This is a genomic window from Mesorhizobium sp. B2-4-19, assembly GCF_006441315.1.
In the GTDB taxonomy this organism is placed as follows: domain Bacteria; phylum Pseudomonadota; class Alphaproteobacteria; order Rhizobiales; family Rhizobiaceae; genus Mesorhizobium.
Window position 1 is genome coordinate 1 of record NZ_VFUV01000028.1, and the last position, 46,133, is coordinate 46,133.

53 protein-coding genes and 2 pseudogenes are annotated in these 46,133 nt (G+C 60.5%); 38 read left to right on the forward strand and 17 right to left on the reverse strand.

The features are described from left to right. On the reverse strand, positions 1-288 hold a 288-nt coding region (locus FJ546_RS29605; protein WP_140892721.1), incomplete at its 3' end, for a PTS sugar transporter subunit IIA. 1,369 nt (positions 289-1,657) lie between these two features. On the opposite strand from FJ546_RS29605, the gene FJ546_RS31965 reads away from it, so the two are divergent. Then, complete coding sequence (locus tag FJ546_RS31965; protein ID WP_281405667.1) at positions 1,658-1,780, forward strand: hypothetical protein; 123 nt, start codon at positions 1,658-1,660, stop codon at positions 1,778-1,780. Between the two features lie 359 nt (positions 1,781-2,139). After that, complete coding sequence (locus tag FJ546_RS29610; RefSeq protein WP_348642008.1) at positions 2,140-2,361, forward strand: XRE family transcriptional regulator; 222 nt, start codon at positions 2,140-2,142, stop codon at positions 2,359-2,361. Between the two features lie 549 nt (positions 2,362-2,910). Here the strand turns inward: FJ546_RS29610 and FJ546_RS31820 are convergent. The 6 genes from FJ546_RS31820 to FJ546_RS29635 form a co-directional block, all read right to left on the reverse strand. Next, positions 2,911-3,192, reverse strand: coding sequence for a hypothetical protein (locus FJ546_RS31820; protein ID WP_246687016.1), 282 nt, complete (start codon positions 3,190-3,192; stop codon positions 2,911-2,913). A 635-nt stretch (positions 3,193-3,827) separates the two neighbouring features. Beyond that, a complete protein-coding gene (locus FJ546_RS29620; protein WP_181168139.1) occupies positions 3,828-4,283 on the reverse strand; it encodes a hypothetical protein in 456 nt (151 codons plus the stop codon). Between the two features lie 27 nt (positions 4,284-4,310). Then, complete coding sequence (locus tag FJ546_RS29625; protein WP_140892723.1) at positions 4,311-4,844, reverse strand: nucleoside-diphosphate kinase; 534 nt, start codon at positions 4,842-4,844, stop codon at positions 4,311-4,313. Positions 4,845-4,989: 145 nt separating this feature from the next. Then, positions 4,990-5,433, reverse strand: coding sequence for a nucleoside diphosphate kinase regulator (rnk, locus tag FJ546_RS29630; protein ID WP_140892724.1), 444 nt, complete (start codon positions 5,431-5,433; stop codon positions 4,990-4,992). An 847-nt stretch (positions 5,434-6,280) separates the two neighbouring features. Continuing rightward, positions 6,281-6,424 (reverse strand): hypothetical protein, encoded by a 144-nt coding sequence (locus FJ546_RS31395; protein WP_181167499.1) that lies wholly within the window; start codon positions 6,422-6,424, stop codon positions 6,281-6,283. 174 nt (positions 6,425-6,598) lie between these two features. After that, a complete protein-coding gene (locus FJ546_RS29635) occupies positions 6,599-7,060 on the reverse strand; it encodes an Rrf2 family transcriptional regulator (protein ID WP_140892726.1) in 462 nt (153 codons plus the stop codon). A 139-nt stretch (positions 7,061-7,199) separates the two neighbouring features. Between FJ546_RS29635 and FJ546_RS31400 the strand changes: the two genes are divergently transcribed. Further along, the gene (locus FJ546_RS31400) at positions 7,200-7,820 is read left to right on the forward strand and encodes a hypothetical protein (RefSeq protein WP_181168140.1); all 621 of its coding nucleotides are present in this window, start codon (positions 7,200-7,202) and stop codon (positions 7,818-7,820) included. A 193-nt stretch (positions 7,821-8,013) separates the two neighbouring features. Here FJ546_RS31400 and FJ546_RS29645 read toward each other — a convergent pair whose 3' ends face one another. Beyond that, entirely contained in the window at positions 8,014-8,538 is a 525-nt protein-coding gene (locus tag FJ546_RS29645) for a PTS sugar transporter subunit IIA (protein ID WP_140892730.1), read from the reverse strand. 601 nt (positions 8,539-9,139) lie between these two features. Here FJ546_RS29645 and FJ546_RS29650 point away from each other — a divergent pair. The 3 genes from FJ546_RS29650 to FJ546_RS29660 all read left to right on the forward strand — a co-directional run bounded on the left by FJ546_RS29650 (position 9,140) and on the right by FJ546_RS29660 (position 11,007). After that, the gene (locus FJ546_RS29650) at positions 9,140-9,553 is read left to right on the forward strand and encodes a DUF5602 domain-containing protein (RefSeq protein WP_140883837.1); all 414 of its coding nucleotides are present in this window, start codon (positions 9,140-9,142) and stop codon (positions 9,551-9,553) included. After that, complete coding sequence (locus tag FJ546_RS29655; RefSeq protein ID WP_181168141.1) at positions 9,550-10,071, forward strand: plastocyanin/azurin family copper-binding protein; 522 nt, start codon at positions 9,550-9,552, stop codon at positions 10,069-10,071. Before FJ546_RS29650 ends, FJ546_RS29655 begins: the two co-directional genes overlap by 4 nt. A 114-nt stretch (positions 10,072-10,185) precedes the next feature. Further along, positions 10,186-11,007, forward strand: a complete 822-nt coding sequence (locus FJ546_RS29660) for an ATP-binding protein (protein WP_246687017.1) — start codon at positions 10,186-10,188, stop codon at positions 11,005-11,007. An 11-nt stretch (positions 11,008-11,018) separates the two neighbouring features. Here FJ546_RS29660 and FJ546_RS29665 read toward each other — a convergent pair whose 3' ends face one another. Further along, the gene (locus FJ546_RS29665) at positions 11,019-11,864 is read right to left on the reverse strand and encodes a LysR family transcriptional regulator (protein ID WP_140883771.1); all 846 of its coding nucleotides are present in this window, start codon (positions 11,862-11,864) and stop codon (positions 11,019-11,021) included. A gap of 104 nt (positions 11,865-11,968) precedes the next feature. Between FJ546_RS29665 and FJ546_RS29670 the strand changes: the two genes are divergently transcribed. The 10 genes from FJ546_RS29670 to FJ546_RS29710 all read left to right on the forward strand — a co-directional run bounded on the left by FJ546_RS29670 (position 11,969) and on the right by FJ546_RS29710 (position 19,641). After that, positions 11,969-12,814, forward strand: a complete 846-nt coding sequence (locus tag FJ546_RS29670; RefSeq protein WP_140892731.1) for a gluconate 2-dehydrogenase subunit 3 family protein — start codon at positions 11,969-11,971, stop codon at positions 12,812-12,814. Between the two features lie 26 nt (positions 12,815-12,840). Beyond that, positions 12,841-12,987, forward strand: a complete 147-nt coding sequence (locus tag FJ546_RS32030) for a hypothetical protein (protein WP_348642009.1) — start codon at positions 12,841-12,843, stop codon at positions 12,985-12,987. A gap of 57 nt (positions 12,988-13,044) precedes the next feature. Beyond that, on the forward strand, positions 13,045-14,556 hold the full coding sequence (locus FJ546_RS29675; RefSeq protein WP_348642010.1) for a GMC family oxidoreductase: 1,512 nt from the start codon (positions 13,045-13,047) through the stop codon (positions 14,554-14,556). 122 nt (positions 14,557-14,678) lie between these two features. Continuing rightward, a complete protein-coding gene (locus FJ546_RS29680) occupies positions 14,679-15,086 on the forward strand; it encodes a cytochrome c family protein (protein ID WP_140883766.1) in 408 nt (135 codons plus the stop codon). A gap of 36 nt (positions 15,087-15,122) precedes the next feature. Then, positions 15,123-15,332 carry a hypothetical protein gene (locus tag FJ546_RS29685; protein WP_140892733.1) on the forward strand — a complete coding sequence of 70 codons (210 nt, stop codon included), beginning with the start codon at positions 15,123-15,125 and terminating at the stop codon, positions 15,330-15,332. After that, entirely contained in the window at positions 15,329-15,700 is a 372-nt protein-coding gene (locus tag FJ546_RS29690; RefSeq protein WP_140883762.1) for a DUF488 family protein, read from the forward strand. Before FJ546_RS29685 ends, FJ546_RS29690 begins: the two co-directional genes overlap by 4 nt. A gap of 142 nt (positions 15,701-15,842) precedes the next feature. Then, positions 15,843-16,499, forward strand: a complete 657-nt coding sequence (fsa, locus tag FJ546_RS29695) for a fructose-6-phosphate aldolase (protein WP_140892735.1) — start codon at positions 15,843-15,845, stop codon at positions 16,497-16,499. A 223-nt stretch (positions 16,500-16,722) separates the two neighbouring features. Continuing rightward, a complete protein-coding gene (locus FJ546_RS29700; RefSeq protein WP_140883758.1) occupies positions 16,723-18,252 on the forward strand; it encodes an FAD-dependent oxidoreductase in 1,530 nt (509 codons plus the stop codon). Positions 18,253-18,331: 79 nt separating this feature from the next. Then, positions 18,332-18,628, forward strand: coding sequence for a hypothetical protein (locus tag FJ546_RS29705; RefSeq protein ID WP_140883757.1), 297 nt, complete (start codon positions 18,332-18,334; stop codon positions 18,626-18,628). Between the two features lie 191 nt (positions 18,629-18,819). Beyond that, complete coding sequence (locus FJ546_RS29710; protein ID WP_140892736.1) at positions 18,820-19,641, forward strand: universal stress protein; 822 nt, start codon at positions 18,820-18,822, stop codon at positions 19,639-19,641. Between the two features lie 134 nt (positions 19,642-19,775). Here FJ546_RS29710 and FJ546_RS29715 read toward each other — a convergent pair whose 3' ends face one another. The 3 genes from FJ546_RS29715 to FJ546_RS29725 all read right to left on the reverse strand — a co-directional run bounded on the left by FJ546_RS29715 (position 19,776) and on the right by FJ546_RS29725 (position 22,783). Beyond that, the gene (locus tag FJ546_RS29715; RefSeq protein ID WP_181168142.1) at positions 19,776-20,393 is read right to left on the reverse strand and encodes a Tim44/TimA family putative adaptor protein; all 618 of its coding nucleotides are present in this window, start codon (positions 20,391-20,393) and stop codon (positions 19,776-19,778) included. A 35-nt stretch (positions 20,394-20,428) separates the two neighbouring features. Next, a complete protein-coding gene (gene ctaD, locus FJ546_RS29720; protein WP_140892739.1) occupies positions 20,429-22,024 on the reverse strand; it encodes a cytochrome c oxidase subunit I in 1,596 nt (531 codons plus the stop codon). A gap of 96 nt (positions 22,025-22,120) precedes the next feature. Then, positions 22,121-22,783, reverse strand: a complete 663-nt coding sequence (locus tag FJ546_RS29725; protein WP_140883749.1) for a 5-formyltetrahydrofolate cyclo-ligase — start codon at positions 22,781-22,783, stop codon at positions 22,121-22,123. A 141-nt stretch (positions 22,784-22,924) separates the two neighbouring features. Between FJ546_RS29725 and FJ546_RS29730 the strand changes: the two genes are divergently transcribed. Continuing rightward, entirely contained in the window at positions 22,925-23,770 is an 846-nt protein-coding gene (locus FJ546_RS29730; RefSeq protein ID WP_140892741.1) for a LysR family transcriptional regulator, read from the forward strand. A gap of 68 nt (positions 23,771-23,838) precedes the next feature. Then, on the forward strand, positions 23,839-24,384 hold the full coding sequence (locus FJ546_RS29735; protein WP_140892743.1) for a DUF488 domain-containing protein: 546 nt from the start codon (positions 23,839-23,841) through the stop codon (positions 24,382-24,384). 8 nt (positions 24,385-24,392) lie between these two features. Here the strand turns inward: FJ546_RS29735 and FJ546_RS29740 are convergent, their stop codons facing one another. The 3 genes from FJ546_RS29740 to FJ546_RS29750 form a co-directional block, all read right to left on the reverse strand. Further along, on the reverse strand, positions 24,393-24,956 hold the full coding sequence (locus FJ546_RS29740; protein ID WP_140892744.1) for a nucleoside-diphosphate kinase: 564 nt from the start codon (positions 24,954-24,956) through the stop codon (positions 24,393-24,395). Between the two features lie 161 nt (positions 24,957-25,117). Next, entirely contained in the window at positions 25,118-25,582 is a 465-nt protein-coding gene (rnk, locus tag FJ546_RS29745) for a nucleoside diphosphate kinase regulator (protein ID WP_140892746.1), read from the reverse strand. A gap of 630 nt (positions 25,583-26,212) precedes the next feature. Further along, positions 26,213-26,512, reverse strand: a complete 300-nt coding sequence (locus tag FJ546_RS29750) for an XRE family transcriptional regulator (RefSeq protein ID WP_246687018.1) — start codon at positions 26,510-26,512, stop codon at positions 26,213-26,215. Between the two features lie 315 nt (positions 26,513-26,827). On the opposite strand from FJ546_RS29750, the gene FJ546_RS29755 reads away from it, so the two are divergent. The 12 genes and pseudogenes from FJ546_RS29755 (at position 26,828) to FJ546_RS29805 (ending at position 35,047) form a co-directional block, all read left to right on the forward strand. Then, positions 26,828-27,355 (forward strand): hypothetical protein, encoded by a 528-nt coding sequence (locus FJ546_RS29755; RefSeq protein ID WP_140892749.1) that lies wholly within the window; start codon positions 26,828-26,830, stop codon positions 27,353-27,355. 11 nt (positions 27,356-27,366) lie between these two features. Beyond that, positions 27,367-28,065 carry a CBS domain-containing protein gene (locus tag FJ546_RS29760; protein WP_140892751.1) on the forward strand — a complete coding sequence of 233 codons (699 nt, stop codon included), beginning with the start codon at positions 27,367-27,369 and terminating at the stop codon, positions 28,063-28,065. A 32-nt stretch (positions 28,066-28,097) separates the two neighbouring features. Continuing rightward, positions 28,098-28,496 (forward strand): group III truncated hemoglobin, encoded by a 399-nt coding sequence (locus FJ546_RS29765; RefSeq protein ID WP_140892753.1) that lies wholly within the window; start codon positions 28,098-28,100, stop codon positions 28,494-28,496. Beyond that, a complete protein-coding gene (fdxA, locus tag FJ546_RS29770) occupies positions 28,493-28,831 on the forward strand; it encodes a ferredoxin FdxA (protein WP_140892754.1) in 339 nt (112 codons plus the stop codon). Before FJ546_RS29765 ends, fdxA begins: the two co-directional genes overlap by 4 nt. Before the next feature lie 5 nt (positions 28,832-28,836). After that, entirely contained in the window at positions 28,837-30,855 is a 2,019-nt protein-coding gene (locus FJ546_RS29775) for a hydantoinase/oxoprolinase family protein (protein ID WP_140892756.1), read from the forward strand. Positions 30,856-31,400: 545 nt separating this feature from the next. Further along, complete coding sequence (gene folE / locus FJ546_RS29780; protein ID WP_140892774.1) at positions 31,401-31,988, forward strand: GTP cyclohydrolase I FolE; 588 nt, start codon at positions 31,401-31,403, stop codon at positions 31,986-31,988. 59 nt (positions 31,989-32,047) lie between these two features. Then, a complete protein-coding gene (locus FJ546_RS29785; RefSeq protein WP_140892757.1) occupies positions 32,048-32,728 on the forward strand; it encodes an RNA polymerase sigma factor in 681 nt (226 codons plus the stop codon). Between the two features lie 115 nt (positions 32,729-32,843). Next, positions 32,844-33,368, forward strand: a complete 525-nt coding sequence (locus tag FJ546_RS29790; protein ID WP_140892759.1) for a DUF4142 domain-containing protein — start codon at positions 32,844-32,846, stop codon at positions 33,366-33,368. Positions 33,369-33,379: 11 nt separating this feature from the next. After that, positions 33,380-33,691 (forward strand): cupredoxin family copper-binding protein, encoded by a 312-nt coding sequence (locus FJ546_RS29795; protein ID WP_140892761.1) that lies wholly within the window; start codon positions 33,380-33,382, stop codon positions 33,689-33,691. 177 nt (positions 33,692-33,868) lie between these two features. Next, positions 33,869-34,012: pseudogene (locus tag FJ546_RS31825) on the forward strand (homospermidine synthase); the annotation flags it as partial. 62 nt (positions 34,013-34,074) lie between these two features. Further along, on the forward strand, positions 34,075-34,383 hold the full coding sequence (locus tag FJ546_RS29800) for a hypothetical protein (RefSeq protein ID WP_140892762.1): 309 nt from the start codon (positions 34,075-34,077) through the stop codon (positions 34,381-34,383). 65 nt (positions 34,384-34,448) lie between these two features. Then, positions 34,449-35,047: pseudogene (locus tag FJ546_RS29805) on the forward strand (cation transporter). Between the two features lie 75 nt (positions 35,048-35,122). Here the strand turns inward: FJ546_RS29805 and FJ546_RS29810 are convergent. Next, the gene (locus FJ546_RS29810; protein WP_140883725.1) at positions 35,123-35,338 is read right to left on the reverse strand and encodes a hypothetical protein; all 216 of its coding nucleotides are present in this window, start codon (positions 35,336-35,338) and stop codon (positions 35,123-35,125) included. A gap of 414 nt (positions 35,339-35,752) precedes the next feature. Here FJ546_RS29810 and FJ546_RS29815 point away from each other — a divergent pair, with 414 nt between their 5' ends. From FJ546_RS29815 to FJ546_RS29845, 7 genes are all read left to right on the forward strand, one after another. Continuing rightward, entirely contained in the window at positions 35,753-37,600 is a 1,848-nt protein-coding gene (locus FJ546_RS29815; RefSeq protein ID WP_140892763.1) for an assimilatory sulfite reductase (NADPH) flavoprotein subunit, read from the forward strand. A gap of 9 nt (positions 37,601-37,609) precedes the next feature. Next, the gene (locus FJ546_RS29820) at positions 37,610-39,331 is read left to right on the forward strand and encodes an NADPH-dependent assimilatory sulfite reductase hemoprotein subunit (RefSeq protein ID WP_140892764.1); all 1,722 of its coding nucleotides are present in this window, start codon (positions 37,610-37,612) and stop codon (positions 39,329-39,331) included. A 31-nt stretch (positions 39,332-39,362) separates the two neighbouring features. Continuing rightward, the gene (locus tag FJ546_RS29825; protein ID WP_140892765.1) at positions 39,363-39,995 is read left to right on the forward strand and encodes a peroxiredoxin; all 633 of its coding nucleotides are present in this window, start codon (positions 39,363-39,365) and stop codon (positions 39,993-39,995) included. Positions 39,996-40,034: 39 nt separating this feature from the next. Next, entirely contained in the window at positions 40,035-41,195 is a 1,161-nt protein-coding gene (gene metB, locus FJ546_RS29830; RefSeq protein WP_140892766.1) for a cystathionine gamma-synthase, read from the forward strand. A 166-nt stretch (positions 41,196-41,361) separates the two neighbouring features. Next, positions 41,362-42,765, forward strand: coding sequence for a cytochrome ubiquinol oxidase subunit I (locus FJ546_RS29835; protein ID WP_140892767.1), 1,404 nt, complete (start codon positions 41,362-41,364; stop codon positions 42,763-42,765). Further along, positions 42,762-43,772, forward strand: coding sequence for a cytochrome d ubiquinol oxidase subunit II (gene cydB, locus FJ546_RS29840; protein WP_140892768.1), 1,011 nt, complete (start codon positions 42,762-42,764; stop codon positions 43,770-43,772). Before FJ546_RS29835 ends, cydB begins: the two co-directional genes overlap by 4 nt. Before the next feature lie 140 nt (positions 43,773-43,912). Then, positions 43,913-44,982 (forward strand): IS630 family transposase gene (locus tag FJ546_RS29845; RefSeq protein WP_140892769.1). Its coding sequence is split into 2 segments (ribosomal slippage): positions 43,913-44,399 and positions 44,399-44,982, totalling 1,071 coding nucleotides; the frame shifts between segments, so codons are not numbered across the junction. Positions 44,983-45,057: 75 nt separating this feature from the next. Here the strand turns inward: FJ546_RS29845 and FJ546_RS29850 are convergent. Further along, the gene (locus tag FJ546_RS29850; protein WP_246687019.1) at positions 45,058-45,486 is read right to left on the reverse strand and encodes a helix-turn-helix domain-containing protein; all 429 of its coding nucleotides are present in this window, start codon (positions 45,484-45,486) and stop codon (positions 45,058-45,060) included. A 150-nt stretch (positions 45,487-45,636) separates the two neighbouring features. Between FJ546_RS29850 and FJ546_RS29855 the strand changes: the two genes are divergently transcribed. Continuing rightward, positions 45,637-46,133: chloride channel protein (locus FJ546_RS29855; protein WP_140892771.1), on the forward strand; the 497-nt coding region annotated here is incomplete at its 3' end.

Sequence of the window (46,133 nt, forward strand, 5' to 3'; positions counted from 1 at the left end):
GACAGCCTGTTCATCGGGAGCCCGGAACCAGACCGGGCGGTCCATGACCGCCAGCGTCGCAGTAGGAGCCAGGAGCTGCTCCAGGAGCGCGTGGGGAACCGCGATGCCATGCCCGATACCCGTTGAGCCGAGGCTTTCACGGTTCAGAAGTGCCGCCAGTACGGTCTCCTCCGGCACGCCGGACCGGGCAGCCAGGCGGCCGGATACGAGCCGGAGCAGCGGGCGTTTTGCCTGTGCCTGCGCCCGAACGAGAATGTCCCGCGGATGCAGGAGATCGAGAATATCCATGATGGCCTCCTCGCTCTGGCCGGATTGCCGAGACGATCACGCCGAGACGATGGCGCGAAGGTGGATGTCGGTTGGTTGAAGCCTGGCGGACCCGGACGCTGAGCCAGGGGTCAGATCGCGTCCGGGTCAGAGTCCCGCTTTGAGCAGGCGCGCTCCATTGGGGAGAACGAAGGCAGGCAAGGTCAACATGCGCTTAACCTAGCCATTCCGGCTGGCGAGGCAACCCCCGACACGTGGCCGCCCCGGCCTGCATCGGGAATGCCGCTAAGAGGCGCTTCATCCGGTTGCGGGATCGTCGCGCCGGACATAACGGAAGCGAGCAATTCTGCAAGGCCGGGATCGGCTACCAAAGTCCGGGCCTCGTTCAGGGGCATCCACTGCCTCAAGACCTTCGTGTCGCGTGGCCAGCTGACCAGAGTGCCCCAGACGTGCAGTCCGAACACGGTCACGTCGCAGGACTCCTTGCGGCCGTCCGCCAAAACGCGGATCGTGCGGTAGCGGCCGACCGGTTCCGGCCCCGAGCCGTCCGGTGACGCCTGCATCTTGGAACGCCGCCCGTTCGGCCGACCGAAGCTCCGTTCTCGTCCCGGAACACGTGCCTCTGGGGACAGTCCATTGTCCGTCCTGCCGCGGGCAAAGCAGCAGGACTTCCATCGTCCCTTCGCCGCCCATGCGCCAGGGGAGCGCCGCGTACTCGGCCTTGAACGGGGCATCAGCGACAATCTGCCTCTCTCTGCCGCCTGTCATGGCCGCACCGCCTGGGCAGCCGTCGAACCTGAAGGCCGGACGAACGAATGGACCAGGTATTCTGAAGGCCCGACCATCGGCGACAGGCACCAGGGGCACCTGCTCGCTGACCTTGGAAGCGGGCGGTGGCAGGGAAGGCATATAAGCCGGACACGGGAGGTTCTCATCACAAGCTCCATCGATGCGGCGTGTTAAGCCGCAGGAGTAGACCGCAATGTTGTCGAGATTTCCCGGAACAGGCTTACGTGCGGAATTCAGGGTGAGATAACCTGCTCCGGGACAGGACGCGTCCGTTCCCGGCAAGTCTCGACACCTTGATGAAAGTCTCCATGCACATGACCTACACATAGTTATTTCCAGTCTGCTTTCCGACGCGACATTATGCCACCAGTGCGACGGTCGTTAAGAGGGTTTGACTTCCCGGCTCGCGTCGCCAGAATACGGGCGTGACCACGTTCCTTCACACCCGGCTTCCTTTTCGGAAGCGGCCGAAAAACGGCTGCTAGCCCTGGCTCGTCCAGCCTAGGCGCGACGGGCCAGGGATCCTTCCGCAGACTCTCTCTAACTGCGCCGCGGGCTGTTACGCAGCCGCGCGAAGCGCGCCGTCGGAAAGGAAGCCTTCATGGCGAAAAGGAAGGGCAACAAGGAAGCCCGCAAGCCCAAGCAGAACAAGGAGAAAAAGTCCGAGATCGGGTCGGTGTCGGAGCTGATGGCCAGGGTTTCGATGCCCGGAAAGCGGAGGTAAGGCAGGCAACGACGCCCGCAGCAGAAAACGTCGCGACGGAGATCGCGGAAAGCACGAAGGACAGGCCGTTCTTCAGGCGTGCAGCGCGAGACGGCGATCGTCGCTGGCTGCGTTATGACCGCCACGATCCGCTTCGGGGCCTTGCGATGGAACAGATCGCCACCACGTTACGCGCAGCCTTCCGACGACGTAATCGTCGTCGCCATCCGGCGTAGTACCGCTCTTGCAACCGGGCGGCGGCAGGAGAAGACTGGCGGCTACGAAAATCGAAGGAGGGCAGCATGATAACTGGTTCGCAATGCCGGGCGGCAAGAGCCCTCGTCGAGGTCACCCGCGGAAAGCTCAGCATCCGTTCCGGCGTGGACGAGACCGTCATCCATGACTTTGAACGCAAGCTCCAGAAGCCGCCCGAGGCCACGATTGGCGAGCTCGAGGTGGCGCTGGAATTGCTCGGCGCCGTCTTCATCGACGAGAACGGCGGTGGCATCGGAGTGCGGCTGAAGTTCACGGAATCGGAAGCGAAACGGATCGCACGCTTGGAGGGCGAAGGCGGGATCGTCGCGAACGACCGGGTGCCCTGATCCCTGCGGGCGCGAGACCCGTTTTCGTACGCGCTTCCAAAGACTCTGTCGCCTCAGTCTGCCGCGCTCTCAAGGCGATTTGCTGAGGCCCGGGTCGCGGCGGTTCAGCAGAGCCGCCGGAACAACGACGGAGTCGATGCACCACGGGCAACGGGATGCCGCTCGCGGCAACAAACGGCTGCAGGAAAGGCAAACGCGCCTCGACCGGAATATTCTCATGTCACGCTCCATCGGTGCGGCGCGTGGTGCCGCGGGAATGAACCGCATTATCCGAGGGGGTCCCGGAGCAGGCGTTACATGCGGGATACAGGGGGTGGAGTGCCTGCTCCGGGGAAGGACGCGACCTTTCCCGACAAGCCTCGAAATCCTGATGAACGTTTCAATGCATATTGTGGTGTCTACCTGGTCTAGCCGGCCTCTCGGAACGGCGTTCCGTCGCCGGAGGGCATTCCGCTCAGATCACCATGAATGCGATGATCATCATACTAAGAAGGCCGACGGCCACGATCGTTCTGGTCGCCATATCCATTTCTGTCTCCTTCACTGCGATCAGGTGGCCTTCAGGGGCCTGGCGGCGTGCGCCGAAATCCGGGCATCCTGCACTGATGTTTCGATGTTCGATGGAACGAGCCCTGCGACGACGCGGGGGATGTCGCTCCGCAAGATGCCGATGTCTTCCAACTGCCTGTCGTCGAGGCGATGAAGCACGACTGCAGCCTGGCCGCGATGCCAGCGCACCATGGCGCGGAAGACGAGGCCCGCGACTGTCGCGCGCAAACCAGGGCGTAGACCTGATGCAGGAAGGGTTCCTGATTGTTTGAATTCGGACATGATTGCCGCTCCATTCACAGCGTTGATCGAGCCGCCCGCGCGAGAAGCGCAGGGGGCGTGCATGGCATCTGGCGCGTTCCCGTGAGGAGCGCGCCTTCGCTATGTGCTTGACTGTCGTTTTGGGATCCCCGAGGCGGCGAACTTGTGCGTTCGAGCCGCTCGGGGCTATGAGCGGGTCAGGGACGGCGCTAGAAAAGCAAACCAGTTGTTCTCTTGAACGAAACTAAACATAATAGACATATAATAGTTTTAGATGGATTTTTCAATCTGTAAATCTTGAGTGCGGCCTTGCGTCGCCGTCGGAAGCTTTCTTATTACGTTGACTTTATTTTTATCTTCGCCACGATGCACGCCATGAATAGAACGCCATCGTACGGACTTTCCTTCCGGCGGCGGCCTACAGCAGGCCTCAAGCCCTTGATCGTGGATCCGGCCAGTCGTGCGAGGAGCCTCCAGACGAATGCCGCGCTCATCGCGACGCCGAGGGCGATGACTCCGCCCTGACCACCCATGCAGGAAGCGCCCAGCGACAGGGGCGCCGAGGTAGACGCCGATCATCGCGGCCGTCATCGTCACGACCGCCTGCGGCCAGGCCACCAGGCCGGCGATGAAGGATAGGCCGTTCTTTCGCCCGTTCATCTGGTTGAGGTGGCGCACTCCCATAGAGAAAACAGCGCAAGCAGCATGATCCCGAGACCGCCGTTGAAATAGCCTCCATGGGCTGCGTCGACGGTCGTCCCGACGGCACCCCCTCCGGCGGCATGCGTCTCCATCACGCACCTGAAATGATCGTTGAACGCGAAGACGGGAGTGGGCCAGTGCCCAGAGGAACGGAACCACGTCCGCGATTCCTCTTTAGATGAAACGGGAAGCAGCGGCGATCCGACAAGACCGCCTCCGGCAGTTGCTGCCGTGGCCTTCAATCGCCGGCCGCTGTCGAATGTCCTGATCTCCCCGCGAAAACCCGCCGCCACGCCGAGATACCCTGTGTAGACGAGGGCGGGAAGGTCAGGAACGTGCCGCCGCCCCGCCGCCGTGTTCAGCATTCCGGCGAAAAAGGCCGCCGCAGCGAGGATGAGACGGTCTGGCAATGCGGTTCTCCTGCGCGGCGGCAGCGCTCAGGCGGCCGATGGGCCGGGGTCGTCGAACCCGTGCGGAGCCACCGGGACGAGACGGGGCTGGTCGTAGAATGCCCCGCGTATCACCTTCAGCATCGGCTTGCGCTGCGTGGCTACCTGTCGCATCGCTTCCTCCTCCCGCCTTGCGGCCTCGGGCTGGTAGAGCACTTCGCGGAGCAGGATACGTTCTTCCTCACCGTCGACGTTGGTCGTGACGAATTCCTGGCCATCGGAAAGACCAAGCAGCGCCAGTCCGCGCGCGGTCGTGATAGGCAGGAACATCCCGATCGGCGAGGTCATCCGGTCGCTCGAGATCACGCGTGTGTCCGGATCGCGGCCGTTTACGCTGAAGATTACCCGGCTGCTGAGCGTGGCGACGTTCACGGGAATGTCGTCCCGGAACATGACCGTGGCTGACTCGATCTTCCTCTTGAGGATCGGGGCGAGCGGGTCGTCGCGGCCAAGGCAGCGGTCGCGCATGACTTCCAGGATGGTAAAGTCCTTCGTGGTGAGGATGCAGGTTTCTTTTGACATCGTAGTTCTCCATTGCTCCGTCTGGGAGCGCTAACTCGGGACGAGGTGAAGAACCCCTGGCCGCATGCGTGCGGCACAGGGGGCTACGATCCTGCGATGAGGCATCCTCCGCACAGCGAGAGGCGGCTCAGGGGCGTCGACACGGTCATGCCGTCCGTAGCTCGGGCTGCGGCCGTGCAGGCTGTGCGACATCAGTCTGTTCAACGCGCTCGACGGTCAGCCTGTGGATGCGGCCGTCGCGCGACGTCCAGTCAATCGACTGCGAGGCTGACAGGCCGATCAGTGCCGCGCCGATAGGCGTCAGGACAGAGACCTTGCCCATGGCAATGTCAGCCTCGCCGGGGAACACCAGCGTGACGGTCCGGTCCTCGCCCGCGTCGGTGGTGAACCGAAGCGTCGAGCCCACGCGGACGACGTCGGCCGCAATGCGCCTGTCCTCTACCACGCGGGCGCGGTCGAGTTCGGCGAGGAGCTGCTCGGACATGTCCGGATCCCTCGCAGCGCGGGATTCGGCAAGGCGCGATAGGCTCTGATGGTCGGAGCGGGTCATGGTGATGGCAGGCCTGCGCCTGCCCGTGGTGGTGGCCATTTTCAAAACTCTCTAAAATGTTCGAACCGCCGGTGCGGCAACGGCGCCAGCGGAAGATTGTCTGTGTGAATTTGTTTGTCGCCGTTCCTACAGCGCTGCGTATTGCAGCGTGAAGGCTTATGCCCCGCGGCCGGGGCGCGACGCGACCGAGCCGGGGGTTAGTGGCCCTCGATGGGGAACGCCCGTCCGAGCGGGAGGATGCAGCGATCGGTCAACATGCCGTAGAACGTGGGACACCCCAGACACAAAGTCAAGCTGGGTGCATTGCCTGCACCCGCATCCGACTGGCGGATGCTCGTCGCTGCCGCCACGGCTGCTTGACAAGCATGCCGATAACTCCCACCTCTTGGGGCATGACCAGCGTCTTCCCCCTCAACGGAATTCTCTACAGGGTGTGCCCCATCGCGGGCCACTAGCCCCCGGTCAGACGCATTGCGAACGGCTGCGGGGCACGGGTGTCGGGCGCGCAGCTGTGACCGTCCAATACCAGCTTCCTTTCGAGCGCAGTCGTGAACGCCGCATCGTCCCGTTCTTTCGCCGCCACCTCAGTCGAACAAGATCACCCATTGCCGCCCCCGCTGCGTCGGACACATTGCTCCAAGACCAAACCTTTCGCCATATGCGGTGGAAAATTCGGCCAACTGATCTGTGCCGAAGATCTGGCGCTGTCTATCGTCGTGGACGCCGAGTGCTCCGCGGGACGGAAATCTCCCATCATAGATGTTGGCATTCAGCTCAGACAGACGCTGTAGGAGTTTCTCTAGCCAAATCAGCCCAAGAAAACTGGTCCTTTCAACTTCCGAACATCGGGCTCCCGACATGCGGGGGCGACTATCTCATTTCGAAACTAGACGAACATCATGACGACGATCGCGCCGATGACGATCAGGACAAGGCCGCCGATCAGCATCGGCAACAGACTGTTGTCCGGGTCGATACCAGATTCAAACTGCTTTGTTATCGGCTTGTCGCTCTTCTTTCGTTCAGCCATGGCTCGTCTCCTTGCGAGAAAAAATCAGCATCCGTCCGGTAAGGGGCAATGCCTGCGCAGGTGACCGTGACGGCTGTCTGCTCCGTCCTCAAATTGATCCGGCGACGAGATGGCGCGGCTCTTGATCCTTCGCGGCAAGACATTTTGTCTCCGATTGTAAAGAGGCGTCGGCCTTTACCCACCATCTCGCGCCGGGCCGGAAGCTTGGGGTGGTGACGGCCTGCCGAGGAAATGTTGAGGCATCAGTGCGACGTCGGCCAACGTGTAACGATCGAGGATGCTCTGGAAGGAGGCTATCGCTTCGCCAAACATGCTTGAAAGCTTGCAGGAGCCGGTGAGCACACATTGGTTTCCGGAGGCAAAGCACTCCACAACCGCGAAATCCGGCTCGGTCAGCCGTATGACTTCGCCGATCCGGATCATCTCGGGCCGAAGTCCCAGAACAAGGCCGCCGGAACGGCCGCGGACCGCCTTCAGGTAGCCGCCGCGCGTCAGGGTATTGGCGACTTTGTTGAGGTGTGTCTTCGAAACCTTGAAGGTGCGGGCAGTCTCCTCGATCGTGATCAGGCGATCGCCAGCGGAGGCCGCGTACATCAGCATCCTCAAAGCATAGTCCGAGAAATTGGTCAGCCTCACCGGCGGTTCCTCTCTTGGATTGGCGGGCTGTTACGGGAATCACTCACAAACCAATTCGGCATCACAGGTCTTTCTCGGCAATCGGTTCGATGCCCATCGTAGGCTCTCCGCGACTGAAGGCGACCGCGAGGCGAAAGCTGTGAGCGATGCGCAGCGCGCGATCCATGAACAGCACCGCAACCCCGGGCGGACAGATGCGATGCACCGTGGCGCGAAACAACTTCAACCAACGCCGGAAATGCACCTCGCCGAGGCCGGCTATCGCGAGATGTGGTGGCAGGGGCCGCCCTTCATATCGGGCCGTTCGCAGCAGTGTCGCGGACCAGAAGTCGCACATCTTTGCCAAATGACGCGGCCATTCGTCGGGCTGTATCCTCTGGTGGAATATGGGGCCGAGAAGCTCATCGCGGCGAATTTCATCGTAAAAGCCGTGAACCACACCATGGATCATGGTCTCGTCAAGCACATCCGGCAACGGGACGCCGTCGACGATGATCGTTCTCTTGCTCCGACTATTCCCGCTCATAATGCGCGCTCCGATTTCCGCAAGGCCAAGGCGGCATTGGCATCGTCGCCAGGCACAATCCAACCTGCCGACGGTACGGGTTCCTTGAGAGTGCTGTCCGACTGTCGATGCGAATGGATTGCCTCATCCGCAGCACCGAAAGTGCGCATCCTTGCAGCCGCGTTCTGCGACGAGGATCGATGGCTTGCATTCTCATGGTGCCTTGGCATGGACTCGAACAAGCATCCCAACTAAAACATATATTGTCAATCTATGTTTTAGGAAAGACGGTCATGAAGTGAGTATACAATGGATTGGAGGGCGTTCTGCTGAACCGCAACCTGCCGAAGGCCGGGCTTATTCGGAGTGCCTCATAGCCGAAGCGTCGACAGGTTGGGCATTCCGCATGGCACAGATGCCAGCAGCGTACGTCCGCGACCAACGGGGTCTAGGCATTGCTCAACTGCCTAGGCATGACAATGCCAGGCTCGACCTGGCGAGTGTGCGAATTGGTAGAAATGGTCGGATACAGGTCAGCATCGAGTATCGCCATCACCTCACCGGCTGACTGTGCCTGTCGCAGTCCCTCTCGAATCTGAGGCCTCCCAAGCACCCGGCACACCTGTGAAAGAGCGGGAAGGAAAGCGGAAACGGCAGAGCGCGGCCAGAGCAACGTGTAAACGATATCGACCGGGTCGTCGTCTGGTCCGTCAAAATCGATAGGCGGAGCCAGTCGTGTGAAAGACACGCAAGGCGAAGAGATCATGTCGAGCAGAACGTGTGGGATCGCCACGCCGCGGCCGATACCCGTCGAGCCGAGGCCCTCGCGATACAAAAGACCACTGAGAACCACATGTTCGTCCAGCCCTGATCTCCGTGCAATCCTGACGGCGATCCTCGACAAGGCCGAATGCTTTCCCTTAGTCGCGAGGTCAAGCGAAATGTCTTCTTCTGAAAAGATGTGGGGGATCATCACAGTCGCCTCTAAGCCGATCCAAACGCGATTGCGAACGAGCGTTCGGCCACATTGCCTACGCAAGGCAATGTTCACTTTTGACTGAATAGGGATCCTGGCCGTCCCGGACGCAAAGCCAGGGTCTTTTCGCGTCCGGGCTAGAGGCCTGCTTTGAAGCGCCGTGGATATCGTCGGAGATTTTGCATGAAAATATGCATAACAACAAAAATGTAGTGAAGGTCTTTTTGGAATCAAGCGACGTCGATAGTGGCGGGTCGCTTCAGAGTTATCAGATGTTGCGGGTATAACTCCTTCGACCATTTGACACGTGCTGCCCCGGTTCGCGAGATATCGCGAATGATCCTCGGCCCTTGTCGATGCGCATTCTGCGATCTTCGCCGACGCGTGACTGAAGAGAATTCTTGGATGCGAACAAGGGGCACCAGACAAACGCAAAAATAATGCACTGAAACGCCATTTAATTTCGTTTGACGAAGATGGCCGTCTCCTCCTTGCTTGGGCGAGACCGAACGGGCCGTGTCAGCGCGATAGGATCGGATTTTAGGCCTTCCAGATTTCGGCTGTCGCACGGCTTCTACCCAAGCAAAGGAGTACCGTGATGAAAAAGCTTGCCCTCGCAGTTGCCGTGACAATGGCCTGTTCGTTTTGCGCCATGGCGGCTAGTGACGTCGCCAAATCGCCGCCGCCTGCTCCTTACGAACAGGTCAGCAAACTTGTGAAATTGCCCGACTTCCTCCCGGGCATGGGTCAACTCTTCGTCGATCCGGCGACGTTGCCGGCCGGTCCGTTCCTTGCCTATGACCACGACGGCAAGCTTGTCAGCAGCATCTACATGCTTCCGATCAAGGAACTCAATCCGGACAAGCGTTTTGACAACCTCGCGGCGCCGGGCGGCAACGTCGACCATGTCGACGTCTACTACAATGCCGGGCACCCTGGCGTTCCAGAACCGCACGTCCACGTGGTGCTGTGGCATGTCTCGGCCACCGACGAGGCGCGGGTCGCCAAATGACACTCACGCGCCGTGAGATACTTGGCGCGGGCGGCGGTTTCGCCGCCCTGGCGCTTTCGTCTTTAGCCGTGTGGGCCGGCGACATCGTCGACATCGCGATGAAGGGTCGCGACGATGGCTCGCACGTCTGGTTCGACCCTATCGGCGTTCTGATCAAGCCAGGTCAGACGGTCCGCTGGACAAACCTCAATCCTGGCAACTCGCACACGACCACGGCGTACAGCCCGAAGAATTTCGGGCGGCCGCTGCGCATGCCCAAGGCCGCAAGACCATGGGCCTCGGACTACCTCCTGCCTAACGAGACCTTTTCGGTGGCCTTCACCGAACAGGGTGTCTATGACTATTTCTGCATTCCGCACGAGCATGCCGGAATGGTCGGCCGCATCATCGTCGGCGAACCCGTGACAAACGGCTGGACCCAACTTGACGGAGCCAATGGCGACCTCCCGGAGGAGGCCCTCAAGGCGTTTCCGACAGTCGAGGAAATCATGGCGAAAGGGATCGTCCGGCCCGCTTAGGCTGTGCATGAGACACACGACCGCCAGCAACAAGGAGAATTGAATACGACGATGGGAACGGGAGCGCCAGATTCCTCGCCATCGTCAGCGTCGATCAATTTGGGGGCGATCGTTATGACAGCCAATATTTTCCCGGGCGAACCTCAATCACGGTCCCAGGCGACACGGGACGACAGCGCTCATGCGATGGACGTGCCCCCGACCGCAGCCCAACAGCGTGAGCGTGCGACGAACCGGCTTGCAGCTCTGGGCGAGATGACGGGCGGCATTGCCCATGACTTCAGAAACCTCCTAGCAGTCATCGAATCCGGCCTGCGGCTTGCCGAAAGGCGAGCCGACGAACCCGAAAGCGTGCGGGCCTACATCGCGGCGGCGCGGCAAGGAATCGATCGAGGGATCGAGCTAACGTCTCAACTGCTCGCCTTCGCAAAACATCAGGAACTCGATGCCCATGCGGGCGACCTGAACGAGTTCCTCAGGTCTTTCGAGCCCTTCCTCAGGTATGGCGCGGGACCAGATGTCAGGGTCAAGCTCGAACTCGGTTCCGATGTCCCGCTCTGCATGGTCGACCCCGCGTTCTTCGATGCAGCCGTGCTTAACCTCGTCATCAACGCGCGCGATGCCGTCTCAAATGACTCCGAAGTCCGGGTCACCACCGGACGACTGGTGCAGACGACCGCCTCACCTGATCCGCCCGGGCCGGGAAGCTACGCCTACGTTCGGGTCGAGGACCACGGTTGCGGCATGGCTCCGGAGGTGTTGCAGAAGGTTTTCGATCCCTTCTTCACGACGAAGGGCGAAAAAGGCACAGGGATAGGACTGTCGCAGGTGCAGGCATGGCTGGATATGGTGGGTGGCCGGATCCGAATTGCAAGCGAGCAAGGCATCGGAACGACGGTCGACCTGCTGTTCCCGTCAATCCAGGCGGAAGCCTAACAGGGCTCCTGCTATCTCCTCTCGTCGCGTGCGACGGAATGCAATCCTGCCAGCGCAGGACCTACCACGCTCTCATCCGCACTTGCCGATTGCACCGCGTAAACCGGATACGAGAATTGCGGCATTTCAGGCACAAGATGAAGCCGGCCTGCTTCTATGTGAGATTGCACTGAGCTCATTCTGAAATATCCAGAGCCGCCTGTCGCAAGAACATAGTTCAGGGCGAGCGGACCGAGATCGAAGGAAAGATCCGGCGCAGCACTCGGGAAATTCATCCCGTGGTGAAGTCCAAAATCCGGCCCCCAATCCATATAAACATATGATTCATCCACGACACGGGCATCGGAATTGGTAGTCACCAGGACGAGCTTTTCTTCCAAAAGCAGATCGATTTTCAAACCCGGTCTGTGCGGGGGCGCGTACATGATGGCCAAGTCGACCAGTCCCGAGGCGACCTGGTTGATCAGATCCTGTGGCACGTCGACGTGCACTCGCAGCGCGATATCCTGAAGCGATTGGCGCATCCAGCGGACCCAGTCGAGCAGAAGAGGTTGCGCAAGGCTGACTTCGCTGCCGACCGTCAGGACGGCCCGGCGCCCTGGAGGCACGGCAACCTGGTGAAGGGTGCGTTGCCATAGTTGGACGAACATCGGGGCGTGGCGCAGGAATTGCTCGCCTGCCGGAGTGAGCGAAGCTCCGCCTTTGTGCCGAACGAAGAGCGGTCGACCCAGTTGCTGTTCAAGGTTGCGGATTCGCGCGCTCACGGTCGTCTGAGCGACGTTCAGGCGTTCCGAAGCTCGAATGAAACTCCCTGTAGAAACGATCTCGATAAACGTGCGAGCCAGTTCAATATCCATGAGCGCTAATAGCATAAAAATTGCGCTTAAATGTCAATGAATTTCGTTTGCCACACAACAAGCGAGAACATTAGGCTTCGGTAATCGACCAAGCAACGCGCTGAATGCTGCGCAGCGCCAAGTTGGAGCGGGCGCGAGCCCTCTCCATCCTCACCTATCGTTTTGCCTGCAGTGTCACAGGAGAAATCATGTCGACGAAAGAGAAGAACGGCCAAAGCGATGTAGGACGTCGTGACTTTCTGAAACTGTTCGGCGCGGCCGGTGCGGCAGCAGGCACCCTGCCGTTTGGCGGATCCGCATCAGCGGACGAGATTATGGCAGCGGCCGCAACAGACACGAAACATCATCACGCCGCCGCCGAACCTCACGCCGGAGGCGCTGGCTACGAATTCTTCAATGTCGACGAATCCGCCTTCGTCGAGGCGGCGGTCGACACGCTCATTCCCAGCGATTCAACCGGTCCCGGCGCCAAGGAGCTCGGCGTTGCGACCTACATCGACCGGCAGATGGCCAGCGGATACGGCAAGGGCGACCGGCTGTACCTGGAAGGGCCGTTTGGCGAGGGTGCGCCCGAGCAGGGCTATCAATTGCCGATGACACCCTCGGAGCTGATCCGGGCGGGCATCGCCGATGTCAACGCCGTTGTACAGAAAAGCCACAAGAACAGCTTCGCGGCCCTTTCGGCAAAGGACCGCGCCGCGGTTCTGGCCGACCTTGACGCCAAGAAGACCGAGCTTCCAACAGTGCCGACCGGAACATTCTTCGGGCTTCTGCTGCAACTCACGATCGAAGGCTATTTCGCGGACCCGATGTATGGCGGAAACAAGGACGCGGCGACCTGGAAGATGATCGGCTTCCCCGGCGCGGATGCCATGTACGCGGACAAGATCGAGCCGTTTCGGAACAAGCCCTACAAGGCTGAACCAAAGGGCATCCAGGACCTCATTTGATCGTCGGAAGAGAAGGAGATTTTGACATGGCCACCAAACTGAACGCGGTCGATGTCCTGATTGTCGGTCTTGGGTGGACAGGCGGCATCATTGCCAAGGAGCTTGCGTCAACCAAGCTGAAGATCGTCGCCCTCGAGCGGGGAGGCCCGCGTGACACCAATCCGGACTTCTAGAACGTGCGGCGGGAGACCATCACATTCCGCAATGGTGAATCGCAAACGGCGCTGCCTATGCGTCAACTCGGCTCCTTCCTGCCCGGCCAGGGCGTCGGCGGCGCCGGCGTGCACTGGAACGGCGTGACCTGGCGCTGGCTCGAATGGGATCACCAGGCGCGCACCCGGACCGTCGACAAGTACGGCGAGAAGATCATCCCCTCGGACATGCACCTTCAGGACTGGCCGATCACCTACGACGATCTCGAACCCTATTACGACAAGTTCGAGAAAACCTGCGGCACCTCCGGCAAGGCCGGCAATCTCAACGGCCGGAAAATCGACGGCGGCAACATCTTTGAGGGATCGCGAAAGGAAGATTACCCCAATCCGCCGATGATTGCCGCGCAGAGCATGGTGATGTTCGAGAAAGCGGCCCGCAATCTCGGCTACCATCCTTTCCCCAATCCCTCGTCCAACGCGTCGCGCGACTACGTCAATCCCGACGGGGTGGCCTTCGGCCAATGCCACTATTGCGGCTTCTGCGAGCGCTTCGGTTGCGAGGCCAATGCCAAGGCGAGCCCCCATTTCACCGTCATTCCGCTGGCGCTGAAGAACCCGAATTTCGAACTGCGCACAAATTCGATCGTGCTGAAGGTCAATCTCGACTCGACCCGCAAGAAGGCGGTCAGCGTCACCTATCTCGACGCGCGCGGGCGCGAATTCGAACAGCCTGCCGACCTCATCATCCTGTCGGCCTATGCGCTCGGCAACGTCAATCTGTTGCTGCAGTCCGGCATTGGCGTGCCCTATGATCCGGCAACGGGGAAGGGCGTGGTCGGCCGCAACTATGCCTATCAGTGCGGTGGCGGGGCCACCGCCTTCTTCGACAAGAAAACCATCCTGAACCGCTACATGGGCGCCGGTGCGCTCGGCACCTGCATGGATGATTTCAACGGCGACAACTACGATTTCGTGAAGGCCGGCTACATTGGCGGCGGCGGCATCAGCTGCAGCAACTCGGGCGCCCGGCCTATCCAGTCGCATCCAACTCCGCACGGCACACCGCGTTGGGGCTCCGACTGGAAGCAGGCAGTGGTCGACAATTATGACCACGCGGCCAGCGTTGGCAATCAAGGGGCCGTCATGGCCTACCGGCAGAACTACCTGAGCCTCGATCCGACCTACACCGACGTCTTTGGACGTCCGTTGATGAGGATGACGTTCGACTTCCAGGACAACGAGGTAAAGCAAATGAACGGTCAGGCCGACATCTGCGTGGAGATCGCCAAGGAAATGGGCGCGACCAAGGTCGATCGGGGCATTCCGCCTGTGCCCTATTCGATCGTGCCATATCAGAGCACGCACAACACTGGCGGGGCGGTCTTCGGAGCCGACCCGAGCACCAGCGTTCTGAACAAATATCTCCAGGTCTGGGATGTCCCGAACGTATTCGTCACTGGCGCTTGCGTGTTTCCGCAAAACGCAGGGAAGAATCCGACCGGGCCGGTGGGCGCTCTTGCCTACTGGGCAGTGGACGCGATCAAGAACCAGTATCTGAAGAGCCCAGGCCAATTGGTTCCCTCCTGAGGCAACGCCTGCCGGACCCGGATCCGCGGTTCGGGTCCGGCAGGCTGGGTGTGTTTCGAACCTCTTATTGCCGGGAGCCGGCTCTACCGGAACCGACCCGTAACTCATTGAAGGCAGCAAACATGAAATCGACCATGCTTGGATTGGCGGCCGCAATTCTCACCGCAGTCGGTTCAGCGCATGCGCAGGACACATCTCCTGGCAATGCTGAAGCCGGCGCCGTCGTCTTCAAGAGATGCATGGCCTGCCATGCGGTGGGCCCTGATGCCAAGAACGGAGTAGGGCCCGTATTGAATGGCGTCGTCGGCCGTGCGGCAGGCACGTACCCGGATTACAACTATTCCGCCGCGAACAAGGATTCGGGCCTGACCTGGGATGAACCGACGCTGACCACATATCTGCACGCGCCGCGCAAGTTGGTGCCAGGCACAAAGATGACATTCGCCGGTCTCAGCAAGGACCAGGAGATCGCCGATGTGATCGCCTACCTGAAACAGTTCAACGCTCAAGGACAGAACGTCTCCCCCTGAATCAGGGGCGACCTGTCCCGGCTTGCAAGCAAGCACATGAAGTTCCTCCTGCATCAGGGTCTGGGGTATTCCACGGTTCATCAGATCGGCGACCACCTGCGAAGCCATGGAACTGGCCATCACTGGATCGAGCGATATCGCGGCAGCATTTTCGTGATCGTATCCGATCAAGCCGACGAGAAGATCCTTCGAAAGGAGTTCTCCGGGCTTCTCGATGCCGTCAACGAAAAGGAGACGGACGGATGAGCGGAAAAGTCTTCGACGAGAGAGTAAAACTGAAGCGGGCCTATGAGAGCCCTGCTGCCGACGATGGCACGCGGGTGCTGATTGACCGGCTTTGGCCGCGCGGGGTCAAGAAGACCGACGCCGCCATCGACTGCTGGATCAAAGAACTCGCGCCAAGCACCGAGCTTCGGAAATGGTTCGGACACGATCCCGCCCGCTGGCAGGAATTCCGTCGGCGATATGCGGCGGAAATCCACGAGCGTCGCGATGACCTCGACCGGCTGCGCGACCTGATGCGGCAGGGCGCCGTCACACTCGTCTACTCGGCTCATGACGAGGCCCACAACGATGCCATCGTCCTTAGGGAGGTTTTGCTGAGGCATCGATAGAGACGCCGCGCCGGGCTGCCTTGGCCTTCAAAGACTTTGGGCGTGCGATCACGACAGCGAGACCAAAATCACCTTTCTGGAACCAAACAGAAGAAGCCTCATCAAAGCGCCGATGGACACGTTCACGTTGAGGAGAAAAACGATGAAATTCTTTGTCGATACCGCCGATATATCTGAAATTCGCGAGCTTGCCGCTGTTGGCATTCTCGATGGGGTGACCACAAACCCGTCCCTTATCGCAAAGACCGGCCGACCGATCAGGGATGTGATCAAGGAGATTTGCCAGACGGTCGAGGGCCCGGTTTCAGCGGAAGTCACCGCGACCGACTTCGACGGCATGATCGCCGAGGGAGAGCGTTTAGCCCGCATTGCGGCCAATGTGGCCGTCAAGGTGCCGTCGACCTGGGATGGATTCAGGGCCTGCCGGGCGCTCAGTCAGCTCGGACACAAGGTCAATGTCACGCTGTGCTTTTCGGCCAACCAGGCTCTGCTCGCGGCCAAGGCGGGCGCGACCTTCATTTCGCCATTCGTCGGCAGGCTCGACGATCTCGGTCTGGACGGCATGGAAGTGGTCCGGGAAATCCGCGCGATCTACGACAATGACAAATCCTTCACGACGGAGATCCTCGCGTCTTCAATTCGCACCCCTCTCCACGTCAAACAGGCGGCGATGGCAGGCGCCGATATCGCGACCGTGCCGCCGGCGGTGCTCAAAAATCTCGCCAGGCACCCGCTCACCGACAAGGGCCTCGAGTCCTTTCTCGCCGATTGGCGTAAGACGGGGCAAGCGATCCTGTGACCGCCCGCATTGGGGTCGCCGATCCCACATAAAAATTGCACACAATTGCAGATTAAATTCGTTTGCATGGTACCGGAGATGGCGGGAAACTGACGCATAAGAGCTGCGCAAGTCCGCATCCAACAGGGCAAAACCAGCCCTTTCCAGACTGTGATGCCCGCGAGGTTCCTGCTTCTCGGCCATAACGAGCGATTTTTACACAGGATCGCCAAGGGAGAGGAAGATGGTTGAAGGACATACCAAATTAGCTGGACCTGATCTGGCTCAGGGCGTCGCGGTGTCCGACCTTCCCGACGGCGGAAAGCTTGTCGGTCACTGCGGCGATGAGCAGGTGTTGCTGGTGCGCCGAGGGGCCGAGGTCTTCGCCACCGCGGCGACATGCACGCATTACGGCGGCCCGCTCGTTGAAGGTCTTCTGGTGGGAGATACCGTCCGGTGTCCCTGGCATCACGCATGCTTCGATCTGCGGACCGGCGAGGCCTTGCGCGCTCCCGCCTTCAACCCACTCGCTTGCTGGTCGGTTGAACAGCGAGAAGGCAAGATATTCGTGGTCGAGAAGCGCAAACGAACGGCAGCCAAGCTGCGAGATGGCAATGCGGCTCCGGACAAGATTGTCATCGTCGGCGGCGGCGCGGCCGGCTTCGCCGCCGCCGAGACACTGCGGCGCGAGCAATACCAGGGCAGCATCGTCATGATCAGCGATGACCAAGCGCCGCCCGTCGACAGACCGAACCTCTCCAAGGACTATCTCGCCGGAAAGGCGCCGGAGGATTGGATCCCGCTCCGCGGGGAGAAGTTCTATTCGAAAAACAATATCGACCTGCGTCTCGATACGAAGGCCGATCGCATCGACCTGCATTCACGCGAGGTTGTCCTCGCGGATGGCGGCAGGATTGCCTACGAAAGGCTGCTGCTGGCCACGGGGGCCGAACCGGTTCGGCTTGCTATCCCCGGAGCCGAGCAATCACCCTTCCACACGCTGCGCTCTCTCGCGGATTGCAAGGCGATCATCGAGCGGGCCACGAATGCGCGACGCTGCGTCGTGCTTGGCGCCAGTTTCATTGGCTTGGAGGTTGCGGCGGCCCTGCGCTCGCGCGGCATCGACGTTCATGTCGTAGCGCCAGACAGAAGGCCTATGGAGCGGGTCCTGGGTCCGCAAATGGGCGATTTTATCCGCGCCCTCCATGAGGAGAAGGGTGTCGTGTTCCATCTCGAGGACACTGCGGCCAGCATCGACGGCGGCAAGATGAAGCTCAGCAGTGGCGGCACGTTGGCGGCCGATTTCGTCGTGGCCGGCGTCGGCGTGAGGCCACGCACTGGGCTCGCGGAAAAGGCTGGGCTCAAGCTCGATCGCGGTGTCGCGGTGAACTCGTTCCTGGAAACGAGCGCGCCCGGAATATTCGCGGCCGGCGACATTGCCCGGTGGCCCGACCCTCATAGTGGCGAGACCATCCGGGTAGAGCACTGGGTCGTTGCAGAGAGACAGGGGCGCACCGCGGCACTCAACATGCTTGGCAATCGCGAGAAGTTCGCCGCGGCGCCGTTCTTCTGGAGCCAGCATTACGATGTCCCCATCAACTATATCGGCCATGCCCAGCGATGGGATGAGATCTCGGTCGATGGAGACATCACGGCCAGGGATTGCCTGCTTCGTTTCAAACGGGAAGGGCGCACGTTGGCTGTCGCTTCGATCTTCCGCGATCTCGAAAGTCTGGAGGCCGAGGCGGAAATGGAGCGCCAAATGACAGGCTAGAAAGCGCTCTCGAGCACCGACGAGAGCGCAAGGGAATGGCGGAGCAGGTATGTCGTCGTGACGGAAAGGAGTTTGACCTATGTCCACATTGCAACGGGAATTTAACGTCGGCAGGGATTTGCGCATCGTTGCGCCCATTCAGCATTATTCAAAGATCATCGAGTTCGCCAAGGAGGTTGCCAGGGAAGAAGCCCATCAGATGCCGACCTCGGTTGAAATCTTTTCGGACAGCGGTCGCTGGTACTGCCAGGTCCGTCGCGGCAATGAAAAGACGCGGCCGATGGGACCCTATACCAAACTACAGGCTGAACGGATTCAGGAAGCTCGCAGAGCGTTGATAGCCAAAAGAGGCACCGCTCGGATTATGTTCGAGTAGGACGGGGACCTAACGATCACGCCGGCCGGCGTACTTCTCACCACAACGATCGTTCGTCATTGAGTTTGTTGGAACGTTGCGAGGCAGGCCTCCGGCCTTTGCCGCATTGTGAACCAGGTCTCGCGCGGGACCTGTTGACGCTCCCGTTTGCCGAGCCGGCATCATCTTCAACCAACGGAAGGAAAGCCGATATGGGCTACAAGTCGATCGTTCTCAATCTCGACATCGACGGGATAGTCGCTCCTGTTGTCAAGCTCGGTGTCGATCTGGCCCAGCGCTTCGATGCGCGCCTGGTAGGCCTCTCTGCTGCCGACGTTCCACCGCCTGTTGTAATGGAAGGAGGAGTGGCCTTCGAAGGAGAGAGCATGATGCGCCAGCGGAAGAACATCGAGCGACGAATTGAGGACCTCCGCGCCGAGTTCGAAGGCTTTGCTGGCGCAACGGTTGATACGGAATGGCGTGGGGCTGTGGGCAATCCGACCCGCTTGCTGATCGACGCGGCGCGCGTGGCCGATCTCATCGTCACAGCGTCGCCCGAGGGGGCCGCGTCTGGGAACGTTCATCGTTCCACCGATCTCGGCAATCTGATCCTTCAGGCTGGACGCCCTGTACTGGTCGCCTCGACCAACCAGGAAAACTTCCGCATCAACAAGGTTATTGTTGGATGGAAGGATACGCGCGAAACCAGGCGCGCGGTTGTTGATTCCATGCCCTTTTTGCAAATGGCTCAGGAGGTTCGCGTGATCACGATCGACAATGACGCGACCGACGAAACCTGGAACAGTCTGGACGATGTTGTTGCCTTACTTTCCTTTCACGGCGTAAAGGCGAAGGCGGAAGTGTTTCCGGAAAAATCCGATGGCGGGACGATCGCCGACGTGGCCGAAGCGATGCATGCGGATCTGATCATATCCGGCGCCTACGGCCACAGCAGGTTCAGGGAGTGGATCTTCGGCGGTGCTACCCGCTCGCTGCTGGAAAATGATCGATTGAACCGGGTCATGTCGAATTGATCGTTGATACACCAATAGTGGAGCGCATCGCCACAAGCTGACAAATCCTCGAAGGCATCCAGGCCCCTCTGGGTTCGCTGCCCATCAACCATGGCAAGCCTGTCGGCCGGACTTATCGGAAGAGCTCATGCTTGTTATTCGCCTTCTGTGGCGATCAACATCCAATTCCGTTTCTTCGACTGAGTTTCACAGGCGAACGTCCACGTATCGATCATCTCGACGATCTGCCGGGGATCGCCGGCGACGACTGCATTGTTGGCCGAGCGCGTGACACTGACCACGTCGGAAACATACTGAACAACGATCTCAGCGGTGCCATTCCCCAGGAAAGCGTCGACGACCTTTGCTTGGTCCGTGCTTATGAAGGTGAGCTCCAGCATTTCTTGCCGATCCCGGCGTTTGACGATCTCTCGCTCGAAGGCGGCAAGCACCTCCGGTCCGACAAGGCGCTGCAATGTCTGGATGTCACTATCCGCAAACGCCCGCAGGATGGCTTCATAGGCCCTCTTGGCGCCGGACAGAAATGCGGCGAGGTCGAAATCCGGGTCGACCTTGCGAAGCGCATCTTGGGGCGTGTCCGCGGAGGACGTGTGTTCAGCACTGCCGTCCCGCCGCGCCGACGCAGTTTCCCGCTTGGCCTTCTCCTCGTTCCAGCGCGACAGAAGCTGGCTCCAGCTCCCAAGCATGGCCCAATAAAGCGCGATGATCGCCACGAGCAAGATCTGGCTGTTCGCATCTGTGGTCTCGTTCATGGTATTCACCCAACGACTTGTCGAAAATACACACCTCAATGGATGCGTGGCAGCCTTTCCCACTGATGGAAGGGCGGCGGCGAGGGCAGCTGCCATTCAAGCGTGGTCGCCCCTTCGCCCCATGGATTGGCGCTGGCCGGGCGCTTGCGGCTGAAAGCTTCCGCGACCGCGACGAAGAAGATGATCAGCCCCGCGGTCGAGATGTAGGATCCGATCGAGGAGACGAAATTCCAGCCGGCGAAAGCGTCGGGATAGTCGGCGTAGCGGCGCGGCATGCCGGCCATGCCGAGGAAATGCTGCGGGAAGAAGACGAGATTGACGCCGATGAACATCGTCCAGAAATGCAACTTGCCCAGCGTCTCGCTATACATGTAACCGGTCATCTTGGGGAACCAGTAGTAGAAGCCGGCGAAGATGGCGAAGACCGCGCCCAAAGACAGCACATAGTGGAAGTGGGCGATCACGAAATAGGTGTCGTGCAGCGAGCGGTCGATGCCGGGGCTGGCGACCATGATCCCGGTGACGCCGCCGATGGTGAAGAGCAGGATGAAGCCGGTCGCCCAAAGCATGGGCGTCTTGAACTCGATCGACCCGCCCCACATTGTGGCCAGCCACGAAAACACCTTCACGCCGGTCGGTACGGCGATGACCATCGAGGCGAAGGCGAAGTAGCGCTGGCTCTCGACGGAGATGCCGGTCGTATACATATGATGCGCCCACACGACGAAGCCGATCGCGCCGATCGCCACCATCGCATAGGCCATGCCGATGTAGCCGAAGATCGGCTTCTTGGCGAAGGTCGAGATGACGTGGCTGACGATGCCGAAGCCGGGCAGGATCATGATGTAGACCTCCGGGTGGCCGAAGAACCAGAACAGGTGCTGGTAGAGGATCGGGTCGCCGCCGCCCTCGGGAACGAAGAATGTCGTGCCGAAGTTGCGATCCGTGAGCAGCATCGTGATCGCGCCGGCAAGCACCGGCAGCGACATCAGCAGCATGAAGGCGGTAACCAGCATCGCCCAGGCGAAGAGCGGCATCTTGTGCATCGTCATTCCCGGCGCACGCATGTTGAAGATGGTCGTGATGAAGTTGATCGCGCCGAGGATCGATGACGCTCCCGCAAGGTGGATCGAAAGGATGACGAGGTCGACCGCGGGGCCTGGCTGGCCGGAGGTCGAAAGCGGCGGGTAGAGCGTCCAGCCGCCGCCATGGCCGAGCGTGCCGGGCGCTCCCGGCACGAACATCGAGGTGACGAACAGGGCGAACGCCATGACCAGCAGCCAGAACGAGATGTTGTTCATGCGCGGAAACGCCATGTCGGGCGCGCCGATCATGATCGGCAGCATCCAGTTGCCGAACCCCCCGATCAGGGCCGGCATGAGCACGAAGAAGATCATGATAAGGCCGTGGGAACTGACGACGACATTGTAGGTCATCGGATCGCCAAATATCTGCAGGCCGGGCTCCTGCAATTCCATGCGGATCAACACGGAAAGCGCGGTACCGAAGACCCCTGCCATGATCGAGAACAGCAGATAAAGCGTCCCGATATCCTTGTGGTTGGTCGAAAACAGCCACCTGGCGAGAAACCGAGGCTTGTGATCATCCAAGGCGGTTGCGGAATCCTGCATGTGTTTTCCCTGCTTCCTGCCAGCGCCCGGTTCAATGACGAAGGGTCGCTTGACGGCCGTCGTCACAATTGGAAAACCAGACCTTGCCTGTGTCGTTCACGCATCGGTGACGATCGTGTCCATGGGGATGTCGTGCGGCTGCGGGTAGATCGTGCGGATTTTGGCATGCCCGTAACCTACTCCGACGACGAAGGGTTTGTTTGGCATCGCGGCAAGAGTCCGGTCGAAGAAACCGCCGCCATAGCCCAGGCGATATCTCGCCTCGTCGAAGCCGACGACCGGCGCGATCACCACATTGGGCTGGACCGAGGGTCCGCGGGAGGGGACAAGAATGTTCCAGACGCCGCGTTCCAGCGGGTCGCCCGGCGCCCAGACGCGGAACTCCAGTGGCCAGCCTTTCTTGATGACGACGGGAAGCGCTATGCGCCCACCGCGCTCGATCACCCTTATTGCCCAGTTGCGAAGGTCGGGCTCGCCGCGGAACGGCCAATATGTGCTGATGATCCGTCCGCTGGTCTTGCCTATCGTCCGGTCCAGGGAGGATGCGATCTTTTCCGAACGAGCCTTTCTCTCCTCAACGTCAACCGCGAGGCGCTCCTCGATTAATCTTTGCCGCTCTGCTTTGCGCCAGCATGCGACGTCACTCCGATCTTCCGACTGGATCGCCAGCATCCCAAATTCGGGCATGAGTTCGTGCATGGAGCAGGGCGGAGAAGCAAATTGCCTTAATTCGCCATCGAGATCTTTCTCATCGGCCATCTCTAGAACTCCGTTTTGTGCTGGCTGGGCGATTCAGGCGCAACACGTCCGGCCCAAAAGCTGCGCTTCACGAAACAGGAAGGCAAACGGAATTAAATGCTGTATTGATGCAATATTATTGCATTGAATGTTGAGGTTGTGATGGACATCGACCGCGCTCGCACGTTTTTAGAAATCGTCCATTCCGGCAGCTTTCTGAGGGCTGCCGACCGACTCCACGTCACCCAGACCACGGTAAGCGCGCGCATACGCACGCTGGAGGAAGAACTCGGACGTCAGCTCTTCATCCGGAATCGCAATGGCGCGCAGTTGACGCCGGCGGGTCGGGAGTTCGAACGGTTTGCCCAGTCATTCGTCCAGATATGGGAGCGCGCCCGCCATCAACTCGCCATCCCATCGGGACGAACAAGTGTCGTTGCCTTGGGCGGAGAGCTCAGCCTGTGGAACCCGCTCCTGCTCGATTGGCTGGTCTGGATGAAGAAGGCCAAGCCTGAAATCGCCATCCAAGCCCAAGTCGGCGTACCGGACCAGCTCCTCGAGCAACTCAGGACTGGCGTTCTGGACATTGCAGTGCTCTATGCGCCGAAGCTGCTGCCGGGTTTCAGGGTAGAGCTTCTCGTCGAGGAGCAGCTCGTCCTGGTTCGGACCACGGACAAAGAGGGGGAACCTGCCGGCCCCAAGGACTATGTCTATGTCGATTGGGGGCCGCTGTTTGCGGCCCAGCATGGTGCCAATTCCTCTGCCTTCGGCGAGCCGGGATTGATGGTCGGCCTTGGCCCGCTCGGGCTGAGCTACATCCTGCGCGCCGGCGGAATGGGTTATTTCCGCAGGGGCGCGGCAGCTCCTCATATCGAAGCGGGGCAGCTGGAAGTCGTAGCAGGCGCGCCGGAATTCACCTACCCGGCCTATGCAGTCTATCCGGAAGCAAGCGAAGCGCGAGCCGACGTGCAGGACGCGCTACGCGGGCTGAAGCAAGTGGTAAAATGATCGTCCTTCCAGGCTCGAAGCCACGATTCGCATGGCTGGAATGATGGATCGCAACGGATTGACCGAACATGCCTTATCCGTTCCACACCATTGGTCACTCGACCCGGTCGATCGTCGAATTCGTCGCCCTGCTAGGGGTTGGAAAGATCGCCCTGGTGGTCGACATAACGACCGTCCGACGATCGCGGGCGAACCCGCAGTTTAACAGCGAGGTGCTCCCGGAAAAGCTGGCAGCGTTCGGGATCGGATATGAATTCATTGCCGAACTTGGCGGCCTGCGCGGCAAGGCGCACGACATCCCACCGACGCTCAACGCATTCTGGATCAACCAGAGTTTTCACAACTACGCCGACTACGCGCTGTCGGTGGAATTTCTTGAAAGCTTGAACCGACTTGTGTCCCTCGGCAGGCAGCGGCGATGCGCCATCATGTGCTCGGAAACGCTCTGGTGGCGCTGTCACAGAAGAATTGTCGCGGACTATCTCCTTAGCCGCGGCGAGTCCGTTTTTCATCTGATGGGCCATGACAAGGTCGAGCCGGCGAATCTCACCGACGGCGTGAAGGCAAGGCCCGACGGAACGCTTGTCTATCCGCCTTCACAGCCTTCGGAATAGTCCAGCCCTCAGGCCGCCGACGGACCCGGGTCGTCGAACTCGGTGTCGAAAGCCGCCATGACTTTGTTCTCCGCCTTGTCTTGCAGCTCATCAGAACGATGGACGACGCGGAGAACCGGTCCGCCCAGTCGCCACGAGCCCGGCGCGGCACCCCCCGCCAGCTTCAATCTTTCGCGCCTTGCCGCTTCAGGCTGATAGACCACTTCATGCACAGTCAGCGTTTCAAGGCAGCCGTTCGCAGTCGGAATGGACATGGACTGACCTTCGGCCAGACCAAGCAGCGCCAGGCCGCGCGGATTGGTGATAGGCAAAAGCATGCCAACGAGACCGCGCATCTCGTCATGTGCGACAATGCGGGTTTCGGCAGGGCCGTCGTTTACTTGATAAGCGACGCGGCTGCTGAGCGTCACGACGGTTGCCGGAATGTCCTCCCGAAACACTACAACTGCGCTCGAAATCTTCCGTTGAAGGATAGCCGAGAAGGTTTCGTCGCGAGCTGGGTGGCGCTCCCGCATCACTTCGAGAATCGTGTAGTCCTTGATGGTTAGTTGGCAGGTATCGATAGTGGGCATGGCACGTCTCCTGCCGGGCCCTTGAAAGGGATCCGGCGTCAAGCATTTGATCGGGTGTGGAAAGCTACCCCTGTGCCGGACCAGGACAGGCCGGCGCAGGGGTCAGACTCCTGCGATCAGGGTGCCTGCGTGATTGAGGAGACGGATGGAAACGCCCATGCCTAGACGCCCGCCGCAATCGTCGGAGACGCTGGCGCGGGCCGATCGACCGGATCGCCTTCCGGACTGGGCTGGTTCACTGCAAGCACCGACAGTTCGTGCTGGCGCCCATCGCGCGCGGTCCAAATCATCGACTGCCCGGACGAGAGGCCGATCAGAGCCGTGCCAATCGGCGTGAGGATTGAAACCTTGCCTTCGGAGATATCCGCATCGCCTGGGAAAACCAGCGTGACGGTTTTGGCATCGCCCGTGTCGGGCTTGAATGTCACCGTCGAGCCCATCTGAACGATGTCGGCGGAGACCCAGCCATCGGCCACGACGCGCGCGCGCTCGAGTTCGGCGAGCAGTTCATCGGACGCGTCCGGATTTCGTGCCGCCACAGTGCTCGCAAGCACTGACAGACGCGCGTGGTCCGACTGCGAGATTCGGATGTTCGGCTTACGCCGGGTTTTCTTATTGTCTTGCATTTGAATACTCGTACTTCTGCTCGGACCAGCCGCCCACAGAGGGTGTCGGAACCGAGCCAATTCGTGAAAATCTTGATGGAACGCCGATGCTCCGGAGGCTTGAGCCCCTGCGGGACCATCCCACGTGAGTAAACGCACCGCCCCACGGCTCGGGGCGCGCATGGCAGCCGAGCCGGGGGTTACAGGCCCGCGATGGGGCAAACCCGGAAAAGAAAATCGCGACGAATTTTGACGGCGGCGTTCATAAGACCATAGTTGGTGAAGTAATCCCGGAAGTCAAGACAGTCACCCGGTGAAACTTGGCGGGCGTCAATTCTGAACTAGTCAGAGCGAGCACCAAGCAACGTTCTTATCACCAGCTCTCTTCCGGTCCTGTTTATCCCGGTCCCGCTCGGTCTTTCTTCCGCCAGTCCGAGGAAAACAAGACGTTCGGCCAAGGCTTTCGATAGAGATGGGTAAGGTCCGCGGTTCATTCGCTTGAGTGCCGTTTGCTCCTCTTCGGTGAGATCGCCCCAGATAACCGTCATTGAGGGCCACCCTCCTTGTTTGCACTGTCAAGCCGATGCCGATTCTGGATTGTCCAGCGATGGGCTCCGACCGTGAATTCATTGAGCCTCGAAGACCTCGATCCTATGGAACGGCATCTATACCGACAATGCCGCCTTCATTCTCCAGAACGCCGATCCGCTTGACTTCCGAGCGGTTGAGTTTCAGGCGAACGCCGATACCGCCGCCGTTCTCGGCGATGAAAACGGCGCCGGCGTTTTCAAGCGCGGTTTGCAGCGTGTCGCAGACATCCTTGCCGGGAAGGCTGATCCGGCGCTCGAATTCTTCGATGATCAGCGCGTCCACGCCTGAATTGCTGGCTAGCTTTTCACGGGTCCATTCGACCAGCGCGCGAGCGGCACGGCATTGAGCACCCGTAATCATCATAAATCTCCTTCTAGATCGCCTTCGGGAGCGAAATCACCGCCTGCTGAAAGCCACGGCGCTCCGGCGCGACGACTTTATCCATCAAAAGTGCATATCGAATCCGAAAAGGGAAGGCCGCGTTATCAGTCGCAATCGAAATTATGATGCAAAATAGTTGTGCTAAAGCGACAATAAATTTCATTTGTCTTGCATTTAAGGATGAGTGAAGCTCCGGCGCAGTGAAATTGACAGGATCAGGTGCCAGCAGCAGGTCTCAACGCCAGGACGTGGAAATCCTAGCGGTATCGTGCGAAGGGCACCTTAGGCTCAGCGATGATGATGGACACCCTTGACCACGATATCGGCGTAATATTTTCCGGTCCGAGCCACCAGCGCAATGCGGTCGGTCGAATGGTAGCCGCCAACCACCTCGACATGCATGACCGCGCCCCAATCGCTCCCGCGAATGACAGCGCTCTCAAAATATGGCTTCGTGAGGAACTGTTGCTGCAAGCACAGACCCGGCTGCCGATCACCTATGCAAGACTGGCCAAGAGCCTGGTTGCTTCGGACGCGGCAGGCGTGATCCGGGATGCACTCGAACAACTGATGGACGACGATGCCGACGAAGGCCTGCCATTGCTGGCGGCTGTTGCCGTGAAGACGCTCGAACCTGGTTTACCCGCTCCCTGGTTCTTCCGGAAAGCCGAGGACATGGGACTGTTCGTTGGCGATCCGGCCGATCTGGACGCCTATGCTTTCCATGCAAGGGAGTTCTATCGCGCCATCCAGCTCCATGCTGGCAACGGGCAAGCCTCTGGAACGACCTTGCCGCCGTTCCTGTCGCCTGCAGGCAGGTGAAGGAGAACGAAATGCTGACCGCCAAGGACATCATGACGTCACCGGCCATTTCCGTAGGGCCGGACAGTACGGTGGATGAGGTCGCCGATGTTCTGCTGTCGCACGGGATCAGCGCGGTGCCGGTGATTGATCGAGGTGCACTGCTGGGCATTGTCAGTGAAGGAGACCTGATCCGCCGGGCGGAGATCGGCACCGAGCCGCAGAGTCGGTCCTGGTGGCGTCATTTTTTTTCCAACAACGCGGTTCAGGCGGAAGGCTATGTCAAGTCTCATTCCGAGCATGTGATCGACGTCATGACACAGCAGGTCGCGACGGTGGTCGAGAGTACGCCAGTCGCTGAGATCGCAACCCTGCTTGAACACAATCGGATCAAGCGTGTCCCCGTGCTGCGCGACGGACACGTGGTGGGGATCGTCAGTCGCGCCAATCTAGTGCGAGCTTTGGTCGTTGCCAGGAAAGGTTGGCGGGCTCCGGTCTCGCATGACGACAGCAGTATCAGGCTGGAGATTATTGACGCCTTGCGATCCGAATCGTGGCCTTCGACCGGAAGTTCGGACGTGACCGTGACCAACGGCGTGGTTACGTTCTGGGGAGCTTACCTGTCGGAACAGGAGCGGAAAGCTTCGCTCATCCTGGCTGAAAACACCGTTGGCGTGCGGGCTATTGATGATCACCGCATTCCCCTCGATATGACCTATGTCGTGGTCTGAAGGGGCGGATAGCGCTGGACCAGAGTATGCCCTTGATGCAGACAGTCCTGATTTCCGAAGAGCAGGTTCGACAACTCGTCGACTCCTTCTACGGCAAGATCCGCGCCGACGCGGATCTTGAACCGATTTTCGAGCGCGTCGTTGCCGGCGATTGGGAAACGCATCTGGCGAAGATGTATGATTTCTGGTCCTCAGTCATGCTGACCAACGGGCCTTGCAAGGCAAGTTTCGCCGCGGTCCACAAGCACAAGGGTGGGTTGGAGCCCGATCTGCTCGACCAGTGCCTCGCCTTGTTTGGCAACAGTTGCGACGAATTGCTGGACAGCGAGACTTCGGGACTCTGTTGGCTGAAGGCCGCTCACATAGCTGAAAGTCTGAAGCTGTCCTTGTTCTATCGCCCTGAACGGTCATGGCTGAGAAACGCCGCATGACGTTCGTGGTCACCGACAATTGCATCAGATGCAAATACATGGACTGCGTGGAAGTCTGTCCCGTGGACTGTTTCTATGAAGGCGAGAACATGCTCGTCATCCATCCCGATGAATGCATCGACTGCGGCGTCTGCGAACCCGAATGCTCCGCGAAGGCCATTTTTCCCGGCACCGCGCCTGGTCTCGACGATTGGCTCGCGCTGAACGCCGGGTATGCGTCTGTGTGGCCTAATATTGCGATCAAGCGTGATCCGCCCGTCGACGCCAAGGCGTTCGACGGCGAAGCGAACAAGCTCGCGAAATATTTCTCGCCGGAACCCGGGCTGGGCGATTGATCAAAATGAACGCATATGCGCACCAGCCGTCGCCTCTGTATCTGGGCATCGACACCGGCGGCACGTACACCGATGCCGTGCTGTGGTCGGAATCCACAGGCATCGTGGCCAAGGCCAAGTCGCTGACCACGCGACACGATCTTGCCGCGGGCATCGCCGGCGCCGTCGACGCTGTTTTGTCCGAGGCTGCCATCGAACCCAGCGCGATCAAGCTCGTCTCGATGTCGACCACGCTCGCAACCAACGCCCTCGTCGAAGGGCAGGGCGGACGGGTCGCGCTGGTGATGATCGGCTTCGCTGAGGCCGATCTTGCCCGGAACGGATTGTCAAAAGCTCTCGGCTCCGATCCCGTGATCTTTTGCCCGGGCGGACATGACGTCCACGGCGATGCGCGTCGGCTGGTGCTGGACGCCCTCGTGGCCGCATTGCCGTCTCTTGCCGAAACGGTCTCAGGCGTCGCCGTGGCCTCCTATTTTGCGGTTCGCAATCCCGAACATGAGATCGCGGTACGTGACGTCATCCGCGAGCGCACCGGGCTTCCGGTGACCTGTTCGCACGAACTGTCGTCGAAACTCGGCGGCCCCCGTCGGGCGCTGACCACGCTTCTCAATGCGCGACTGATCTCGATGATCGATCGCCTTGTGGACGCCACCGAGGGCTTTCTGACAAGACGCGAGATCGTCGCTCCGCTTATGGTCGTGCGCGGCGACGGCGCGCTTATCTCCGCTGAATTCGCTCGCGCCCGGCCGATCGAGACCATCCTGTCAGGACCAGCGGCAAGCCTGGTGGGGGCGCGCTACATGACCGGCATCAATGACGCAGTGGTGTCCGACATCGGCGGCACCACCACCGACATCGCCGTTCTGGACGGCGGCCGCCTGCGGCTCGACCCGGAAGGCGCTACCGTCGGCGGAATGCGAACCATGGTGGAAGCCGTCGCCATGCGCACCTTTGGCCTCGGTGGAGATTCGGAAGTCTCGCTCCATGAGCGGTCGCTGACTTCGACGATCGTCCTCGGCCCCCGTCGGCTCGTGCCGCTAGCGCTAGCCGCGGTGAAGCACGACGATGCCATATACAAAGGCCTCAAGCGGCAATTGCTCAGCCCTAACACCAGCCGGCTGGACGGCCGCTTTGCATTGCGCACAGGCGTGCCCGAGCGTCTGGCTGCGGGCCTGACAGTTACCGAGGAGCGGCTCTATGCTGATATTTCGGCAATTCCCGCAGCGCTTGATCGGCTGCTCGTATCGACGTCACAGGTCGCGACACTCAATCGCCTGGTCGCGCGCGGTCTGGTGCATATCGCGGGCTTCACGCCATCCGATGCGGCCCATGTGCTCGGTCGGCAGGACAACTGGGATCCTGTAGCGGCTCGACTTGGCGCCGAATTGTTCGCACGCAAGCGCGACGGCCAGGGGCATCGTATCGCCAAAGGCGCAGAAGCATTTTCCGAGATGGTTCTCACCGCCGTCACCCGGCGTTCTGCCGAAGCCATTCTTGAAACAGTCTTTGCCGAGGACGGGCTGGATGGCGGCGTCTCTGTTGCCAATCCGCTGGTTCAGCGTGCGGTTGGCCGACGAGGCGGCATGGCGCAGTTGTCGATCGCACTCGACCGGCCGGTGATTGGCCTAGGGGCCTCCGCCGCGCTCCATTATGCCGGTCTGCCGCAATTGATCGGCAATGACTGCAGCATCGCCGAACACGCCGATGTCGCAAATGCGTTGGGTGCCGTCGTCGGGCAGGTGCGGATGTCGGCGGAAGCGCGCGTCAGCCAACCCGAGATCGGGCTTTTCCGCCTTAATTCAGGCGAGCGGCTGGACGACTATGATACCGAGGACGAAGCAATGGCCGCCGCCGAAGCCCACATTCGTGCCTTGGCGGCAGGTCTTGCTGAGCGCGCCGGGACCGATCAGGCGCGAATCGAAATCGCACGGGACATAAGGGTTGCTACAATCGAAGGCGAGCGCAGTTTCGTGGAAGCCATCGTCGTCGCGACAGCCACCGGGCGGCCTCGTATCGCGTCCTGACCTAGATCGGGGCCGCCCTGTGGCCACGGCCGGCACGTTACGCACGCTGGAGCCACTCGCCGATCCGAAGACCGATGTAGGCCTGGTGCCAATCAATACTCCGCACGCCAGCGGGGCTTCGCAGTGGGTGCATGTGCCGTCGACCGCCAGCAAACGGTCGCCGACGCGTACCAGGACCACCAGCTGACCGGCGGCATGGGCATTATCGCGATTGCCACGATGAACACACCAACAGCGAGGTCGGGGTCGGTTTCCACGGACTGTTTCGATGCCATCTTGGTTCTCCTTCACGATCCTGACTGCGTGCGTCGACCATGCCCCAGACATGAAATTGGATGCAGCGCTTTTCGAAAAGTTCCCTTGGTTCGCCACGGGTGGGAACCTTCCTCGCTGTGTCGTGCCCATCGGGAACCAATCCACGATAGGCGCATCCAATGGTCTCGAGCATGAAACTGGAGAGACTTATGGACCTGCATTCGCAAATTCTGGACGGTACCGAAGACGGTGTGCCGGGCTCCGCCCACGGAAGTTCAGCGACAAACGGGATGCCCAGGACAGTCGGCCGCGCCCGCCCGACGCGCTTCGATGCAGAGGCCGCGGTCAGGACGTTGATCTCATGGGCCGGCGACGATCCGGCCCGGTCCGGGCTTGTCGATACTCCTGCGCGTGTTGTGCGGGCTTATGAAGAGTGGTTTGCCGGCTATCGGCAAGATCCTGTGAGGCTGCTCGAACGGACGTTCGATGAGATCGGCCGCTATGACCAGGCGGTCGAACTGCACGACATAGCGTTTCATTCTTTCTGCGAGCACCACATGGCGGCAATCCACGGCAAGGCGTACATCGCCTACATGCCCGTCAACCGAGTGGTAGGCATCTCCAAATTGGCAAGGGTTGTCGAGGCTTGCGCCCGCCGCTTGCAGATACAGGAGCGGCTCACGGATGATATCGCTTGCGCCATCGAGGATGCCCTGCAGCCGGGTGGAGTGGCTGTCGTGCTTGTAGCCGAGCATGGCTGCATGACATCGCGCGGCGTCCACGCGCACGGCACCCGCATGGTCACCAAACGCATGCTCGGCGTTTTCGACACGAACGTCGATTTGAGGCGCGAATTCCTGTCGTCGATTCCGGTGTGACGAATTTTCGGGAACCCTTGTTGTCGAGACCCATCTATTGAAGGGCAAGGAGACTGCTCATGTCATACGTTCGACGAGACGCGACCGAAATCATCGCTGCCTCTGGCGACCTGGAATTGGCTCAGCGGGCCCTAGCGCGCGACGGCGCTGCCTTCCGCGCCATCATCAAGACGCATAACCAGCGGCTTTACCGTATCGCGCGCGGCGTGGTTCGCAACGACAGCGAGGCCGAGGACATCGTCCAGGAGGCCTATGTCAGGGCCTTTGCCCATCTCGAGAGTTTTCGCGGCGATGCCTCGCTCGGCACGTGGCTGTCACGCATCGTCATCAACGAAGCGCTCGGCCGGTTGCGTAAAAGACGGCGAACGGTAGCGATGCCCGAGAACCCGCAAGCCGAGATTATCCAGTTTCCCCTCAACCCCAGCGACGATCCGGAGCGGACGATGGCGCAACGGCAGATCCTGGCCCTTGTCGAACGCGCGACCGACAGCCTTCCAGTTCTCTACCGCATGGTGTTCGTGGCACGGGTGATCGAGGGCCTGAGCATTGAAGAGACTTCAGAACTACTCGGCGTGCGGCCCGAAACCGTCAAGACCCGCCTGCATCGCGCCCGCACGCTGCTGCGCAAAGCGCTGGACGACCAAATCGGGCCGCTGCTGCTCGATGCCTTCCCCTTCGCCGGCCGGCGCTGCGAACGGCTTACAGTTGCCGTGATGAAGCGGCTCGGCCTGGAAGGCTGACCCTCGTTAGATTCAGCTGATTTTGGCGGGAACGTTTGCTGCCGCAGCGCATCCAATGACCGTCAACTGAAAACGATGCCCGATGCGGTTCCTGCATCCGGGCGAAGGAGATGCCATGCTTATTCGTCACACAGCCGCCTTGGCCGCCATGCTGCTGCTCGGCACTGCCCCGCTCGCGCAAGCCGCCGACAAACCGACCGACCCGCAGATCGCTCACATCGCCTATACTGCCGGCGTGATCGATGTCGAGGCGGCAAAGCAAGCGCTCAAGAAGTCGAAGAACAAGGAGGTGCTCGCCTTCGCTAAGGACATGGTGCGCGACCATGAGGCGGTGAATGTGCAGGCGCTCGACCTGGTCAAGAAACTCAAGGTGACGCCGGAAGACAACGACACCAGCAAGGCGCTGACGAAGGCTGCTGCCGAGGAACGGGCCAAGCTCGCCAAGCTCAAGGGCGCCGCCTTTGACAAGGCCTATGTCGACAATGAGGTGGCCTATCACAAGCAGGTCGACGGCGCCCTTGAAACGCTGCTCATCCCGTCGGCCAGCAATGCCGAGTTGAAGAGGCTGCTGGAGACCGGCCTGAAGATATTCCAGGGCCATGAGCAGCATGCCGAACACGTCGCCAGTATGCTGAAATGAGGCCGGCGCTAATGGTGCCGAAACGTCATCTTTGGATTGCACTGGCGCTGACAGTCATTGCTGCGCCGGTGAAGGCAGAAACCATCCAGGTCACCATCGACAAGCTGGTGTTCTCGCCAGCGACGGTCGAGGCGAAGGTTGGCGATACGATCGAATGGGTGAACAAGGACATGTTCGCTCACACGGCCACCGTCAAGGGCGGTTGGGAGGTGATGATCCCGCCGAAAAAGTCCGCAAGCCTGACATTGAAGGCTGGGGGAGCGGTCGACTATTTCTGCCGCTTCCACCCCAACATGAAGGGCCACATCGCGGTGGCGCCGTAACTGAAGCGCGGGATCGCGGCAGGCGCCGCGATCCCGCAATTTGGGAGGTGCTTCGTTCCCTGGGGAGGTTGCACAAGCAAAAACCGCGTTTGGCTTTGCGGGCGCCGGAGGCTTCGGCGTCATTCAAGTCAGCATGCTGCGCTCGCTCGGACACCTGCCGCGCAAGGGCAGCGCGCCTTTCTGGTGATACATAACGAATCCATCGCGATTGCCGATTACTTCACGGTTCGCGAAGATGACGCAAGGTGATCTCCGGCTGCTTGCCACCATGCCTATCATCCCCGCGACGACGCGGTGCTGTCCCTGCAGATGTTCGGCCGACAAGGCGAAGGTCTTCCTCGCCACCTGTTGACGATTGCCAAGGTTATCCTCAGAATCTGGGCATGGCCCGGGACATAGGCGTTGGCGATGAGGTGGCGCTTGTCGTCACCATTTTGAAACAGCTCGGGAATGGGCGGGCGAGCGTCAGCATTCCCTCGTACCATTTCCCCTTCTCGATCGAGCCGCCTGCCAAGGCAAAGCGAGGTGACACGCATCCGATCACCGGTCAGATCACCAGCGTTGATGACGATGCCGGCAAGGTGACGGTCAAGATCGGCGGCCTTGTCACCGTAGATTCCGACACTGTCACTGTCTTGAAGAAATATCGCCCGCCAATGCGGCGAACGCTGCCGCGCGACCCGCCCACTTGACCGTTCAAGCAGGATTTGCGGCCCTGATCATGGAAGCGCTGTGCGGCGCATGATAACGGGTTTCGATGACCTCAAAATCAGACAACGACACGCTGCGCAGAGTTGTCCAACTTGTGGCAATCCTCAACCTGGCCTACTTCGGCATCGAGTTCACCGTGGCGAGGGCCATTGGCTCAGTATCGCTATTCGCGGACAGTATCGATTTTCTGGAAGATGCTTCCGTCAATCTCCTGATCGTGTTGGCAATCGGCTGGACAGCGCGCAACCGAGCGCGGGTCGGCATGACCTTGGCCGGCGTTCTTCTGATCCCCGCCTTGGCGACGCTCTGGACGGCCTGGGAAAAGTTCAATCTCCCGGTCGCGCCGAACGCAGCGCTGTTGTCATTGACCGGTGCAGGGCGCTGGTCATCAACCTGTCATGCGCCCTCATGCTAGCCAAGTATCGCCACCATAGCGGCAGTCTCACCAAGGCGGCGTTCCTATCGGCACGAAATGACGCGTTTGCAAATGTCGTCATCGTTGCCGCCGGGCTGGTAAACTGCCTACGTCTGGGTGTCTGCGTGGCCGGATTTGATTGTCGGGCTATGTATCGCCGCCATGATGCTGACGCTGCACGCGAAGTCTGGGGCGCGGCACGAGAAGAACGGGGGCCGACGCGTAGTTGATGTCCGATGGACGCAGCGTCCACCCCTCAGCAAGCAAGGAAGCTTCTCGGTGTTTGCGGCCCGGCAGGCCGGTGATCACTTCTTCTGTCGATCGAAAAGCATGGTCATGCCGCGAACTCTTGCCATTTCGGTCAGCAGTTTCTGCAGAGCTGCGTCGGTAACCGCTGTGCCGGTACGCTCCCTCAAGATCGCTATGCTCGCCGCCGTCGAAATGAAGGCAGCTCCCGTATTCTCGGATAAGAGTCTTCCAATTGCCGTTGCTAAGTCGGCATTTTCATCAATCGTTTGCATCGTTCTGTTCTCCCCGAGCGGACTGCAAGCATCACCAACGCATGGATCGCCGCAGGCGGTCTTGATCGACCGGATGTCCTTGCGCAGCTAAGCACGCACAAACCCGCAAGTTGCCGCCTGCGTTATCTCGACACAATAAAAACTGGAATCCGCCAAGCGCATTTTTCGACCATGGGACGCATCGTTTTTAGAAGGAACGATACGTGATCGAGCGAACCATAGAATGGGCGTTTCAACAGTCATTTGCAGCAAAATTCTTGCTTCAAACTAACAATATCATTCATTTGTCTTGGCCAAAACTCGAATGCAATGGTCGCGCCTGGCAGCCCGGCAGGGCATCTCGGATGCGAGCTCCGTCAGGCTCCTTAATTTGGCAAAAAGCACAGCCAGGACTGTGCCGAAGGAAGCGATCAGATGACTGCATTCGAGTTTCCGGGCCCAGGCTTTACGGCCGAGCAATGGGAACGGATCAACGCCCTGACGATCTCGCTGAAGCCCGGACAAGGGCTCTGGATCAGCGGTTATTTCGCCGGGATCGATCACAGCGCGCGTTCACTGGTCGGAGACATTGCTTCTCCCTCCCCATCTGATCACTCTGTGTCGGTCGTGCCGCGAGCGATTTCCTCGAGGTCGCTGACGATCATTTTCGGCGGTGAGACCGGCAACAGTTCCGGTCTCGCCAGGACACTTGGCGAAGTCGTCCGCAGGCAAGGACTTGAGCCAATCCTGGTTGACATGGCTGACTACAAGCTGCGCAAACTCAAGGACGAGCAGGACATTTTGATCGTTACAAGTACCCACGGCGAGGGCGATCCACCGCTTTCAGGCATGGGCTTCTTCGAATTCGTCGAGAGCCGAAAGGCGCCGCGCCTCGAAGGCGTGCGCTATGGCGTACTTGCGCTCGGCGATTCCACCTATGAACGCTATTGCGAAGCGGGTAAGCGTCTCGATCGGCGACTGGCCGAACTCGGTGCGGTGCGACTGCAGGACCGGGTCGATTGCGACGTTGATTATGAAGATCAGGCCGCCGGGTGGATCGCAGCTGCCGTGGCCAAGCTCGCGCCGGCTGCATTGGGACCACGCTTGCAAAATAGGGCGGCTGGCCCTGCGAGCGTGTCTTCCGCGGCTGTGGTCGAAGCGCCGACATTCGACAAGCACACGCCGTTCCCGGCAGCCATCATTGATAATCTTGTCCTCACCGGACGCGGATCGAGCAAGGAAACCCGACACATTGAACTGTCTCTGGCTGGCTCGGGACTTGCATTCGAACCGGGTGACGCACTTGGTGTCATGGCGCGCAACGATCCGGCCTTGGTCGAAATGCTGCTGAATAAGCTGTCCCTGGACGCCGATGCAAACTTTTCCGGCAAGGGGCTCACGACCACGCTCGGTGTCGCGCTGGCCGAGCACCTGGAAATCACTGTCGCCACGCCGCGCTTCCTCGACCAATGGGCAGAGCTCACAGGCGCAAGCAAGCTTCAGGAACTGCGTGGCGAGCACCAGTTTCAGGCTCGCGCCACGTTTCTGCGTAGCCATCAGGTCATCGACATCGTCCGCGAGTTCCCCGTTCCCGGGATCGATGCGCAAACTTTTGTCGCAGGACTGAGACCTTTGCAGCCACGGCTCTATTCGATCGCATCGAGTCCTTCCGCCGTGTCCGACGAAGCGCATCTGACGATCGCCACCGTGCGCTATGATCTGCACGGTCAGCCGCGTGCCGGCGTCGCTTCTGGCCACTTCGCCGAACGCGGCGCACCGGACACGACGATACCGGTCTACGTCCAGGCCAACCCGCATTTCCGTCTGCCGGACGGTGACGTTCCCATCATCATGATCGGGGCAGGCACCGGCGTCGCACCCTACCGTGCATTCCTGCAGGAGCGCGAAGCGCAAGGAGCCGCGGGTAAATCCTGGCTCGTTTTCGGCGAGCGCAATTTCAGCAGCGATTTCCTCTACCAGACCGAGTGGCAGGGTTTTCTGAAGGATGGCGTGCTCAGCCGGATGAACGTCGCTTTCTCCCGCGACAGCGCCACCAAGACCTATGTCCAGCACCGCCTCACTGAGCACGCGCGCGATGTCTACGCCTGGTTGGAGGAGGGCGCGCATGTCTACGTCTGCGGCGATGGCACGCATCTCGCCCCCGACGTGCACGCCGCTCTTGTTGGTGTGGTGCAACAGCAACGGGCATGCGGCAAGGCCGCCGCCAACGACTATGTCGGCGGCCTGCTGCGCGATCACCGCTACCAGATCGATGTCTATTGAGGTTCGCGCATGACAATGCCCCAGTTAAATACGAACCGTAGCCGAGACCTTTCGCAGCCGCTGGATAAACTCGGGCGCGACGAGAGGATGAAGGCGGCAAGCGATCAGTTGCGTGGCACCATAGCGGCGGGCCTCGCCGAAGAGCTTACTGCCGCCGTGCCTGGTGACGACATCAAGCTGATGAAGTTCCACGGCCTCTACCAGCAGGACGACCGCGACATCCGTGACGAACGCCGTCGGCAAAAGCTTGAGCCGGACTACACCTTCATGGCTCGCATCCGCCTGCCCGGCGGTGTCTGCAGTCCCAGCCAATGGCTGAAGCTGGACGAGCTTGGGCGCGCTCATGCAGGCGAGACGCTGCGGCTGACAACGCGGCAGACGTTCCAGCTGCATCGCGTCAAGAAGCAGAATCTGCGCGCGACCATGCAGGGTTTGCGCGACGTGCTTCTGGACACCAAGGCAGCCTGCGGCGACGATTCCCGCGGCGTCATGTGCTCGGTCAATCCGCGGCTCTCCACCTTGCACGCCGAGGTCTATGCACTGGCCAAGCGCGCCAGCGATCACGCCATCCCCAAAACAGCGGCTTATCGGGAGATCTGGTATGGCGAAGAGCGCACGGAGGTTTCAGGGCCGGAAGAACCGCTCTATGGCCGCACCTACATGCCGCGAAAATTCAAGATCGGCTTCGTCATTCCGCCGATCAACGACATTGACGTCTACGCGCAGGATCTGGGCTTCATCGCCATTGCTGCCAACGGCAAGCTTGAAGGCTTCAACATTGCCATTGGCGGCGGCATGGGCCGTACCGACCAGGCGCCAAAAACCTATCCGAGGCTAGCCGACGTGATCGGCTTCGCCGACGTCGACAAGGTGCTGCAGGTCTGCGACGCGGTCATGCAGGTACAACGCGATTATGGCGACCGGATCGATCGTGGCCACGCACGCTTCAAATACACAATCGACGACAAGGGCCTTGACTGGATCAAGGCCGAGATCGAGGCAAGGCTCGGCTTTTCGCTGGCGGCTGCCCGTTCGTACGAATTCATATCGAACGGTGACCCGATTGGATGGACGCGTGGAGAGGACGGGCGCGAGCACTGCACCCTCTTCATCGAGAACGGCCGTATCATCGGCACTGTCATGGATGGCCTGCGCGCAATCGCCCGTATTCACGAGGGCACGTTCCGCATCACGCCGAACCAGAACCTGATCATCGCCGATATCGCGCCGGAGGCCCGGCCCGATATCGAAGTTCTGATGAAGGAATTCGGGCTCGACCGTCTAAACAGGGCAAGTGGGTTGCGCCTGAATTCGATGGCGTGCGTAGCGCTGCCGACCTGCGGTCTCGCCATGGCCGAAAGCGAGCGCTATCTGCCGAACCTTATCGGCAGCATCGATGCCATCCTGGCCGCACATGGCCTGACGGACGAGCCGATCACCATTCGCATGACCGGCTGCCCCAATGGCTGCGCGCGTCCCTACATCGCCGAGATCGCCCTGACCGGCCGCGCGCCTGGCAAGTACAACCTCTACCTCGGTGGCGGCTTTCACGGTCAGCGGCTGAACAAGATGGTTCTCGAGAACGTCGGCGAAGCCGCCATTCTCGACATGCTGGCGAAGGTGATCGCGCACTTTGCGACGGATCGACGGTCGCACGAGCGTTTCGGCGATTTCGCCATCCGCGCCGGCTATGTCGCGGAGGTCAAGGAAGGCCGGCATTTCAACGACTGACGCTTCAAGATCAAACAGGAAGGACGAAATCATGTCATTGCAACTGGGCCAGATTGCTCCGGACTTCGAGCAGCAAAGCACGCAGGGAAAAATCCGCTTCCACGAATGGCTCGGCAATTCGTGGGGTATCTTCTTCAGCCACCCGAAGAATTTCACCCCGGTCTGCACCACCGAACTGGCGGAAGTCGCCCGTCTCAAGCCGGAATGGGACAAACGTGGCGTCAAGCCGCTCGGCCTCTCGGTCGACGATGTGGAGGCACACAATCTTTGGGAAAAGGACATCGAGGAAACGCAAGGACACGCACTCAATTTTCCGATGCTTGCCGACACCGACAAGAAGGTCGCCAACCTCTACGGCATGATCCACGCCGAAACGGACCCCAATGTGACGGTGCGCGCCGTCTACGTTATCGACCCAAACAAGAAGATCCGCCTCAGCCTGACCTATCCACCAAGTGCTGGTCGTAATTTTTCCGAAATCCTGCGCGCCATTGACAGTTTGCAGCTCACCGACAATCAGAAGGTCTCCACGCCGGTGAACTGGGAGCCGGGCCAGCCGGTCATCATCTCGCCAAGCCTCAGCAACGAGCAGGCGAAGGAGCGATTCCCCCAGGGTTGGAAAGAATTGCGCCCTTATCTGCGCATGGTCCAACTGCTAAACTGATTCCGGCCAACGCCGCTCCTGAAGTGCGAGGTCGCCACCATGACAAAGCCCAGAGATCCTCGCACTATTTCAGCGGCGAACGGCATCGCCGCCGACACTGGCTTCGGCGCGGTCACGCCGCCGATCTATCTCTCAAGCACCTTCGTCTTTCCAGGCTATGAGCAGGCAGGGCGTTACGAATATACCCGCGCCGGAAATCCGAGCCGTGACATGCTGGCTGACACATTGGCCAGGCTGGAAGAGGGCGTCGGCGCCGTCGTCACGTCCTCGGGCATGGCCGCGGTCGATCTGGTGCTGGGGCAGTTGGGACGAGACGATCTCGTCGTTGCGCCGCATGATTGCTACGGGGGTACCTACCGGCTGCTTTCAATTCGCCGCGACAAAGGACATTTCGATGTCCTCTTCGTTGATCAGGGGAATGCAGAGGCTTTATCGGCGATGTTGGCAAAGAAGCCGGCCTTGGTGCTGATCGAGACACCGAGCAATCCGCTGATGCGCGTCGTCGACATCTGCTCGATCGCCTCTCAGGCAAAAGCTGTCGGCGCGAAGGTTGCAGTGGACAACACCTTCCTGTCGCCCGCTCTGCAGCGGCCGATCGCGCTGGGTGCCGATTTTGTCGTCCACTCGACCACCAAATACCTGAATGGCCATTCCGATGTGGTGGGTGGCGCCGTCATCGCGGCGCAACAGAGCGATGTCGAGGCACTTGGAGAATGGGCGAAGGCCACCGGTGTCGCAGGAGCGCCGTTCGATGCCTACCTGACGCTCAGGGGCCTTCGCACGCTGTTCCCGCGTATCGAGCGGCAGCAAGCCAACGCGGCGGCAGTGGCCACTTTCCTGCAAAAGCAGCCGCAAGTGAGCGCCGTCCATTATCCGGGTCTTCAATCCCATCCCGGCCATGCAATCGCCAAGGCTCAGCAAGCCGGGTTCGGAGCGATGCTGAGCTTCGAACTGGCTGGAGGCGTGGAGGCGGTTCGGCGCTTCGTCGAAGCAGTCGAAGTTATCACGCTGGCCGAGTCTCTCGGCGGCGTCGAAAGCCTTGTTGCCCATCCGGCTACCATGACCCATGCCGGAATGGGCGCCGAGGGCCGAAAGGTCGCCGGAATAAGCGACAGCCTTCTGAGGCTATCGGTCGGCCTCGAAGCGGAGACTGATCTGATCGCCGACCTTGAGCTAGCGCTTTCCAAAGCCGCTGGTTAGGAGGGACCGATCTACTGGAGAAGAGGTGGTTAAAAAACGGCGCTATCGACACCGTCGCTAGTTACTATAGCTTGACGACGGCCTGAAGACGAGCCCTGTCCACTGTCGTGGCTACGGCGCAGTTGGATTTATGAGGCCAGCTCGTTTTCGTTTGGAGAGACGAGTGATGGACTTCGATCCTGTATTCCTGTCGCGATTGCAATTCGCCTGGGTCATCGGCTGGCACATCCTGTTGCCGGCCATCACCGTGGGATTGGCCGCGTTCATCGCGATGCTGGAAGGTCTCAATTTTTTTTCCGGGAAGGACATCTATCTCCGCATCTCGACGTTCTGGATCAAGATATTCTCGATTGCTTTCGGCATGGGCGTCGTCACCGGGGTCGTCATGCCTTTCCAGTTCGGCACGAACTGGAGCCGCTTTTCCGACGCGACCGCAAATGTGCTTTCCCCGCTTTTCGCCTATGAAGGCCTGACGGCGTTTTTCCTCGAGGCGGCCTTCCTCGGCGTCCTTCTTTTCGGACGGCAACTGGTGCCGCGTTGGGCGCATTTCGTTGCCGCGCTAATGGTGGCGCTCGGCACTTTGCTGTCTTCCTTCTGGATCCTGTCGGCCAACAGCTGGATGCAGACGCCGGCCGGGTACGAGATCATCGATGGCCGTTTCTTACCGACGGACTGGTTCAAGGTGGTCTTCAATCCTTCCTTTCCCTATCGGCTGGCGCATACCGTCGTCGCCTTCTTCGTCACGACAGGATTCGTCGTCATGGGCGTCGGCGCCTATTTGATGCGTCGCGGGCGATCCGTTGAGGAAGGCCGAACGATGCTGTCGATGACGCTCTGGCTGCTGACCGTGCTGGTCCCGCTGCAGATGTTCATCGGCGACCAGCATGGACTGAACACGCGCGAACACCAGCCGGCCAAGCTCGCCGCCATCGAGGCGCGCTGGGAAACCGCCCGGCAGGTGCCGCTGACGCTTTTCGCCATTCCCGACGACAGAGGCGAGCGCAACCTCTTTGCCATCGACGTTCCCTGGCTCGGCAGCCTCATCCTCACCCATGAACTCGATGGCGAGGTCAAAGGCCTCAAGGACTTTCCGGCCGACCAGCGCCCGCCTGTCGCGATCCCCTTCTTCGCCTTCCGGATCATGGTCGGCTGCGGCATCCTGATGCTCGGCCTCGTCCTTTTCGGCGGATGGCTTCGTTGGCGCGGCCGGCTGGACACATCGCCGGCCTTTCTCAGGATTACCCAGATCGCGGCGCCCATCGGCTTCGTGGCGGTCATCGCCGGATGGCTGACCACCGAGGTCGGACGCCAGCCCTGGACGGTCTATGGCCTTTTGCGCACGGCCGAATCGGTCTCGCCATCCCTGACCAGGTCCGACGTCTTGATCTCGCTGCTCGGCTATATCGCCGTCTACCTCATCATCTATCCGGCGGGCCTCTTTCTGATGCTGCGCATCGTGCGCAAGGGCCCGGCAATTGTCGCCGAAGAAGGTGCGGAGATCGAAGGGGGACGGCCGGAGGCGCCGGTCCGCGCCGGAGCCGTCGAACTTCGGGAAGGAGAAGTGCGATGACCCAGGTGCTCGACTTCGTGCCGATCTGGACGCTGATCCTCGGCATGGCGGTTTTCTTCTACGTGCTGCTGGACGGTTTCGATCTCGGCGTCGGCATGCTCTACGGCTTCGCCCCCGACACTGCGTCCCGCAACACGATCATGAATTCGATCGCGCCGATCTGGGACGGCAACGAAACCTGGCTGGTGCTGGGAGGGCTTGGGCTTCTGGCGGCGTTTCCGCTTGCCTTCGCCATCATCATTCCGGCGGTGTATTTTCCGGTCCTCGTCATGCTGCTGGCGCTGGTCTTTCGCGGCGTGGCGTTCGAGTTCCGCTTCCGCGACGTCGAGCACAAGACGTTCTGGGATCATGGCTTCTGCTATGGCTCGGCCATCGCCACTTTCGCGCAAGGCGTCGTGCTCGGCTCTTTCATCCAGGGTTTTGAGGTCACTGGCAGACAGTTTTCCGGCGGTTCCTTCGATTTTCTGACGCCATTCTCGCTATTGACAGGTTTCGCCCTGTTGTTCGGCTACAGCCTTCTGGGCGCTGGCTGGCTGATCCTGAAGACCGAGGGCGAGGTGCAGGCAGCCGCGCGCCGCCACGGCCGAGTCTGCCTTGTCGGCGTCCTCATTGGCATCGGTGTCGTCAGCATCTGGACGCCGTTCATGAGCCAAGCCATAGCCGCGCGCTGGTTCTCCTGGCCCAACATTCTGTATTTGGCACCGGTACCAGTCGCGACAGCGGCCGTCGCCTTCTTCACTTGGCGGGTACTGGGCAGTGCAAGTGAGACGAAGCCTTTCGTCGGCGCCATCGGTCTCTTTGCGCTTTCCTATGTTGGGATCGCCATCAGCCTCTTCCCGATGATCGTTCCCTACCATTTCACGCTTTGGGAATCGGCCTCTTCAGAACGCACCCAGGCTTTCCTGCTCGTCGGGACTCTTGTGTTGTTGCCCGTGATCCTGATGTACACCGGCTGGTCGTATTGGGTGTTCCGCGGCAAAGTTCGCGCTGACGTTGGCTACCATTGAACAGGTTTTTCGGACGCTGGCCGACACAGTTGCTCTCATATTTACATGGTATCTAATACCAACGGTCTCGGGCGCTGACTCTTTCGTGATTTTGTGTCGCAGGCGGACCGTGATTCCCTGATGCCGAAGGAGATTCGGCGATGGGTTCAGCGGTGAAATTACGGGATGACTATTCGGCGAGCGAACTTCGACGCCTTGCGCGGGCTTCGAAGGATGTGCGGCAGAGCAGCCGGCTATTATCGATCGCGGCGGTTCTGGACGGGATGAACCGAACCGATGCGGCGCGGATCGGCGGGATGGATCGGCAGACGCTGCGCGACTGGGTGCACCGGTTCAATGCTGCAGGCCCCGACGGTCTTCTCGATCAGTGGTCGCCTGGTCCGCTGTCGCGGCTGTCGCCAGAGCAGCAGAGCGAATTGGCTGCGATGGTGGAGACGGGGCCGGACCGAGCCGTTGACGGCGTTGTGCGCTGGCGGCGCATCGACCTGAAGCGCGTCATCAAGGAGCGCTTCGGCGTGGACTACGACGCGCGCTATGTCGGGAAACTGCTGCACAAGCTCGGCTTCTCGCACATCAGTGCGCGCCCACATCATCCGGGCCAGGATGCCCATATTGTCGAGGAGTTCAAAAAAACTGGCCACGCACGCTGAAGGCGCATCTTTGCGACCTGCCGCCGCGCACGAAGGTGGAACTTTGGTTCCAGGATGAGGCCCGCATCGGCCAGAAGAACGGCATCGTGCGGCAATGGGCAAGGCGCGGCACCCGGCCCCGCCAGCCGGCCGATCAGCGCTACAAGAGTGCGTATCTGTTTGGTGCGATTTGCCCGGCGCGCGGCGCCGGGGCCGCTCTGGCTCTGCCCTTTGCCGACACCGAGGCCATGCAACGCCATATCGACGAGATCAGCCGCCATGTTGAAAAGGACGCACACGCTGTGCTCGTCATGGATCGTGCCGGATGGCACACCACAGCCAATCTCAGGATGCCGAAAAACATGACGGCGATCTTCCTGCCCTCGCGCTCTCCGGAACTGAACCCGGTCGAAAACGTCTGGCAATATCTGCGGCAGAATTGGCTCTCAAACCGCGTCTTCGACGACTACGACGCCATCATCGACGCCGCCTGCGAGGCTTGGCAGAAGCTCCTCGCTGCGCCCGAAACCATCACATCAATCGGAATGCGGCAGTGGGCGCACGTCGGTCAAACTCCATGACTCTTGGTATAACTGGCTCGTGCAAGAAGCTGCGTGTTGCGACGAGCCAATGCCAATGAAGTCGACCAGTTCGGATCATTCCTCGCCACGACGCAGCAAGCGTCTCAGCATCGGCTCTATCCGCGAAAGCTCGTCGAGATGCGCAACCGAAAGGTCGGCCAGGTGGTCGTCGGCACGCACCGTTAACTGCAGCAGCACACGACGGTGGTCGTCCTTGTCCTGATCCCGTGCGACCAGCCCGGCCTCGCCAAGGCGATTGACCAATTCGACGGCGCTGTGGTGGCGGATGCGCAGGCGCTTCGCGAGGTCGCCGACCGTCACCGGTCCACCACCCGGATATCCCTTGATCGCAAGCAGCGCCTGATGCTGGCGTGGGGTCAGCCCGGCATCATGTGCCTGGACCTGGCTGAATTCGAGGAAGCGGCGGATCAGGTAACGAAAATCCGACAGCCGCTGGTAGTCGGCCTGGCTGATGGCGGGGCGTGGTTTTTGCGGATGCGTCATTTTTGACACTTGTTCCATTCCGATCGGTTTTAGCAAGAACGGCCTTGTCTATTTATATCGTATTACGATACATAGCGAACCGACAAGCATGCCGTGTCCGCCGACACAGTCATCCGGCACATGCGATGCGTCCGCAGAATGAGAGCAGCAATGAAACCTGATCACGCCAGCCCCGACCATCTCCGAGATTTCACGACCGATGCAAGGGTGCTGCTGGTTGCCGCGATAGCGGTGGTGGTAGCGACGGCGGGGCTGTTTGCCGGCATCGCGCTTTTGAAGCTGATCCGGCTGGCCACCAACATTGCCTATTTTGGCCAGTTCACGCTCGCCGACCTGAAGCTCGAGGACACTCCGCTGGGCTATGCCTCCGTCATCGTCCCTGTGGTCGGCGCGCTGATCATCGGCCTGATGGCGCGCTTCGGCAGCGAGAAGATTCGCGGCCACGGCATTCCCGAGGCCATCGAGGCTATCCTGCTCGGGCGCTCCAGGCTCGATGCCAAGGTTGCGATCCTGAAGCCGCTGTCGTCGGCAATCTCGATCGGTTCCGGCGGACCGTTCGGCGCCGAGGGGCCGATCATCATGACCGGCGGCGCGATCGGCTCGCTGATCGCGCAGATGCTGCCGGTCACCGACAATGAACGCAAGAC

Coding starts and splice junctions, on each gene's coding strand:
- FJ546_RS31965 (WP_281405667.1), top strand. CDS start 1,658: ATGGCGAAAAGGAAGGGCAACAAGGAAGCCCGCAAGCCCAAGCAGAAC.
- FJ546_RS31820 (WP_246687016.1), bottom strand. CDS start 3,192: ATGTCCGAATTCAAACAATCAGGAACCCTTCCTGCATCAGGTCTACGC.
- FJ546_RS29625 (WP_140892723.1), bottom strand. CDS start 4,844: ATGTCAAAAGAAACCTGCATCCTCACCACGAAGGACTTTACCATCCTG.
- rnk (WP_140892724.1), bottom strand. CDS start 5,433: ATGGCCACCACCACGGGCAGGCGCAGGCCTGCCATCACCATGACCCGC.
- FJ546_RS31395 (WP_181167499.1), bottom strand. CDS start 6,424: ATGGCTGAACGAAAGAAGAGCGACAAGCCGATAACAAAGCAGTTTGAA.
- FJ546_RS29645 (WP_140892730.1), bottom strand. CDS start 8,538: ATGATCCCCCACATCTTTTCAGAAGAAGACATTTCGCTTGACCTCGCG.
- FJ546_RS29650 (WP_140883837.1), top strand. CDS start 9,140: ATGAAAAAGCTTGCCCTCGCAGTTGCCGTGACAATGGCCTGTTCGTTT.
- FJ546_RS29655 (WP_181168141.1), top strand. CDS start 9,550: ATGACACTCACGCGCCGTGAGATACTTGGCGCGGGCGGCGGTTTCGCC.
- FJ546_RS29660 (WP_246687017.1), top strand. CDS start 10,186: ATGACAGCCAATATTTTCCCGGGCGAACCTCAATCACGGTCCCAGGCG.
- FJ546_RS29665 (WP_140883771.1), bottom strand. CDS start 11,864: ATGGATATTGAACTGGCTCGCACGTTTATCGAGATCGTTTCTACAGGG.
- FJ546_RS29670 (WP_140892731.1), top strand. CDS start 11,969: ATGCTGCGCAGCGCCAAGTTGGAGCGGGCGCGAGCCCTCTCCATCCTC.
- FJ546_RS32030 (WP_348642009.1), top strand. CDS start 12,841: ATGGCCACCAAACTGAACGCGGTCGATGTCCTGATTGTCGGTCTTGGG.
- FJ546_RS29675 (WP_348642010.1), top strand. CDS start 13,045: ATGCGTCAACTCGGCTCCTTCCTGCCCGGCCAGGGCGTCGGCGGCGCC.
- FJ546_RS29680 (WP_140883766.1), top strand. CDS start 14,679: ATGAAATCGACCATGCTTGGATTGGCGGCCGCAATTCTCACCGCAGTC.
- FJ546_RS29685 (WP_140892733.1), top strand. CDS start 15,123: ATGAAGTTCCTCCTGCATCAGGGTCTGGGGTATTCCACGGTTCATCAG.
- FJ546_RS29690 (WP_140883762.1), top strand. CDS start 15,329: ATGAGCGGAAAAGTCTTCGACGAGAGAGTAAAACTGAAGCGGGCCTAT.
- fsa (WP_140892735.1), top strand. CDS start 15,843: ATGAAATTCTTTGTCGATACCGCCGATATATCTGAAATTCGCGAGCTT.
- FJ546_RS29700 (WP_140883758.1), top strand. CDS start 16,723: ATGGTTGAAGGACATACCAAATTAGCTGGACCTGATCTGGCTCAGGGC.
- FJ546_RS29705 (WP_140883757.1), top strand. CDS start 18,332: ATGTCCACATTGCAACGGGAATTTAACGTCGGCAGGGATTTGCGCATC.
- FJ546_RS29710 (WP_140892736.1), top strand. CDS start 18,820: ATGGGCTACAAGTCGATCGTTCTCAATCTCGACATCGACGGGATAGTC.
- FJ546_RS29715 (WP_181168142.1), bottom strand. CDS start 20,393: ATGAACGAGACCACAGATGCGAACAGCCAGATCTTGCTCGTGGCGATC.
- ctaD (WP_140892739.1), bottom strand. CDS start 22,024: ATGCAGGATTCCGCAACCGCCTTGGATGATCACAAGCCTCGGTTTCTC.
- FJ546_RS29725 (WP_140883749.1), bottom strand. CDS start 22,783: ATGGCCGATGAGAAAGATCTCGATGGCGAATTAAGGCAATTTGCTTCT.
- FJ546_RS29730 (WP_140892741.1), top strand. CDS start 22,925: ATGGACATCGACCGCGCTCGCACGTTTTTAGAAATCGTCCATTCCGGC.
- FJ546_RS29735 (WP_140892743.1), top strand. CDS start 23,839: ATGCCTTATCCGTTCCACACCATTGGTCACTCGACCCGGTCGATCGTC.
- FJ546_RS29740 (WP_140892744.1), bottom strand. CDS start 24,956: ATGCCCACTATCGATACCTGCCAACTAACCATCAAGGACTACACGATT.
- rnk (WP_140892746.1), bottom strand. CDS start 25,582: ATGCAAGACAATAAGAAAACCCGGCGTAAGCCGAACATCCGAATCTCG.
- FJ546_RS29750 (WP_246687018.1), bottom strand. CDS start 26,512: ATGATTACGGGTGCTCAATGCCGTGCCGCTCGCGCGCTGGTCGAATGG.
- FJ546_RS29755 (WP_140892749.1), top strand. CDS start 26,828: ATGATGATGGACACCCTTGACCACGATATCGGCGTAATATTTTCCGGT.
- FJ546_RS29760 (WP_140892751.1), top strand. CDS start 27,367: ATGCTGACCGCCAAGGACATCATGACGTCACCGGCCATTTCCGTAGGG.
- fdxA (WP_140892754.1), top strand. CDS start 28,493: ATGACGTTCGTGGTCACCGACAATTGCATCAGATGCAAATACATGGAC.
- FJ546_RS29775 (WP_140892756.1), top strand. CDS start 28,837: ATGAACGCATATGCGCACCAGCCGTCGCCTCTGTATCTGGGCATCGAC.
- folE (WP_140892774.1), top strand. CDS start 31,401: ATGCCCAGGACAGTCGGCCGCGCCCGCCCGACGCGCTTCGATGCAGAG.
- FJ546_RS29785 (WP_140892757.1), top strand. CDS start 32,048: ATGTCATACGTTCGACGAGACGCGACCGAAATCATCGCTGCCTCTGGC.
- FJ546_RS29790 (WP_140892759.1), top strand. CDS start 32,844: ATGCTTATTCGTCACACAGCCGCCTTGGCCGCCATGCTGCTGCTCGGC.
- FJ546_RS29795 (WP_140892761.1), top strand. CDS start 33,380: ATGGTGCCGAAACGTCATCTTTGGATTGCACTGGCGCTGACAGTCATT.
- FJ546_RS29800 (WP_140892762.1), top strand. CDS start 34,075: ATGGCCCGGGACATAGGCGTTGGCGATGAGGTGGCGCTTGTCGTCACC.
- FJ546_RS29810 (WP_140883725.1), bottom strand. CDS start 35,338: ATGCAAACGATTGATGAAAATGCCGACTTAGCAACGGCAATTGGAAGA.
- FJ546_RS29815 (WP_140892763.1), top strand. CDS start 35,753: ATGACTGCATTCGAGTTTCCGGGCCCAGGCTTTACGGCCGAGCAATGG.
- FJ546_RS29820 (WP_140892764.1), top strand. CDS start 37,610: ATGACAATGCCCCAGTTAAATACGAACCGTAGCCGAGACCTTTCGCAG.
- FJ546_RS29825 (WP_140892765.1), top strand. CDS start 39,363: ATGTCATTGCAACTGGGCCAGATTGCTCCGGACTTCGAGCAGCAAAGC.
- metB (WP_140892766.1), top strand. CDS start 40,035: ATGACAAAGCCCAGAGATCCTCGCACTATTTCAGCGGCGAACGGCATC.
- FJ546_RS29835 (WP_140892767.1), top strand. CDS start 41,362: ATGGACTTCGATCCTGTATTCCTGTCGCGATTGCAATTCGCCTGGGTC.
- cydB (WP_140892768.1), top strand. CDS start 42,762: ATGACCCAGGTGCTCGACTTCGTGCCGATCTGGACGCTGATCCTCGGC.
- FJ546_RS29850 (WP_246687019.1), bottom strand. CDS start 45,486: ATGACGCATCCGCAAAAACCACGCCCCGCCATCAGCCAGGCCGACTAC.